At 72.6% G+C, this 56,531-nt stretch carries 53 protein-coding genes (1 of these 53 cut by a window edge); 27 read left to right on the forward strand and 26 right to left on the reverse strand.

What is annotated here, in order from left to right:
* Positions 1-134: 134 nt before the first annotated feature.
* The 3 genes from ACIA3K_RS19160 to ACIA3K_RS19170 form a co-directional block, all read right to left on the reverse strand.
* A complete protein-coding gene (locus ACIA3K_RS19160) occupies positions 135-2,186 on the reverse strand; it encodes a 3-hydroxyacyl-CoA dehydrogenase NAD-binding domain-containing protein (RefSeq protein WP_396802574.1) in 2,052 nt (683 codons plus the stop codon).
* Positions 2,183-3,379, reverse strand: coding sequence for a thiolase family protein (locus ACIA3K_RS19165; protein WP_396802576.1), 1,197 nt, complete (start codon positions 3,377-3,379; stop codon positions 2,183-2,185). Before ACIA3K_RS19165 ends, ACIA3K_RS19160 begins: the two co-directional genes overlap by 4 nt.
* A 294-nt stretch (positions 3,380-3,673) precedes the next feature.
* Complete coding sequence (locus tag ACIA3K_RS19170) at positions 3,674-4,999, reverse strand: ribonuclease D (RefSeq protein ID WP_396802578.1); 1,326 nt, start codon at positions 4,997-4,999, stop codon at positions 3,674-3,676.
* A gap of 210 nt (positions 5,000-5,209) precedes the next feature.
* Here ACIA3K_RS19170 and ACIA3K_RS19175 point away from each other — a divergent pair, with 210 nt between their 5' ends.
* Together ACIA3K_RS19175 and ACIA3K_RS19180 are read left to right on the forward strand one after the other, a co-directional pair.
* Positions 5,210-6,412 (forward strand): S1C family serine protease, encoded by a 1,203-nt coding sequence (locus tag ACIA3K_RS19175; protein WP_396802579.1) that lies wholly within the window; start codon positions 5,210-5,212, stop codon positions 6,410-6,412.
* Between the two features lie 146 nt (positions 6,413-6,558).
* On the forward strand, positions 6,559-7,401 hold the full coding sequence (locus ACIA3K_RS19180) for a hypothetical protein (RefSeq protein ID WP_396802580.1): 843 nt from the start codon (positions 6,559-6,561) through the stop codon (positions 7,399-7,401).
* A gap of 31 nt (positions 7,402-7,432) precedes the next feature.
* On the opposite strand, the gene ACIA3K_RS19185 is transcribed toward ACIA3K_RS19180, so the two are convergent.
* On the reverse strand, positions 7,433-8,005 hold the full coding sequence (locus tag ACIA3K_RS19185; protein ID WP_357122786.1) for a DUF3000 domain-containing protein: 573 nt from the start codon (positions 8,003-8,005) through the stop codon (positions 7,433-7,435).
* 136 nt (positions 8,006-8,141) lie between these two features.
* Between ACIA3K_RS19185 and hemE the strand changes: the two genes are divergently transcribed.
* From hemE to hemQ, 3 genes are read left to right on the forward strand one after another with little or no spacing between them, the layout of a single operon-like run.
* The gene (hemE, locus tag ACIA3K_RS19190; RefSeq protein WP_396802581.1) at positions 8,142-9,239 is read left to right on the forward strand and encodes a uroporphyrinogen decarboxylase; all 1,098 of its coding nucleotides are present in this window, start codon (positions 8,142-8,144) and stop codon (positions 9,237-9,239) included.
* A 7-nt stretch (positions 9,240-9,246) separates the two neighbouring features.
* A complete protein-coding gene (hemG, locus tag ACIA3K_RS19195) occupies positions 9,247-10,656 on the forward strand; it encodes a protoporphyrinogen oxidase (protein WP_396802582.1) in 1,410 nt (469 codons plus the stop codon).
* Entirely contained in the window at positions 10,653-11,354 is a 702-nt protein-coding gene (gene hemQ / locus ACIA3K_RS19200) for a hydrogen peroxide-dependent heme synthase (RefSeq protein WP_396802583.1), read from the forward strand. The genes hemG and hemQ overlap by 4 nt, the downstream gene beginning before the upstream one ends.
* Positions 11,355-11,608: 254 nt before the next feature.
* Here hemQ and ACIA3K_RS19205 read toward each other — a convergent pair whose 3' ends face one another.
* The 5 genes from ACIA3K_RS19205 to ACIA3K_RS19225 all read right to left on the reverse strand — a co-directional run bounded on the left by ACIA3K_RS19205 (position 11,609) and on the right by ACIA3K_RS19225 (position 15,388).
* Positions 11,609-12,115: a GNAT family N-acetyltransferase gene (locus tag ACIA3K_RS19205; protein ID WP_396802584.1), complete on the reverse strand. Its 507-nt coding sequence runs from the start codon at positions 12,113-12,115 to the stop codon at positions 11,609-11,611.
* A gap of 91 nt (positions 12,116-12,206) precedes the next feature.
* A complete protein-coding gene (locus ACIA3K_RS19210) occupies positions 12,207-13,334 on the reverse strand; it encodes a lytic polysaccharide monooxygenase (RefSeq protein WP_396802586.1) in 1,128 nt (375 codons plus the stop codon).
* A 118-nt stretch (positions 13,335-13,452) separates the two neighbouring features.
* Positions 13,453-13,920: a GNAT family N-acetyltransferase gene (locus tag ACIA3K_RS19215; protein WP_396802587.1), complete on the reverse strand. Its 468-nt coding sequence runs from the start codon at positions 13,918-13,920 to the stop codon at positions 13,453-13,455.
* A gap of 24 nt (positions 13,921-13,944) precedes the next feature.
* Positions 13,945-14,874 (reverse strand): DMT family transporter, encoded by a 930-nt coding sequence (locus ACIA3K_RS19220; protein WP_396802589.1) that lies wholly within the window; start codon positions 14,872-14,874, stop codon positions 13,945-13,947.
* 253 nt (positions 14,875-15,127) lie between these two features.
* A complete protein-coding gene (locus ACIA3K_RS19225; RefSeq protein WP_396802590.1) occupies positions 15,128-15,388 on the reverse strand; it encodes a Prokaryotic metallothionein in 261 nt (86 codons plus the stop codon).
* 155 nt (positions 15,389-15,543) lie between these two features.
* Between ACIA3K_RS19225 and ACIA3K_RS19230 the strand changes: the two genes are divergently transcribed.
* The 3 genes from ACIA3K_RS19230 (at position 15,544) to ACIA3K_RS19240 (ending at position 17,341) form a co-directional block, all read left to right on the forward strand.
* Complete coding sequence (locus tag ACIA3K_RS19230) at positions 15,544-15,819, forward strand: isoamylase early set domain-containing protein (protein ID WP_396802591.1); 276 nt, start codon at positions 15,544-15,546, stop codon at positions 15,817-15,819.
* A 109-nt stretch (positions 15,820-15,928) separates the two neighbouring features.
* On the forward strand, positions 15,929-16,675 hold the full coding sequence (locus ACIA3K_RS19235) for a lytic polysaccharide monooxygenase (RefSeq protein WP_396802593.1): 747 nt from the start codon (positions 15,929-15,931) through the stop codon (positions 16,673-16,675).
* A 60-nt stretch (positions 16,676-16,735) separates the two neighbouring features.
* Positions 16,736-17,341 (forward strand): DUF305 domain-containing protein, encoded by a 606-nt coding sequence (locus ACIA3K_RS19240; protein WP_396802595.1) that lies wholly within the window; start codon positions 16,736-16,738, stop codon positions 17,339-17,341.
* Here ACIA3K_RS19240 and msrB read toward each other — a convergent pair.
* Positions 17,307-17,711 carry a peptide-methionine (R)-S-oxide reductase MsrB gene (gene msrB / locus ACIA3K_RS19245; protein ID WP_355051724.1) on the reverse strand — a complete coding sequence of 135 codons (405 nt, stop codon included), beginning with the start codon at positions 17,709-17,711 and terminating at the stop codon, positions 17,307-17,309. The genes ACIA3K_RS19240 and msrB overlap by 35 nt on opposite strands.
* A gap of 47 nt (positions 17,712-17,758) precedes the next feature.
* Here msrB and ligD point away from each other — a divergent pair, with 47 nt between their 5' ends.
* On the forward strand, positions 17,759-18,778 hold the full coding sequence (gene ligD / locus ACIA3K_RS19250; RefSeq protein WP_396802597.1) for a non-homologous end-joining DNA ligase: 1,020 nt from the start codon (positions 17,759-17,761) through the stop codon (positions 18,776-18,778).
* On the opposite strand, the gene ACIA3K_RS19255 is transcribed toward ligD, so the two are convergent.
* Entirely contained in the window at positions 18,775-19,017 is a 243-nt protein-coding gene (locus ACIA3K_RS19255) for a hypothetical protein (RefSeq protein ID WP_396802599.1), read from the reverse strand. The two genes, ligD and ACIA3K_RS19255, sit on opposite strands and share 4 nt — an antisense overlap.
* 154 nt (positions 19,018-19,171) lie before the next feature.
* Here ACIA3K_RS19255 and ACIA3K_RS19260 point away from each other — a divergent pair, with 154 nt between their 5' ends.
* From ACIA3K_RS19260 to ACIA3K_RS19305, 10 genes are all read left to right on the forward strand, one after another.
* On the forward strand, positions 19,172-19,360 hold the full coding sequence (locus tag ACIA3K_RS19260) for a hypothetical protein (protein ID WP_357393560.1): 189 nt from the start codon (positions 19,172-19,174) through the stop codon (positions 19,358-19,360).
* A gap of 68 nt (positions 19,361-19,428) precedes the next feature.
* Positions 19,429-20,679, forward strand: coding sequence for a DUF222 domain-containing protein (locus ACIA3K_RS19265; protein ID WP_396802600.1), 1,251 nt, complete (start codon positions 19,429-19,431; stop codon positions 20,677-20,679).
* A gap of 172 nt (positions 20,680-20,851) precedes the next feature.
* On the forward strand, positions 20,852-22,078 hold the full coding sequence (locus ACIA3K_RS19270; RefSeq protein ID WP_396802602.1) for a hypothetical protein: 1,227 nt from the start codon (positions 20,852-20,854) through the stop codon (positions 22,076-22,078).
* Between the two features lie 60 nt (positions 22,079-22,138).
* The gene (locus ACIA3K_RS19275; RefSeq protein ID WP_396802604.1) at positions 22,139-22,876 is read left to right on the forward strand and encodes a VOC family protein; all 738 of its coding nucleotides are present in this window, start codon (positions 22,139-22,141) and stop codon (positions 22,874-22,876) included.
* A gap of 100 nt (positions 22,877-22,976) precedes the next feature.
* Positions 22,977-23,435, forward strand: coding sequence for a DUF2975 domain-containing protein (locus ACIA3K_RS19280; protein WP_396802606.1), 459 nt, complete (start codon positions 22,977-22,979; stop codon positions 23,433-23,435).
* On the forward strand, positions 23,435-23,650 hold the full coding sequence (locus ACIA3K_RS19285; protein ID WP_355051732.1) for a helix-turn-helix transcriptional regulator: 216 nt from the start codon (positions 23,435-23,437) through the stop codon (positions 23,648-23,650). Before ACIA3K_RS19280 ends, ACIA3K_RS19285 begins: the two co-directional genes overlap by 1 nt.
* 146 nt (positions 23,651-23,796) lie before the next feature.
* A complete protein-coding gene (locus ACIA3K_RS19290; RefSeq protein WP_396802608.1) occupies positions 23,797-26,982 on the forward strand; it encodes an FtsX-like permease family protein in 3,186 nt (1,061 codons plus the stop codon).
* Positions 26,979-29,675 (forward strand): FtsX-like permease family protein, encoded by a 2,697-nt coding sequence (locus tag ACIA3K_RS19295; RefSeq protein WP_396802610.1) that lies wholly within the window; start codon positions 26,979-26,981, stop codon positions 29,673-29,675. The genes ACIA3K_RS19290 and ACIA3K_RS19295 overlap by 4 nt, the downstream gene beginning before the upstream one ends.
* A 1-nt stretch (position 29,676) precedes the next feature.
* Positions 29,677-30,672 (forward strand): ABC transporter ATP-binding protein, encoded by a 996-nt coding sequence (locus tag ACIA3K_RS19300; RefSeq protein ID WP_396802612.1) that lies wholly within the window; start codon positions 29,677-29,679, stop codon positions 30,670-30,672.
* 11 nt (positions 30,673-30,683) lie between these two features.
* Positions 30,684-31,409, forward strand: a complete 726-nt coding sequence (locus tag ACIA3K_RS19305) for an ABC transporter ATP-binding protein (protein ID WP_396802943.1) — start codon at positions 30,684-30,686, stop codon at positions 31,407-31,409.
* Positions 31,410-32,117: 708 nt separating this feature from the next.
* Here ACIA3K_RS19305 and ACIA3K_RS19310 read toward each other — a convergent pair.
* The 3 genes from ACIA3K_RS19310 to ACIA3K_RS19320 are packed head-to-tail and all read right to left on the reverse strand — an operon-like array spanning position 32,118 to position 35,337.
* Entirely contained in the window at positions 32,118-32,570 is a 453-nt protein-coding gene (locus ACIA3K_RS19310) for a GNAT family N-acetyltransferase (protein ID WP_396802614.1), read from the reverse strand.
* Positions 32,571-32,591: 21 nt separating this feature from the next.
* On the reverse strand, positions 32,592-34,163 hold the full coding sequence (locus tag ACIA3K_RS19315) for an alpha/beta hydrolase (RefSeq protein WP_396802944.1): 1,572 nt from the start codon (positions 34,161-34,163) through the stop codon (positions 32,592-32,594).
* 58 nt (positions 34,164-34,221) lie between these two features.
* Positions 34,222-35,337 (reverse strand): ATP-dependent DNA ligase, encoded by a 1,116-nt coding sequence (locus tag ACIA3K_RS19320; RefSeq protein WP_396802616.1) that lies wholly within the window; start codon positions 35,335-35,337, stop codon positions 34,222-34,224.
* Between the two features lie 135 nt (positions 35,338-35,472).
* Here ACIA3K_RS19320 and ACIA3K_RS19325 point away from each other — a divergent pair, with 135 nt between their 5' ends.
* Positions 35,473-35,685 carry a hypothetical protein gene (locus ACIA3K_RS19325; RefSeq protein ID WP_396802617.1) on the forward strand — a complete coding sequence of 71 codons (213 nt, stop codon included), beginning with the start codon at positions 35,473-35,475 and terminating at the stop codon, positions 35,683-35,685.
* Between the two features lie 128 nt (positions 35,686-35,813).
* Positions 35,814-36,236 (forward strand): SRPBCC family protein, encoded by a 423-nt coding sequence (locus ACIA3K_RS19330; RefSeq protein ID WP_396802619.1) that lies wholly within the window; start codon positions 35,814-35,816, stop codon positions 36,234-36,236.
* Here ACIA3K_RS19330 and ACIA3K_RS19335 read toward each other — a convergent pair.
* The 11 genes from ACIA3K_RS19335 to ACIA3K_RS19385 all read right to left on the reverse strand — a co-directional run bounded on the left by ACIA3K_RS19335 (position 36,211) and on the right by ACIA3K_RS19385 (position 48,443).
* Positions 36,211-36,705: a GNAT family N-acetyltransferase gene (locus ACIA3K_RS19335; protein ID WP_396802620.1), complete on the reverse strand. Its 495-nt coding sequence runs from the start codon at positions 36,703-36,705 to the stop codon at positions 36,211-36,213. The genes ACIA3K_RS19330 and ACIA3K_RS19335 overlap by 26 nt on opposite strands.
* Positions 36,706-36,776: 71 nt before the next feature.
* On the reverse strand, positions 36,777-37,697 hold the full coding sequence (locus tag ACIA3K_RS19340) for a DNA-3-methyladenine glycosylase family protein (RefSeq protein ID WP_396802621.1): 921 nt from the start codon (positions 37,695-37,697) through the stop codon (positions 36,777-36,779).
* A 131-nt stretch (positions 37,698-37,828) separates the two neighbouring features.
* On the reverse strand, positions 37,829-38,479 hold the full coding sequence (locus tag ACIA3K_RS19345) for a hypothetical protein (protein ID WP_396802622.1): 651 nt from the start codon (positions 38,477-38,479) through the stop codon (positions 37,829-37,831).
* Between the two features lie 206 nt (positions 38,480-38,685).
* Positions 38,686-39,468, reverse strand: coding sequence for an anti-sigma factor family protein (locus ACIA3K_RS19350; RefSeq protein ID WP_396802623.1), 783 nt, complete (start codon positions 39,466-39,468; stop codon positions 38,686-38,688).
* The gene (locus ACIA3K_RS19355) at positions 39,465-40,157 is read right to left on the reverse strand and encodes a sigma-70 family RNA polymerase sigma factor (RefSeq protein WP_355051883.1); all 693 of its coding nucleotides are present in this window, start codon (positions 40,155-40,157) and stop codon (positions 39,465-39,467) included. The genes ACIA3K_RS19350 and ACIA3K_RS19355 overlap by 4 nt, the downstream gene beginning before the upstream one ends.
* Before the next feature lie 136 nt (positions 40,158-40,293).
* Positions 40,294-41,151 (reverse strand): spermidine synthase, encoded by an 858-nt coding sequence (locus ACIA3K_RS19360; protein WP_396802624.1) that lies wholly within the window; start codon positions 41,149-41,151, stop codon positions 40,294-40,296.
* Positions 41,152-41,163: 12 nt separating this feature from the next.
* Positions 41,164-42,123: a hypothetical protein gene (locus ACIA3K_RS19365; protein WP_396802625.1), complete on the reverse strand. Its 960-nt coding sequence runs from the start codon at positions 42,121-42,123 to the stop codon at positions 41,164-41,166.
* Entirely contained in the window at positions 42,120-44,594 is a 2,475-nt protein-coding gene (locus tag ACIA3K_RS19370) for an AAA family ATPase (protein ID WP_396802627.1), read from the reverse strand. Before ACIA3K_RS19370 ends, ACIA3K_RS19365 begins: the two co-directional genes overlap by 4 nt.
* A complete protein-coding gene (locus tag ACIA3K_RS19375; RefSeq protein WP_396802628.1) occupies positions 44,594-45,742 on the reverse strand; it encodes an exonuclease SbcCD subunit D in 1,149 nt (382 codons plus the stop codon). Before ACIA3K_RS19375 ends, ACIA3K_RS19370 begins: the two co-directional genes overlap by 1 nt.
* A gap of 15 nt (positions 45,743-45,757) precedes the next feature.
* Positions 45,758-47,509 (reverse strand): ATP-binding protein, encoded by a 1,752-nt coding sequence (locus tag ACIA3K_RS19380; RefSeq protein WP_396802630.1) that lies wholly within the window; start codon positions 47,507-47,509, stop codon positions 45,758-45,760.
* Between the two features lie 187 nt (positions 47,510-47,696).
* Positions 47,697-48,443 (reverse strand): pyrimidine reductase family protein, encoded by a 747-nt coding sequence (locus ACIA3K_RS19385; protein ID WP_396802631.1) that lies wholly within the window; start codon positions 48,441-48,443, stop codon positions 47,697-47,699.
* 150 nt (positions 48,444-48,593) lie between these two features.
* Here ACIA3K_RS19385 and ACIA3K_RS19390 point away from each other — a divergent pair, with 150 nt between their 5' ends.
* The 6 genes from ACIA3K_RS19390 (at position 48,594) to ACIA3K_RS19415 (ending at position 55,276) form a co-directional block, all read left to right on the forward strand.
* Entirely contained in the window at positions 48,594-49,139 is a 546-nt protein-coding gene (locus ACIA3K_RS19390) for a plasmid pRiA4b ORF-3 family protein (RefSeq protein WP_396802633.1), read from the forward strand.
* Positions 49,140-49,397: 258 nt separating this feature from the next.
* A complete protein-coding gene (locus tag ACIA3K_RS19395) occupies positions 49,398-50,708 on the forward strand; it encodes an ABC transporter substrate-binding protein (RefSeq protein WP_396802635.1) in 1,311 nt (436 codons plus the stop codon).
* 109 nt (positions 50,709-50,817) lie between these two features.
* Entirely contained in the window at positions 50,818-51,804 is a 987-nt protein-coding gene (locus tag ACIA3K_RS19400; RefSeq protein ID WP_355051753.1) for a sugar ABC transporter permease, read from the forward strand.
* A gap of 70 nt (positions 51,805-51,874) precedes the next feature.
* Positions 51,875-52,720, forward strand: a complete 846-nt coding sequence (locus ACIA3K_RS19405; RefSeq protein WP_355051884.1) for a carbohydrate ABC transporter permease — start codon at positions 51,875-51,877, stop codon at positions 52,718-52,720.
* Positions 52,717-54,150 (forward strand): GH1 family beta-glucosidase, encoded by a 1,434-nt coding sequence (locus tag ACIA3K_RS19410; protein WP_396802637.1) that lies wholly within the window; start codon positions 52,717-52,719, stop codon positions 54,148-54,150. Before ACIA3K_RS19405 ends, ACIA3K_RS19410 begins: the two co-directional genes overlap by 4 nt.
* A 79-nt stretch (positions 54,151-54,229) precedes the next feature.
* Entirely contained in the window at positions 54,230-55,276 is a 1,047-nt protein-coding gene (locus ACIA3K_RS19415; RefSeq protein WP_396802639.1) for a LacI family DNA-binding transcriptional regulator, read from the forward strand.
* 151 nt (positions 55,277-55,427) lie between these two features.
* Here the strand turns inward: ACIA3K_RS19415 and ACIA3K_RS19420 are convergent, their stop codons facing one another.
* A protein-coding gene (locus ACIA3K_RS19420) for an acyl-CoA dehydrogenase family protein (RefSeq protein WP_396802641.1) crosses the window boundary here: on the reverse strand, positions 55,428-56,531 show its 3' portion. It continues 108 nt past the right edge of the window; 1,104 of the gene's 1,212 nt are visible here — the last part of the coding sequence; the start codon falls outside the window, past its right edge; its stop codon occupies positions 55,428-55,430.

Raw genomic sequence — 56,531 nt, forward strand, 5'->3', positions numbered from 1 at the left:
GAACTACCCCCCACTGGCATCCGGCGCGGCCCCCCGGGGCGCCCGCGCCCCCCCCCCCCCCCCCAAAACGGCGCGGGGCCCCCGGCCTGGTCCACGAGGGACGGTCCGGCCACCGCGACGGTGGAGCTGATCGGTCAGGCGGGCAGGCTCGCCGCCCCGCGCGGCAGGAACCGCCGGCCGGTGACCCGCTCGGAGGTGCCGGTGCGGTCCAGGTACGGCGTGACACCGCCCAGGTGGAACGGCCAGCCGGCGCCCAGGATCATGCACAGGTCGATGTCCTGCGCTTCGGCGACCACACCCTCGTCCAGCATGAGCCGGATCTCCTGGGCGAGCGCGTCGAGCGCGTTCTGTCGTACCTGCTCGGCCGTCAGCGGCTCATCGCCCACCACCAGCAGCTTCGCGACCTCGGCGTTGATCTGGTCGTCGACGACGAGCGGCTGACCCGAGTCGGCGATCCGCTTCAGGTTCTCGCTGACGTCGTACCGGTCCGGGTACGCGGCGTGCAGGGTGCCGCCCACGTGGTACGCCACGGCCGGCCCGACGAGCTGAAGCAGGGCGAGCGGCCGCATCGGCAGGCCCAGCGGATCCAGGGCGCTGTCCGCGACGTCCAGCGGAGTGCCGGCGTCCACGGCGGCGAAGACGGTGCCCAGGAAGCGGGTGAGCAGCCGGTTCACCACGAACGCCGGGGCGTCCTTGACGAGCACGCTCGACTTCTTGAGCTGCTTGCCCACCGCGAACGCGGTGGCCAGGGTGGCATCGTCGGTGCGCTCGCCCCGGACGATCTCCAGCAGCGGCAGCACCGCCACCGGGTTGAAGAAGTGGAAGCCGACCACCCGCTCGGGGTGCTCCAGCTCCGCCGCCATCTCGGTGATCGACAGCGAGCTGGTGTTGGTGGCGAGCACCGCCTCCGGGGAGACGATCTTCTCCAGCTCGGCCCACACCTGCTTCTTGACGCCCAGGTCCTCGAAGACCGCCTCGATGACGAAGTCCGCGTCGCTGAAGGCGCTCTTGTCGACCGTGCCGCTGACCAGGCCGTACAGCTTGGCGGCCGTGCCCTTGTCCATCCGGCCCTTGGTGACGGCCTTCTCGATCTGGGTGTGCACGTAGCCGACGCCCTTGTCCACCCGGGCCTGGTCGAGGTCGGTCATGACGACCGGCACCTGGAGGCGGCGGGCGAACAGCAGCGCCAACTGGCTGGCCATCAGGCCAGCGCCGACGATGCCGACCTTCGTGATCGTGCGAGCGAGGCCCTTGTCCGGTGCGCCGGCCGGCCGCTTAGCCCGCCGCTGCACCAGGTCGAAGGCGTACAGGCCGCTGCGCAGCTCCTCGGAGAAGACCAGGTCCGCGAGGGCCTCGTCCTCGGCGGCGGTGCCGGTGGCGAAGTCGGCGTCCTTCGCGGTCTCCAGCAGGTCCAGCGCCTTGTACGCGGCCGGTACCGCGCCGTGCAGCCGCTGGTTCAGCGTCTCCCGGGCGAAGTAGAGCACGCCCGCCCACATGTCCTTGTCGACCTCGGGTCGGGTCACCGTGACCTGGCCGCGCACGACGTCGGCGGCCCACTCGAGCGAGCGCTCCAGGAAGTCGGCCGGTTCCAGCAGCACGTCCGCGATGCCCAGCTCGGCGGCCTGCTTCGGCTTGAGCATCTTGTTCTGCATCAGCGGGTTCTGAATGATCACCTGCGTGGCGGCGGGGATGCCGATCAGGTTCGGCAGCAGTTGCGTGCCGCCCCAGCCGGGCACCAGACCGAGGGAGACCTCGGGCAGGGCCAGCGCGGCAGCGCCGCCGGAGAGCGTCCGGTAGTGGCAGTGCAGCGCCAGCTCCAGGCCGCCACCCATGGCCGCGCCGTTGACGAACGCGAACGTGGGCACGCTGCTGTCCTTGAGCCGGGCGAAGACCCGGTGACCGAGCCGACCGATCTCCAGCGCCTGCGCGCGGTCGGCGAGCTGCGGCAGGCCGACGATGTCCGCGCCCACGCAGAAGATGTACGGCTTACCGGTGACCGCGATGAACGCCGGGTCGGCGGCGAGCGCGGCGCTGATCGCCTCGTCCAGGCTCGCCAGACCGGCCGGGCCGAAGGTGTTCGGCTTGGTGTGGTCGAAGCCGTTGTCCAGGGTGATCAGGGCGGCGGGACGGTCCAGCCCCGGCACGTTCACCTGACGCAGCAGCGCCTTCGTGACGACCTCGCTCACTTGTCGCCCTCCGTCCAGTTCGGGTTCTCCCAGATGACCGTGCCGCCCATGCCGATGCCGATGCACATCGCGGTCAGGCCGTAGCGGACCTCGGGGTGCTCGGCGAACTGGCGGGCCAGCTGCGTCATCAGCCGTACGCCGGACGAGGCGAGCGGGTGGCCGATGGCGATCGCCCCGCCCCACGGGTTGACCCGCGGGTCGTCGTCGGCGATGCCGAAGTGGTCGAGGAAGGCGAGCACCTGCACGGCGAACGCCTCGTTCAGCTCGAACAGGCCGATGTCGTCGATGCTGAGCCCGGCCAGGCGCAGGGCCTTCTCCGTCGACGGGATCGGGCCGACGCCCATCACCTCCGGCTCCACCCCGACGAAGCCGAACGACACCAGTCGCATGGCGACCGGCAGGCCCAGCTCGCGGGCGGTCGCCTCGTCGGCGAGCAGGCTCGCGGTGGCGCCGTCGTTCAGGCCCGCCGCGTTGCCCGCGGTGACCTTGCCGTGCGGGCGGAACGGGGTCTTCAGGGTGGCGAGCTTCTCCATCGAGGTGTCCCGGGGAGCCTCGTCCACGGTTGCCAGGCCCCAGCCGCCCTCGGCGTCGCGGATGGACATCGACACCAGGTCGTCCTGGAGCTTGCCGTTGGCGTACGCCTTGGCGGTCTTCTGCTGCGAGGCGAGCGCGAACGCGTCGGTGCGTGCCTTGGTGATGTGCGGGACCAGGTCGTGCAGGTTCTCCGCGGTCGCGCCCATGACCAGCGCGGACGGGTCGACCAGCTTCTCGGCGATGATGCGCGGGTTGGGATCGACGCCCTCACCCATCGGGTGGCGGCCCATGTGCTCGACGCCGCCGGCGATGGCGACGTCGTACGCGCCCACGGCGATGCCGCTGGCCACGGTGGTCACGGCGGTCATCGCGCCGGCGCACATCCGGTCGATGGCGAAGCCGGGCACGGTCTTGGGCAGGCCGGCCAGCAGCGCGGCCGTCCGGCCGATGGTGAGGCCCTGGTCGCCGATCTGGGTGGTGGCAGCGATGGCGACCTCCTCGACCCGCTCCGGCGGGAGCTGCGGGTTGCGGCGCAGCAGTTCCCGGATGCAGCGGATAACCAGGTCGTCGGCGCGGGTGTTGGCGTACATGCCACCCGCCTTGCCGAATGGGGTACGGACGCCGTCGACGAAGACGACATCCCGAACTTCACGGGGCACTTGAGCCTCCTAATCGACCACAATTCGGCCTCCGCGCCGCTGGGCGGCGCTCCGGACCGAACGAGCGTCGGCCGGGCGGGGCACATCACCGAGAATGCTACTCGCCAGTAACCAACCCCGTCCCCACACCCCACTGTGGCCCACCCCACAACCCCCCCACCGGACCCCGCCCCGCCCTGCCCCGCGTTGATCATGAAGTTGTTGTCACGACACGCCGATGGCGATGGCAATAACTTCATGATCAACGGCGGCCTGTGGGGCCGTCGGGGAGGGGGAGAGGTGGGGCGGGGTGGGTTAGGGGATGGGGTTGGGGGCCAGGGCTTCGGTCAGGTGTGCGTTGAGCAGGTCGATCTGCCACTCGCGGGCGTTGAAGCCGCGGAGTGCCTCCGCCACCGTGGCCTCGGTGATCTCCTCCGGAGGGGTCCAGGCCAGGCGACGTACCGAATCCGGGGTGATCAGATTTTCCGGCGGCAGGTTGTGCTCGCCCGCGAGACGGACCACCACCTCCCGGCAGCGGGCCAGGCGACCGGCCGCCACCGGGTCCCGCTCGGCCCACCGGTGCGGTGGGGGCGGCCCCTCCACCGTCGGGGTGACCGGTAGGGCGTCGTCCGGCAGCTCCCGGGCGTCGTCGAGCGCGGCCAGCCAGGTACGGGCCAGCCGGCGGACCGATCGGCCACCGAAACCGGGCAGCGTCAGCAGCGTCTTCTCGTCCTTCGGGTCCAGCTCGGCCGCCGCGACGATGGCCGAGTCGGGCAGCACCCGGCCGGGCGCGGCGTCCCGTCGGGAGGCGATCTGGTCCCGGGCGTACCACAGGGAGCGGACCCGGGCCTGAGCCCGCGCCCCTCGCACGCGGTGGATGCCGGACGTGCGTCGCCAGGGCTCGGCGCGCACCCGGGGCGGGCGTGCGCCGGTACGGACCAGGGCGGCGAACTCCTCGGCGGCCCAGGCCGACTTGCCCTGCCGTTCCAGTTCGGCGTCGAGCGCGTCGCGCAGATCGGTGAGCATCTCCACGTCGAGCGCGGCGTACGTCAGCCACGACTCGGGCAGCGGACGACTCGACCAGTCGGCCGCCGAGTGGTGCTTCTCCAGGGTGTAGCCGAGTAGCTGCTCGGTCAGCGCGGCCAGGCCGACCCGCTCGAACCCGGCCAGCCGAGCGGCCAGTTCCGTGTCGAACAGCCGGCGTGGGCGCAGCCCCACCTCGGCCAGACACGGCAGATCCTGGCTGGCCGCGTGGAGCACCCACTCGGCCTCGCCGATCGCCGCGTCCAGCGCGCTGAGGTCGGGCAGCGGCAGCGGGTCGATCAGCGCCGTGCCGGCGCCCGCGCGGCGGAGCTGCACGAGGTACGCGCGTTGGCTGTAGCGGTAGCCCGAGGCGCGTTCGGCATCGAGGGCAACCGGGCCGGTGCCCGCCGCGAAACGGGCCACGACCTCGGCGAGTTCGGCCGGGGTGGCCACCGGTTCGGGGGTGCCGTCACGCGGTGCGGTCAGCGGAACGGGCCCACCGTCGGTCGGGTCGGGCCCCTCGCCCGCCGGCTGCGGCTGGGCCGACGGCGGGTGCTGGGGTGCGTGTCCCGGAGGTTCTGCGGTGGGCCGACGGCGCAGGGGTGGTTCGTCGGTCACCTGCCAACCCTAGTGCGCGCGCCGATCCCGCGTGTGCAGCCGGTCCGGCGTGTGTCGTCCAGGTGTCCGCAAGGTGTCCCTTCGGATGCCGGACATCGGGGGAGACAAAGCCCTTTCGCGCAGGTACGGTCCATCGAGCCGTCGGCCCCGATCGGGTGACATCCGGGGTCACGGCCGCACGGGGAGACCACGGGGAAGGGCAAGACGATCATGACGGCTGGTTTCGGTGCGGGCGACGGGCGACCGATGGGCGCCGACCCGGACGGCATGAGCGGTTCAGCCGCCGAACGGCCCGGTCCGCTGCCCCCGCGCATCGAACCGCATCCACCGGTCGGCGCCACCTGGTCCGGCACGCCGGGCGGCACCGAGCAACCCATGGCCGTCCCGACGCCCCGTACCGGATGGTCGGCGCCGCCCAACAGCGGGCAGTGGGGCCAGGGTCCGGTTCCGGCCGGCCCGCCCGCCGCGCCGCCGGGACAGGCGCCCTACCCGGCGGGGCCTGCGCCGTACGCCCCGGTCGCTCCCGCGTCGTACGGCGGCGGCTACCCGCCCGCCGGTGACCTGGCCAGCGCGCCGCCGTACCCCGTTGGCCAGCCCGGCTGGCCGGGCGTCACCCCGCCGCCGGTGCGACCCACCCGACGCCGCTGGCCGGTCGTGCTGGCCACGGTGCTCGTCGTCGCGTTGGCCGCCGTGGTCGGTGTGCAGGCGTACCAGCTCGACCGCCTCGGTGACCGGCTCGCCGCCACCGACGGCCGGCTGGCGCAGGCCCAGGACGGCGACGGCGCCCGCCTCGACGGTCTGGAGAAGCGCGCGGACGCCCTGGAGAAGCAGGCCGGCGCCGCGTTCAACCCGGAGGCGGTGGCCAGCGCCGTGCTGCCCAGCGTGTTCCGGGTACGGGCCGGCCAGTTCACCGGCAGCGCGTTCGCGGTGGGCAAGCCGGCGGCCGGCGGCGGCACCAACCTGTTCACCAACTTCCACGTGGTCGAGTCGGTGTGGGAGGGCGGCGGACGCGAGGTCTTCCTGGAGCGCACCGACCAGCGCTTCCCAGCGACCATCGTCAAGGTCGACAAGACCAACGACGTGGCGCACCTGCGGACGACCGGCAAGTTCACCGGCCTCGTCACCGCGCCCACCGCCGTGAAGTCCGGCCAGCAGATCGTCGTCGTCGGCGCTCCGCTCGGCCTGGAGGACAGCGTCACCACCGGTGTGGTGAGCGCGTTGCGCGCCGCCCAGGGTGGCTCCGGCCCGGCCATCCAGTTCGACGCGCCGATCAACCCCGGCAACTCCGGCGGTCCGGTGATCAACGGCAGCAAGCAGGTGGTCGGCATCGCCACCGCCAAGGCTCGCGACGCCGAGGGCATCGGGCTGGCCGTACCGATCAAGGTCGCCTGCGACGGTTTCAAGATCTGCTGACCCGCGGCCTCGGCCGCTCGCGCCACCCCACGGCCGTCCCGGCCGTCCCCCAACCCCGTCCGGATCCTCGGCTCCGGACGATCCCGATGCTGCATCCGGTCCGTCGCGCCCACCGGCTAAGGACCCGCTCACCTGGAGGAAGAAACATGTCCCAGCCACCGACCGGCCCGGAGGGCACCCCGCCCGCCGCGCCGACGCCGCCGGCCGCCACCCCGCCGGCCGGTGCGCCCGACGCCGACGCGACGGTGCCGCACGCGGCGGCGCCCCAGCCGACCGGCACCGAACCGACCGCGCAGTACCCGACCGGTCAGCCCGGCCTGCAGCAGTACGCCCCGGGGCAGGCCGCCCCGCAGCAGTACGCCCCGGGGCAGGCCGCCCCGCAGTACGGCGCCGGCCAGACGGCCGCCTACCCGGCCAGCGCCCCGCCGTACGCCGGTCAGCCCATGTCGGCGCCGCCGGTCTCCGGCCCGGCGTACGGACAGCCCATGTCGGCGCCGCCGGTCTCCGGTCCCGCGTACGGGCAGCCCATGTCGGGCCCGCCCGGTATGGCGCCGTACGGCGCTGCGCCGGCCCCTCGGCGGAGCCGCGCTGTGCTGGTGCTGGCCCTGGTGGCCACGCTGCTCTTCCTTGTCAGCGGGGTGATGACCGGGCTGTTCGTGACCAAGAACAACGAGCTGAACCGGACCGAGAAGCGCCTCAACGCCCAGGTCAGCCAGCGCGACGGCACCATCGCGGCCAACACCACCGAGCTCGGTCGGCTCAAGACCGAACTGCAGGTCATGCAGGACAAGCTCGACAACACCGAGCAGGATCTGACCGGTACCCGGAACGACCGTGACGAGCAGGCCCGGCAGAAGAAGGTCATCGCCAGTTGCCTGGACAAGCTGACCACGGCGCTGGGCGCGGCGGCGGCCGGCAACAAGAGCAAGTACGACGCGGCGATGAAGGGCCTGGACAAGGTCTGCGACGAGGCGGAGAACTACCTCTGATCCACCGCGCCGCCCGCCGCCACCCCCGCCCTCAGGCGGTGGCGGCCGGGCGGCGGTCGGCGAGCGCGGTGACCCCGGGCGGGGGCAGGCCGGCCGTCGAGGCGAGCAGGGTGCACCACCCGAGCAGGTGGGGGGCCAGGTTGTCGTCGACGGGTGTCCAGGAGGCGCGGATCTCGATGTCGCCGGCCGTCGGTGGGCCGGCCAGGTCACCGAACCGGGTCGACATGGTCTGGGTGACCGTTCCGCCGATCGCGCGGTGACGGGCGTCCTGGGTGTCGAGGGCGTCGGTCAGCCACGTCCAGCCGACCCCGGGTAGCAGCGGGTCGGCGGCGAGGTCGACCTCCAACTCGGCCGTCACGTAGGTGACCAACCGCAGGGTGCCCTGCCACGCCTCGTGCCCGGCGGGATCGTGCAGCAGGATCAGCCGCCCGGTGGCCACCTCGTCGCCGTCGCGCAGCACCGTCGCGGAGAGCGCGAACGTGTACGGCGCGAGTCGTTGGGGCGCGCCGACCTCTTCCAGGGTGATCTCCGGCCGGGGCGCCGGCGACCGCAGCCCGGCGACCGCGCGGGCGAAGGTCTCCGGGAGCGCGATCGGGGGGGCCATGTCGGCAGCCTATGCCGCCGCGTGGTCGCCCGCTTCGACGGCGCGCCGACACTCGCGAGGGGCGTCCGGGTGTGGAACGTGCCCTTCCTCTCACCCCCACCCGGTCCGAGGCGGGCGGCGTGGCACGATTGCGGCGATGACCACGGATACCACGGGCACTGCCGCCCGAGACGGACACCCGCGCCCCGGCGGCCCGGCCGACTCGCCCTTCATTCGGGCGTGCCGGCGTCGGCCCGGCCCGCACACCCCGGTCTGGTTCATGCGCCAGGCGGGACGCTCCCTTCCGGAGTACCGGGAGATCCGGGCCAACGTGCCGATGCTGGAGTCGTGCCGCCGCCCGGAGCTGGTCACCGAGATCACCCTCCAGCCGGTACGCCGGCACGGGGTGGACGCGGCCATCCTGTTCAGCGACATCGTGGTCCCCGTCGCCGCGGCCGGGATCGACCTGGACATCGTGCCGGGCACCGGCCCGGTGGTCGCCGAGCCGATCCGCACCGCCGGCGACGTCGAGCGGATCCGCCTGATCAGCCGGGACGATGTCCCGTACGTGGACGAGGCCGTCCGGCAGCTCGTGGTCGAGCTGGGCGACACCCCGTTGATCGGCTTCGCCGGTGCGCCGTTCACGCTGGCCAGCTACCTCGTCGAGGGTGGTCCGTCGCGGACCCACGCCAAGACCAAGGCCCTGATGTACGGCGACCCCGAGCTGTGGCACGCGCTCTGCGCCCGGCTGGCCGACGTGACCCTGGCCTTCCTGCGGGTGCAGATCGAGGCCGGGGTGTCCGCCGTACAGCTCTTCGACTCGTGGGCCGGCGCGCTCTCCGAGGCCGACTACCGCCGCTACGTGCTGCCGCACTCGACGAAGGTGCTCACCGGGCTCGCTGACGCCGGTGTGCCACGCATCCACTTCGGGGTGGGCACCGCCGAACTGCTGGACGCGATGGGCGAGGCCGGCGCGGACGTGGTCGGCGTCGACTGGCGTACGCCACTGGACGTCGCCACCGGCCGGATCGGCCCGGACAAGGCGGTGCAGGGCAACCTGGACCCGTGCGTTCTGCTCGCGCCGTGGCCGGTGGTCGAGGCCGAGGTACGCCGCATCGTCGAGCAGGGCCGGGCGGCCCCCGGACACGTGTTCAACCTCGGCCACGGTGTGCTGCCGGAGACCGACCCGGACGTGCTGACCCGGGTCGTCGCGCTGGTGCACGAGGTGTCCAGCCGCCGGGCCGACCAGGGCTGACGCGGCGATGCGGCAGCCCTGGCGGGTGGCGGTGGTCGGCGGCGGGATCGCCGGGTTGGCCGCCGCGGTCCGCTTGCGCGACCGCGCGCCCGAGGGCACCGAGATCACGGTGTACGAGCAGTCCGGCGCGCTCGGTGGCAAGCTGCGCACCGGAACGCTCGCCGGTGGACCGGTGGAGTTCGGCGCCGAGTCGTTCCTGATGCGCGACCCCACCGGGGCCGAGAGCGCGGCGGTGGCGCTGGCCCGCCGGCTCGGGCTGGCCGAGAAGATCGTGCACCCCACCGTCGGGCAGGCCGCGTTGGTGGTAGACGGGGGGCTGCGCCCCATCCCGGGCGGGACGCTGGTGGGCGTACCCGGGGATCTGGATCAGGTGGCGGCGGTCGCCCGCCCGGCGGCGGACGCCGACCTCGACGGCGGTCGGCCGCTGGTCGGGCCGGACGCGGACGTCTCGGTGGGCGCGCTGGTCCGCTCCCGCTTCGGGGACGAGGTGGTCGACCGGCTGGTCGACCCGATGCTCGGCGGTGTGTACGCGGGCCGCGCCGACGACCTGTCCCTGGTCACCACGATGCCGGCGCTGGCCCGCACGGCGCGGGTGGAGCACACCCTGGTCGGCGCGGTCCGGGCCGCGCAGGCCGCCGCCCCGCGCGCGCCCGGCGCCCCGGTCTTCGGCACCCTGGCCGGCGGCCTGGGCACCCTCATCGAGGCGGCGGTGACGGCCAGCGGCGCGACGATCCGGCGGGACGCCGCCGTGCGCGAGGTGACCCGGACCGGCACCGGCTGGCGGCTCACCGTCGGCCCGACCCGCGACCCGCAGAGCATCGACGTGGACGCCGTGGTGCTGGCGGTGCCGGCCCGGCCGGCGGCCCGCCTGCTCGCCGGCCCGGCCCCGCAGGCCGCGTCGGTCGTCGGCGAGCTGGACTACGCGAGCGTCGCGCTGGTCACCCTGGCGCTGCCACAGCCGCCGCTGCCCGAGCTGTCCGGCTTCCTCGTGCCGAGCACCGAGGGGCTGCTGATCAAGGCGGCGACGTTCTTCACCACGAAATGGGGGCACCTGCGGCGGCCGGACGGGCTGGCGCTCGTGCGTGCCTCGGTGGGCCGCTACGGCGAGGAGGCGCAGCTCCAGCGCCCGGACGCCGACCTGGCCGCGACGGTGCACCGGGAGCTGTCGGCGGTGCTCGACACTCCGCTGCCCGCCCCGGTCGACGGGCACGTGCAGCGGTGGGGCGGCGCGCTGCCGCAGTACACGCCGGGGCACGCCGACCGGGTCGCCGCCGCGCGGACCGCGCTGCGGGCCGCGCACCCCACCCTGGTCCTGGCCGGCGCCGGTTACGACGGTGTCGGCATACCGGTCTGCGTCCGCTCCGGCGAGACTGCGGCCGACGAGATCATCACAGCACTGGGAGGATCGGCGAGATGACCGAGCAGACCAACGCGGCCCGGCTACGGGAGCTGAACGACAGCATCCGCTACACGATGTGGTCGGTGTTCCGGGCCAGCGGACCGCTGCCGTCGCTGCGGGACAACGTCACCGGCGAGGTCGAGTCCCTCTTCGACGAGCTGGCCGGCAAGGACGTGGTGATCCGGGGCGTGTACGACGTGGCCGGCCTGCGCGCCGACGCGGACGTGATGATCTGGTGGCACTCGGCGTCGAGCGACGCCCTCCAGGACGCGTACCTGCGGTTCCGGCGGACGACGCTGGGCCGGGCGCTGACCCCGGTGTGGTCACAGATGGCGCTGCACCGGCCGGCCGAGTTCAACAAGAGCCACATCCCGGCGTTCCTGGCCGGCGAGGAGGCTCGCGGATACCTGTGCGTCTACCCGTTCGTGCGCTCGTACGAGTGGTACCTGCTGCCCGACGCCGAGCGGCGTGAGCTGCTGGCCGAGCACGGGAAGATGGCGCGCGGCTACCCCGACGTACGGGCCAACACGGTCGCCTCGTTCGCGCTGGGCGACTACGAGTGGATGCTCGCGTTCGAGGCCGACGAGCTGCACCGGATCGTCGACCTGATGCGGGACCTGCGCGCCTCCGGGGCCCGCCGGCACGTCCGCGAGGAGGTCCCGTTCTACACGGGCCGCCGCCGCTCGGTCGCCGAGATCGTCAACTGCCTGGTCTGACCCGCACCGCCCACCGCGCTCACCCCCGCCCCCGCCCCCGCGATCTTGCACTTTCTGTCGCGACGAAAGCGGCATAGGCCGCGATCTGGCAACCGAAAGTGCAAGATCGCCGCACCGGCTGCCGGGTCTCGTCGATCATGGAGTCGTGGTGCCTGGTTTGACCGTCGGTGGGTGCTTTGTCGACCACCACAACTCCATGATCGATGCGGCGAGACGGGGTGACGCGGCGGCACTGGGGTGACGGGGTTTCTTGCTCAGTGCGACGGGGTGGGGTGGAGGGGGCGGAGCATGATCTGTTCTCGGCGTACGCCGTCGGGCATGAGGTCACCTGGCTCGTCGGTCAAGCGGAAGCCGGCGCGGTGGTAGAGGGACTTGGCGCGCGCGTTGTCCACCCGGACGGAGAGCCGTAGCCGCTCGGCGCCGCACTTCTGGGCCCAGTGCGCCACCTCGTTCACCAGGCGGTCGCCGACACCGCGGCCGCGAGCGTCGGGGTGTACCCACATCGAGATCAGGTCCAGCGTCAGCGGGTCCGACGTGGGTACGCCGCTCGACATGCCGACCGGACGCCCGGCCAGGACGGCCACCAGGTTGAGTGAGCCGGGGATGCTCAACCGGTCGCGCCAGCGCTGCTCGCGATCGCCGTCGCCCTGCCAGTCGGCGAGCCGTGAGCCGAACGCTTCCGGTGCCTCGGCGAGGGCGGCCAGCCGTAGCTCCCGCCAGGTGGGCCAGTCGTCGGGGGTGAGCACCAAGATGTCGATCATGCGGAGATGGTGCCCGGACGGATCGCCGGGCACCACCGCATTCCCGCCGTCCGGCGCCGCGCCCCCGCCCGGGTGCGGCACCGGACGGGGATCAACTGGTCGCCGTGCAGGAGACCAGCGGAACCGGGTTGCTGCCGTTCCAGGAGCCGAGCAGACCGAATGTCGTACTCGCCCCGGCAGCCAGCGTGCCGTTGTAGTTGACGTTGCGCGCGGTGACCAGCGAGCCGTTCGTGGTGACGGTGGCGCTCCACGAGGAGGCGACCTGCTGACCGTTGTTGTAGTTCCAGCTCACCGACCAGCCTCTGGTGGGTGAACCACCGGCGGTCACCTTCACCTCGGCCTGGAAGCCGCCGGACCACTGCCCGGTGATCTGGTACGTCGCCGTACAGGCGCCAGCCGGCGGCGGGGTGCTCGGCGGGGGAGTCGTCGGCGGCGGCGTCGTCGGCGGGGGAGTGGTGGGCGGCGGCGTGGTGGGGGGCGGCGTCGTCGGCGGCGGCGTGGTGGGCGGCGGGGTGGATCCGCCACCGAAGTCCACGTCACTGCACAGGTAGTACGACTGGTCCAGGTGGCTCGCCTGCCAGATGGTGTAGACGATGTGCCGCCCGGTCCGTCCCGTCGCGTTGACCGGGATCTGGATGGAGACGCCATCGGCCTCCCTGGTCCACTGCGACGCCGGGGTGTTGCCGATCTGACCGGCCAACTCCAGGTCGTTCCAGCCCAGCGGCTGGGTGGCCGAGTTGAAGCCCTGCTTCGTCACGTACACCCGGATGTAGTCGGCGCCGTGGCTGGCCTGGTCGAAGAAGCGCAGCCGGAAGTTGTTCGCCACCGACGTGGTCTTCCAGGCGCCGACCGTGTCCATGGCGTTGTAGCGGCCGTTCTGGGTCCGTCCGCCGCTGCACAGTTGGCCGTTCGGGATGGCGCCCTGGTGGTTGCCGGCCACGCCCTCCCGGAACAGGCCGTTCCAGTTCCACATGGCCTGCGGGTCGGCCTGCCAGGCCTGCCAGCACATCGGGTCCTCGGTGGCCATGCGCGGGTTCTGGAAGTCACCACCCCAGCGCTGCCAGCAGCTGTAGCTGCGCGAGGGTGGGTCGACGACCGAGCCGTGCGCGGAGGCGGATGGGACCAGCGAGACGCTCAGCGCCGTGGTCAGCAGGAGCGTGGCGGCTGCCGCGATGGCGAGCGGCCGGAGCACGCGTGGTGTTCGGGCGATTGTGGACATGGAGCCCCCGGGGGGATGAGGTCGGACGACGACACCCGGACTGCCGGGAGTTGCCCGCTCCCGTGCCTACTCGCTGGCTCCCGCGATGGCTCTATCCGGCACGATGCCAGGTTGATCGTCAGACGTCAATGGCTGCCGGTCGCGCGTCTCGACGCATCGGGGTGTGCGGAATGCCGTCCTCGACGTACTCCGGGCCGCTGACCGTGAAGCCGTGTCGGGCGTAGAACGCGACCAGGTGCGACTGGGCTTCCAGCACGCATGGCCGGTCGCCGACCAGGTCGAGCGCCGCCGCCATCAGCCGGCCGGCGTGCCCGCCACCACGGGCCGCCGGGGCCACCACCACCCGGCCGATCCGGGCGACGCCGTCCGGGTCGGCCAGGATCCGCAGGTACGCCATCAGAGCGTCGCCGTCGGTCAGCCAGACGTGTCGGGTGCCCGGCTCGACGTCGCGCCCGTCGAGTTCCGGGTACGGGCAGTTCTGCTCCACCACGAACACGTCGATGCGCAGCTTGAGCAGGTCGTGAAGGGTGCGGGCGTCCAGGTCGGCGAAGAGGGCGGTTCGGATCTCGGTGGTCTGCTGGGGCATCCACCGATCCTAGGTCGGGCGGGTTCACCCGGTGTTCGCCCGCTCGGGCGCGAGGTAGGTGGCGGCCACGGCGGTGAGCAGCAGACCACCGCCGACGATCACCGGCAGGGGGAGCGGTTCGTGCAGCAGCGCCACCGCCAGGGCCGCGGCGGTGAGCGGTTCGAGCAGGGTCAGCACGGCCGCGACGCTGCCCGGCGTGGTGCGCAGCCCGGCGTAGAACAACGCGTACGCGACCGCCGTGGTGACCACGCCGAGGTGCAGCAGCAGTGCCACGGTGTCGAGGCGTACCGGCACGCTGACCCCGGCGACCAGGGCCGACGGTGCCAGGGTCAGCGCACCGACCACGGTGGAGATGGTGGTGAGTGTCATCGGCGCGGTGTGCTGCGACACCTGGCGGCTGATCAGGGTGGTCACCGCGTACCCGAGGCCCGAGCCGGCCGCCGCGAGCAGGCCGAGCAGCGGGGCGGGCGCCGCCGCGCCGGGCTGCTCGGTGGCGGCGGTGATCAGGACCAGGCCGGCCACCGCCGCGACGAGCGTGCCGAGTCGCAGCGGGCCGGGGAGCCGACGGGCGTGCACCGACTCCCAGGCCGCGGCGAGCACCGGGGCGAGGCCCAGGCTGACGATGGTGGCCACGCTGACTCCGGCCCAGGCCACGGCGGCGAAGTAGAGCGCCTGGTAGAGGCCGAGGCCGATGCCGGTGAGCAGCAGCGGTACGGGTGCGGCGCGCAGGGTGGCCACCAACGTGCGGAGCCGGCCGGCGGCGCACGCCAGCAGCACGAGCGCGGCGATGGCGAGGCGGTGGAAGCCGATGCTCACCGGGCTGAGCCCGGTGCCCTCGCGCAGGAGTTGCACCGCCACGCCGGTGGTGCCCCACAGCACGCCGGTGACGGTGATCTGGAGCAGGCCGGTGCGGGCGGCCGAGGCGGCCGGCAACGGGGTACGGGTGGTGGACACGGGAGCGCTCCGAAGGGTGAGCCGTTGACGGGGACGACGTCGACGGAGCGCGTACGACAGAGTGGCCGAGCGGGGTCAGATCACCCGGTCGGCGAGGGGCGCGGCGCTCCGCTCAGGAGCGCGGCGGGGGCAGGACGCCCAGGAACGGCCGCATGGCGACGACCGTACCCCAGCTTGGCGGTCCGGTTGGCCCACGGCCGGGCCGACTCGATCAGGCCGACCGGGTCAGGCCGACCGGGTCAGGCCGACCGGGTCAGGCCGGGCGTGCGCCGACGGCGTCGCGGATCTGGGCGCCCTCGGCGCCCTCGACCGCGCGGGCGCAGTGGCCGCAGCAGAAGAAGCGGCCGTTGACCTCGACGCCGTGTCCCACGATCTTGACCTGGCAGTGTTCGCAGATGGGCGCCATGCGGTGGATCGCGCACTCGAAGGAGTCGAAGGTGTGCACGTCACCGCTGACGGTGTGCACCTCGAACGCCATCCAGTAGTCGTTGCCGCAGACCTCGCAGGTTGCCACAGAAAACCCCCATATCAGGACATGTAATCCCAGGGTGCCTCAAGGCGGGGTGGTGGCGGATGAATTACCGTCAGCCGGCCGGGCTGGGCGGCGTGTCGGCGTCGGCGTGTCGCGCGTTAGGCCAGGTGAACCGCCGTGACCCCCGGAGGATCGCCATGATCAAACGCAACAAGCTCTTCGGCAGCCAGACCCGGGTGACCTTCTGCCTCCCGCGGGATGCGCCGCCCGGTCCGGTGAGCGTCGTGGGATCGTTCAACGACTGGGAGCCCGGCCGGCACGAGTTGGTGGCCCGCCGCGACGGCACCCGGACGGTGACCGTGCGGCTCGGCCCGGGGGAGTACCGCTTCCGCTACCTCGCCACGGGTGGCGTCTGGCTCGACGACGAGAGCGCCGACGGCGTCGACGACAACGGCAGCCTGCTGCGACTGTGAGAGGTCAACTCGTCACCATCGATGTAATTATCGATGATGCTCTTTACTGTTAATAAAGTTTAAATTACCTTGGGGGCACCTCACCGCACCTGCAGAAGGAGCTGCCCCCATGCGTCGAAGAATCACCGTCCCGCTGGTGGCGGCGGGCGCTGTCGCCGCCACCCTCACCGTCGCCGCGCCCGCCCAGGCGCACGGCTACGTCTCCGCCCCGCCCAGCCGGCAGGCGCTCTGCGCGCAGGGCAAGGTGCCCGACTGCGGGCAGATCAAGTACGAGCCGCAGAGCGTCGAAGGGCCCAAGGGCCTCAAGAGCTGCAACGCCGGCATCACCCAGTTCGCCGTCCTCAACGACGACAGCCGGGGCTGGCCGGCCACGTCGGTCGGTAGCTCGCTGACCTTCACCTGGTTCAACACGGCACGACACGCCACCAGCAACTGGGAGTACTGGATCGGCAACACCCGCGTCGGCGTGGTCAACGGCAACGGGCAGCAGCCCGGCGCGACGGTCTCGCACACCGTCAACCTGGGCGGTTTCTCCGGGCGGCAGAAGATCCTCGCCGTGTGGAACATCTCCGACACCGCGAACGCCTTCTACTCCTGCATCGACGTGCAGATCGGCGGCGGCGGGTCGACGCCCACCCCGACGCCGACCACCTCACCCACGCCGCGACCGACGACCAGCCCCACCGCCGCGCCGACGACCCCGCCGCCGGCGGGTGGCAGTTGGACGGCCGGCCGGGCGTACCAGGTCGGCGACCAGGTCACCTACGGCGGGCTCACGTACCGCTGCCGGCAGGCGCACACGGCGATCTCCGGCTGGGAGCCGCCGAACGTACCGGCGCTCTGGCAGCAGGTCTGACCGCGCGGGTGCGGTCCCGGCCGCACCCGCGTCGCCACCCCACCCGATCGGAGCCCCGGCATGCCCCGCGCAACCCACCTGGCGTGGTTGGTCGCTGCGTCGCTGCTCGCCGGCTGCGCCGGGCCGTCCCCCCGTCCACCGGCCCCGGCGTCCCCGGTGGTGGCCGACTCCGCGCCGGCCGCCGCCGAGCTCAGCGGCATCGACGTGGTGTTCCTGAGCACGATGGCCGGGCACAGCGAGCGCACCCTCCAGATCGTCCGGCTCGCCCGGGACCGGCTACGCGACGACGCGCTGAGGACACTTGCCGCCGCCATCGAGGTGACCGAGGCCGACGAGCTGTCGACCATGCGCGGGTGGCTGCCGACCAGCGGACCGGGCGTCAGCGCCGCCGCCGGGCACGACCATGCCGGACACGGCGACGACGCGGCGCTCGACCGGCTGCGGGCCTCGTCGGACGCCGACATCGACCGGGTGCTGCGCGAGGTCCTCGCCGACCACCAGCGAGCCGCCGCCGACCTGGCCCGGGCCCAGGTCGGCGTCGGCCGCGACGAGCGGGTCCGCGACCTGGCTCGGCGGATCGAACAGTCCCGGTCCGCCGAGGTCGAGCTGCTCAGCGGGTACGACGATCAGGTCAGCGGGGTTCCAGGCGCACCGAGATCGAGTTGACGCAGTGCCGGGTGTCCTTCGGCGTGAAACCCTCGCCGTGGAAGACGTGCCCGAGGTGACTGTCGCAGCGGGCGCAGCGGATCTCCGTACGGGCCATGCCGAGGCTCCGATCCTCGATCTCCTTGACCCGACCCGGGATGGCGTCGTCGAAGCTCGGCCACCCGCAGTGCGAGTCGAACTTCGTGTCGCTGGAGAAGAGTTCCAGACCGCAGGCCCGGCAGTGGTAGACGCCCGACGTCTTGGTGTCCACGTACTCGCCGGTCCACGGACGTTCGGTGCCGTGCTCCCGCAGGACGTGGAACTCCTCCGGGGTCAGGCGGACGCGCCACTCGTCCTCGGTCTTGGGCAGGTTGTTGTCGTCAAGACTCACCCGTCAACGGTACGTCGAACGTCGGGGGCGTGGCATAAGGTCGCGGGATGGGTGGCACCAAGGCGGTCGCCGAGGTCGAGGTGGCCGGGCACACCGTACGACTCAGCAGCCCCGACCGGGTGATCTTCCCCCAGCGGGGCTTCACCAAGGCGGACGTCTTCCACTACTACCTGGCCGTCGGTGACGGGATCATGCGTGCCCTGCGGGACCGGCCCACCACGCTGCAACGCTTCCCCGAGGGCGTCGAGGGTGAGGCGTTCTTCCAGAAGCGGGTGCCCACCCGGGGCGTGCCGCCGTGGATCACCACCGCCGACATCACCTTCCCGAGCGGCCGCGGCGCGGCCGAGCTGTGCCCGGCCGACCTGGCGCACGTGGCGTGGGCGGCACAGATGGGCACGATCGTGTTCCACCCGTGGCCGGTGCGCGCCGCCGACACCGATCGCCCCGACGAACTGCGCATCGACCTCGACCCGCAGCCCGGCACCGACTTCGCCGACGCGGGCCGGGCCGCCGCCGAGGTGCGCGCGGTCCTCGACGAGCTGGGCGCGATCGGCTGGCCGAAGACCTCCGGCGGGCGCGGCGTACACGTCTACCTGCGCATCCAACCCCGCTGGACGTTCACCGAGGTCCGGCGCGCCACCATCGCCCTGGCCCGTGAGGTCGAACGCCGCAACCCCGACCTGGTGACCACCGCCTGGTGGAAGGAGGAGCGCGGCAGCCGGGTCTTCGTCGACTACAACCAGATGGCCCGGGACCGGACGATCGCCTGCGCGTACTCGCTGCGCGCCAACGCCCGGGCCACCGTCTCCACTCCGGTCACCTGGGACGAGCTGCCCGACGTCGACCCGGACGACTTCGACCTGCGGACCGTGCCGGCCCGGCTCGCCGACGGCGGCGACCCGCACGCCGGGATCGACGACGCCCCGTGGGACATCACGCCCCTGCTGGAGTGGGCCGACCGTGACGCCGCCGCCGGCCAGGGCGACCTGCCGTACCCGCCGGACCACCCCAAGATGCCCGGCGAACCCAAGCGCGTCCAGCCCAGCCGCGCCAAGCGCACCCCCTAGGTCTGTTCTCCTGAGGGCGGTCGAGCCGTCCACGCCACGAATCTGTCGAACAGCTCCCGAGCGTCGGGTACCGCGTCCGGGTTCAGCTTGAGCAGGTCGGCCGTCGCCTCGTACAACTGGCTCGCCAGGTAGACCGACAACCCCACCCGATCCCGCCGGTACTGCATCGTCAGCAGCAGTCGGGCCGGCGGGCATGGCCAGGCGCCCGCACAGACGCGGCACAGCCACAGCGGGCGCATCGGAGTGTGCGGGCGGATCGCTCTCCGCTGGCGATGCGGGACGCGCGGCTCGTTCGGCGAAGGCATCACCCCATCGTGGGTGAGGCTGTTGTCGCCGTCAATAGTCTGCGTAGTTGTCGGAGTAGGCGGACAGCGCCGCTGTCATCGTCAACGTGTGGACTTGGTTGGTGTGGCGGAGATCCGGGTGATGCTCGGGAACGTGTCGCGGCAGCGCGCGTCGGTCATCGCCAACCAGCGCAACTTCCCGGAGCCGGTTGCCGTGCTGGCCATGGGCAAGGTCTGGCGCAGGTCCGACGTCGAGGCCTGGATCAGGAAGTACCGTCCGGAGTCCACGACCAGTTGATCGATCGGCGGCGCGTGCCGCGACCGCGGCGGCGCGTTTTTGTCGTACACCTGTTCTAGAATTTGCCTGTGATCGATGAGTTGGCGCGGGCGGACCAGGCGGTGGCGGCGTGCGCCGATACCGCCGTCTGGGCCCTCGCCGAGCACGATCTGATCGCGGCGTTGGACGCCACCCACCGGCTTGCGCAGCGCCTGGCGGCCGCGCAGTTGGCGCTGGTGCGCGAGCTGGACGGGCGTGGCGTCCCGGTGGCGCAGGGCGCGTCCTCGACGGCGGTGTGGCTGCGTGGGCGGCTGCGACTCGACGTCGGCGCCGCGCGCCGGCTGGTCGCCCTCGCGGCCTCGGTCGACGCCGCGCCGCCCTCCGTGCGGGAGGCGTTGGCGGACGGCGCGGTCAGCGTGGAGCAGGTGCGGGTCATCGCCGACACGGCCGCCACGGTGTCAGCCGTCGCGGGTGCGGAGGTGGCCGACAAGGCGGTCGGGATGCTCGTCGAGTGGGCGGGGCAGTTCGACCCGATGCTGCTGCGGCGGATGGGCACCCGGATCCTCGATCACGTCGCCCCCGACCTCGCCGACGCCGCCGACGCGGCGGCCCTGCAAGCCGAGGACGCTCGGGCGGCCCGCGACCGGCACGTCACCGTCTCCGAGCAGACCGGTGGACGGCTCCGGCTCAGCGGCATCCTCGACGCCGAGACCGCCGCGCTGCTCCGCGCCGCCATCGATCCGCTGAGCGCGCCATCCGGGCCGGACGACACCCGCTGCGCCGGCCAGCGCCGCCACGACGCCCTCGCGGACGTGTGCCGGCTCGCGCTGCGCACCGGTGAGCTGCCCGAGGCCGGCGGCGACCCCGCGCAGCTCGTCGTCACCACCACCTTCGACGGGTTGACCCGGCAGTTGGGCGCCGGGACTCTCGACGTCGGCCTGCGACTCACCCCCGACACGGTGCGTCGGGTCGCCTGCGACGCCGCCGTCCTGCCGGCCGTGCTCGGCGGCAGCGGTCAGGTCCTCGATGTCGGCCGGCAACGCCGGCTCGTCACCGGGCCTCTGCGCCGGGCGCTGGTGCTGCGCGACGGGGGCTGCGCGTTCCCGGGCTGCGACCGGCCGCCGCGCTGGTGCGCCGCCCACCACATCCGCCACTGGTCCGACGGCGGGCCGACCAGCCTCGACAACGCCGTCCTGCTCTGCGGCCACCACCACCGGCACATCCACCAGGCCGACTGGGTGGTGCGGCTCGGCGACGACGGCCACCCGGAGTTCGTGCCGCCGGCCTGGCTCGACCCCGACCAGATCCCACGCCGCAACGAATTCCACCGGCGGACGTAGCAGCCTGCTGGCCCGACCACTGTGGGCACCCGTGGCTGGACCCGCAGCCCGCGGCGATCACCGCGGCCAGCTCCGTCGGTCCGCACGCCGACTGCGCATGCCGGCTATTCACTCCGTCGAGCCAGTTGACATTGTCGATACCCTGCGAGGTCTGGTCGGGGAGAGGTGGCTGATGCTCACGGACGTCACGTCGGTACGGGTGCTCGCCTACTTCCCGTGTCAGCTCTCCGCGCCGGCCGGGGCCGAGGACGACGTGCCCGCAGGGTGGAGCGTCACCGACGGCCTCGACGACCTGGCGTTGCAGCCCTACGGTCAACGGCTCCTCGACGAGCTGCTCGGCAGCATGCCCCGGCCGACGATGGAGATCAGCGGTGGCGAGGAGATCCTGCGGGCCACCGGGCAGGAGATCGATCCCGCGCTGTTGCCCACCACCGAATCCGGCGCTTGGCAGGTGGTCTCGGCCCGGATCAGCCTCTGGAACGTCGACTGTGGCCTGCTGTGCGTCGCGTACCAACTGCCGGACGGCATCGTCGGCGGCGCCGGCGACGTGGTTGCCGAGGTCGCCCCGCCGGTGCAGCGGATGGTGCCCGCGGTGACGCGGCTCCTGCGCGCGGTCCTGCCTGCGCCGGACGGCACGGACGAGGTGTTCGTCCTCTGGGCCAACACCACCTTCGCCGTCCGGGTCGATCCGGACTGCGCTCCGGCACGCCGACGGGTCATCGCCGAGCAGTTCACCCCGGACGGCGTGGACTGCACGCCCGACGGCATCTCCGACGGCGTTCTGCGGGTCGGCTCGCACACCACGGCCGTGGTCAGTGACTTCGGGTCGCGCCCGGCCCTGCTGTTGGCGCGGTTGACCGGGGTGCATCACGTCTGCTGGGCTGCGGCCCTGCGCTACGACGCGGTGCTCTCGGCGGAGCTGTCCCAGATCGACCCGGGGCGTGGCGGCCTGTCCATGAGCGCTCTCGAAGACCAGTCCAAGCGCATTCTGAGTGGCTACCACCGCATCCGCCTGTTCCGGCTCGGCTATTCGTCTGTCGAGGCGCACCTCGACGCGGCCGGCGGCACCGTGTGGAACGCGCTGGAGCAGCAGTGGAAGTTCCGGCTCGTCCTCACCACGCTGGACGAGCGGCTCGACTTCGTCCGGACGCTGCACCAGCAGCTGGTCGGTCGCCTCCAGGACCGCCGGTCCCGCCTCCTCAACGAACTGGTGCTGGCCTTCACCTTCCTGAACATCTTCGCCATCGTGCTCGCCGCACTGACCTTCGTGGCGCTGCCCAGCCTCGACGTCGGGCTCCTGGCCTCGGCGATCGGAGTGGTGATGCTGCTGGCGAACCTGACCGCGTACCTCGCGTTCCGTCGCCAGATGAACGAGCCGGGTCGGGCCTCCGGCGCGTGACCCGGCGGTCGACCTGAATAGGGCTGCACGGGCCGCACGATCGTCGCTAGCATCGCCGCCATGGCGACGCGGCTTGTGCAGATCAACATGAAGGCTCGGGACGAGGTGGCGCTCGGCGAGTTCTGGGCCGAGGTGCTCGGCTGGGAGGTGTCCAGCGAGGGGCCCGGTGTGATCAACCTCGAACCGAAGGGCATCGTCTATCCCGATCCCGTCGCCGTCTGCATCGACATCGTCGTCACCGACGAGCCCAAGACGGGAAAGAACCGCGTACACGTGGACCTGGCGACCACCTCGGCGGCGCACCAGGCCGAGGTCGTCGCGCGCCTGAAGGAGCTCGGCGCGACGCCCGTCGACGTGGGTCAGGGGGACGTGTCGTGGATCGTCATGGCCGACCCGGAGGGCAACGAGTTCTGCGTGCTGGACTGGCACGACTCGAACCAGGACACCGGCCCGATCGCCTCCGTGGTGGTCGACTGCGCGGACCCGAGGGCCATGGCGCGTTTCTGGGGCGAGGCGACGGACTGGACCGTGCACAAGGTGACCGACGACAGCGCGGTCCTGCGCTCGTCCCGGGGCGTGGGTCCGTACCTGCAGTTTCTGCGGACGCCTGACGTGAAGACGGGGTGGAACCGTGTCCACCTCGACGTGCGCCCGTACCCGGGGGACGGCATGGAGGCCGAGGCGGCGCGACTGCGGGCTCTCGGCGCGACCCCGATCGACCTGGGCGACAGCACGATCCCATGGAAGGTCTTCGCCGATCCGGAGGGCAACGAGTTCTGTCTCCTCACCCCGAAGTGACCCGCGCTGCCCGGACGGGCACGCCACGGTTACCGCCATACCGATTGACTTTCGATAGGTAGCGAGCGAAACTCGATGCATGTTTGTTGAACGTCGAGCGGTGTCCGCTCTCCGAGTGTTCCTCCTGGTGCTGTTCGGGGTCCTGGTCCTCTTCCAGACCCTGTCGCTGCCGGGGCAGTTCGCGCACATGGCGCAGGAGTCGCCACAGGACGCGTACCTCCGGTGGCCGGCGACGATCGTGACGGTCTTCTGGGTGCTCTGCGTCCAGGTGGTGATCGTTGCGACGTGGCAACTGCTCAGCCTCGTCAAGAACGACCGCATCTTCACCGAGGCGTCGCTGAAGTGGGTGGACGCCATCGTCTGGGCCATCGCCGCCGCGTGGCTGGTGCTGGTGGGCGTCTTCCTCTACGTCGGGTTCAACGCCGACGACCCCGGACTGCCGCTCCTGCTGTTCCTGCTGACGGTGGGCGTCACCGTGCTGGAGCTCCTCATGGTGGTCATGCGCGCCCTGCTGCGGCAGGCCACCACGCTACGGACCGACATGGAAGCGGTGATCTGATGCCCATCGTCGTCCGGATCGACGTCGAGTTGGCCAAGCGCAAGATGAGCGTCGGCGAGTTCGCCGAGCGCGTCGGGCTCACCCCGGCGAACGTGGCGGTGCTCAAGAACGGCCGCGCCAAGGCCGTCCGCTTCAGCACCCTCGAAGCGATGTGCCGGGTGCTCGAATGCCAGCCCGGAGACCTCCTCGAATGGGTTGAGGAGGAGACCGCATGATCAATTCAGCCGTACGGGCGGCCCGACGCGGCGCGTGACCGCGCCGACCGTTCTGGTAATAACGATCATGTAACGGGCGCGAACCTTTCCCCGTAGGTGACCTGTCTTGAAGGTCGTCGGCCCACCAGGGCCAGGGGAGGCGTCGGATGAAGCTGGTGTGGAGGCGGGCCCGCGAGGCACGGGGACTGCTGTTTGCCGCGGTGCTCGCCGCCTTGGTCGCCGTAGCGTTGGTCACCGGCCTGTCGGACTACAACCGACGCGCGGTGGACGCCGGACAACGCGCGTTGGTCGCGGCGTCGCCGGTCGAGGAACGCGGCCTGTTGGTCAGTGGGTCCGGTGGCCGCGACGCCGCCGAGTTCGCCAAGCGTGACGGGGCGGCGCGGGCACAGTTCGCCGACGGGCTCGCCGGAGTGCCGGTCGCCGTCTCCGCCGCGCGGTACGGCACCGGCCGGGAACTGACCGGCGATCTCGGCTCGGTGCCGCGCAAGGGCACCGATCCCATCTTCGCCAACCTGGCCACCCTCGAGGGACTGACCGCGCACGCCGAACTGACCAACGGAGCCTGGCCCCGCGCTGGAGCGAAGCCGGCCCAGGTGAGCCTGCCGGAGCGGGTCGCCACGACACTCGGCCTGACCGTCGGCGAGGGAATTCCGCTGCGGGACCGCGCCACCGAGAAGGCCAGCGAGGTGGTGCTCGCCGGCACCTGGCGGCCCCGCGACCCGACCGAGGCGTACTGGCTGCTGGCCCCCGGTGTGGGTACGGGCAGCGTCGGGTCGGCCACCTCGTACGGGCCGTTCGCGCTGGACCCGGCCGACTTCACGAGCCTCTTCACGGGCTCGGTGACGGCGTCCTGGCTGGCCGAACCGGACCTCGGTGGTGTCGACGCCGCCGACCTGCCCGCCGTACGGGCCGCCGTGAGCGCGGCCGCGGTCGCGGTGCCCGAGGCCGCCGAACTGGGCAGCTCGGGGCAGGTCACGACGAAGATCGACCAACTGCTGGACCGGATCGCCCGGGCCGACCTGGTGGGCCGCTCGGCGTTGGCCACCCCGCTGCTGCTCATCCTGGTGCTCGGCGGCTACGCGCTGGTGCTGGTCGCCGCGCTCCTGCACGAGGACCGTCGTCCACAGACCGCGCTGCTGCGCGCCCGTGGCGCCGCCCGACGCCAACTGGCCGGCCTGGCCGCCCGGGAGGCGACCCTGGTGGTGGCGCCGGCCGCCCTGCTCGGGCCGGTGATCGCCGGAGAGGCGCTGCGGTTCGTCCGGCCCGGCGGCGCGGCGGAACTGTCCACCGCCGGCGGTAACACCACCCTGATCTGGGCCGCGGCCGCCGCGACGGCGGCCGGCTGTCTGGTCGCCATGGTCGCGCCGACGCTGCGGGGCTCCGGCACGTACGTGGCCGACATGGCCGCCCGGTCCCGCCCGAACCGGTCGGCCAGCATCCAGCGCGCGAGCGTCGACCTGGTGCTCGTGGCACTCGCCGTGCTCGCCTGGGTGCAGCTCCGCCGGTACGCCTCGCCGCTCGCCGGCTCGAACGGCCGACTCGGACTGGACCCGCTGCTGGTCGCCGCCCCGACCCTGGGTGTGCTGGCCGGGGCGGTGCTGGCACTGCGGGTGCTCCCGCCGCTCACCCGGTTCGCCGAACGGTTCGTCGACCGGCGACCGTGGACCGCCACCATGCTGGGCATGTGGCAGGCCGGCCGGCGTCCCCACGCCGGGCCGGTGCTGCTGCTCGCCCTCGCCGTCGGCGGCAGCACGCTCGCCTGGTCCCTGGTCAGCACCGGGGAACGGTCCCAGGTCGAGCAGGCCGGCCACACGGTCGGCGCGGACCTGCGGGTGACCGAGCGGGGCGGCGCCGCTCCGGTGACCCGGGCCGGTGAGCTCGCCGCGCTGCCGGGCGTGCGCCGGGCGCTGCCGGTGTGGCGCGACGAGATGCGGGTCGGTCGCGGGGACCTGCCCGTCACCGTGATCGGCTTCGACGCGGCCGGCGCGGGGGGCGTCGTCCGGCTCGCCGACCGGCTGAGCGCCGATCCGGCGTCGACGCAGTACCAGCGGATGATCGCGGCCCGGGGCGCTCCCGGCGGCCTCGAACTGCCCGCCGGCACCCGAGCGATCACCGGTACGGCTCGCACCCCCGTCAACGGGCTCTCCCGCCCCCTGAAGGTCAGCGTGTCGCTGCTCGTCACCAGCAGCGACGGGTCGGCCTTCCGGCTGCCGGCCGTCGACGCCACCAGCGACGGACGCGAGGTGCCGTTCACCGTGCGGCTACCCGACGTGGGGGGCGCGCGACTGCGACTGGCCGGATTCGAGGCCGACGGCGGCGCGGACGCCGGAAACTCGTACCGGCTCCAGGTTGACGGGTTGACGTTGGTCGGCGCGGACGGCGCCAAACGGCCCGCCGAACTGACCGGGGCCTGGAACACCACCGCCGGCGGTAACCCGCCCGTCTCGGCGCGGTCCAGCGCGCGGGGCGTCGTCGCCGACTATCCGGTGGACTCGATTCCCGATGGACAGTACGCCTTCCATCCGCCCACCCGGTTCGCCATCGTGCCCGCCGGGCAGATCGCGCCCGTTCCGGTCCTCATGACGCCCGCTGTACGCGACGCGATGAGTCTGCACACCGGCGACACCTTCACCCTGGCCCTCGCCGGCGCGTCCGTGCCGGCCCGGCTGATCGGTGAGCTGAGCTCCGTGCCGACCACCTCGGGGGAGGGCGTACTGCTCGACCTGCCCGCAGCGGTCGAGGCGCTGGTCCGCGGTGGTGGAACCGTCCGGAACACACCCGAGTGGTGGATCGGCGCCGACGACCCGGCGGCCGCCACCCGCGCCGCCGGTGAGCTGACCGGCGTCACCGTCCTCGACCGTCGCGCCGAGATCGCGGCCGCCGCCGACGACCCGTACTGGCGGGGCTCACGCACCGGCATGCTCGCCGCCGCGCTCGGCGCGGTACTGCTCGCCCTGGTGGGCCTCATGGTCGACGTGTGGGCCACCGCACGGCGTCGGCTGAGCGAGTTCGCGGTGCTGACCACCCTCGGCGCGACGCCCCGGCTGCTGGCCCGGGCGCTGCTGGCCGAGCAGACCTTCCTGGCCGGCATCGGCGTCGGCGTCGGGCTGCTGCTCGGCGCCGTGGTCGGGGCCACCATGGCTCCGCTGGTCATCCTCACTCCGGCCGCCGGCCGGCCGGTGCCCCCGGCGGCGTTCGCGCTGCCGTGGGTGCCCATCGGCCTGACCGCGGTCGGCCTGCTGCTGGCGGCGCTCGCCTTCAGCGCGTTCATCGCCACCGGCATCCGTCAGCGGGTGGCGGCGGTGCAGCTGCGAATCGGGGGAGAACGATGAGCGTCGGCGCGGCCGCCCGCCGGGTCCGGGCGTACGGCGGGCAGTTCCTGCTTCTGGCGGTGCTGACCCTGGTGGTCACGCTGCTGGTCAGCGGGGTGCCCCGACTGGTCAACCGGCTCGCCGAAGAGGGCCTGCGGGCGCAGCTCGACAGCGAGTCGGCTGACCGCCGGGATCTCAACTTCGCCACCGGGGAGGTCGACACCGCCGCAGCGCCGGTCATGCCCGGCGCCCGCGAGCAGTTCGACAGCCTGGTCGAGGAGATGCCAGCGCAGCTACGGTCCGCCGTCACCGAACGCTGGTTCAGCGTGGACACCACGCCGAAGCGGGTGGTCGGTCCCGACCTCAAGGCCCGCAACCTGCTGGTCCACCTCGGTCTGCGCGCCATGCCCGGCATCCAGCAGGAGAGCACCCTCGTCGAGGGCGCCTGGCCGAACGAGACCTTCGTCGCCGGCCGGCCCATCGAGCTGGCTCTCGACGCGGACGTGGCGCGCAAGCTCAGCCTGCGCGTCGGTAGCCGGCTCGACCTGGGTCAGCCCGGCGACGACGGCAAACCGACACCGATGGTGGTGGCCGGGCTGTTCCGACCGGTCGACCGCGCGAGTGGCGCCTGGGGCGGTCTGCCGCAGGTGCTCCAGGTCGTCGAACCGGAGGGCGACGGCAAGCCCTTCATCGGCGTCGGCGTGGTCGCCCCGGTGGTCCTCGACAAGGGGGCCGCGGCCGGCTGGCCGGTGCGTACGCAGTGGCGTTACCGGCTCGGCGTGGACCGGATCGACGCGCGCCAGCTCGACCAGATGATCGAGGGCCTGCAACAGTTGCAGCGACACGTTCCGCCCGGTCTCACGTTGACGCAGGCGGTCGACATCCCGCTGCGCGCGTTCGCCGCCCAGGTGAACTCCGCCCGGACCCTGCTCGCGGTGGTCGGTGCGGGCGTCCTGGCCACCCTGGCCGGGCTGATCCTGCTCGCGGCGACCCTGTCCACCCGCCGACGCCGCTCGGAGTTCGCGCTCATCCGGGCCCGTGGCGGCGCGGCCACCGCCGGCGCGCGCCGCAGCCTCGCCGAATCACTGCTGGTGGTGCCGGTCGCCGCGGCGGTCGGCTGGTGGTTGGGCACCCTCTTCCCCGGTACGCCCGACCCGACCGCGCCGTACGCCGCCGTGGTGACCCTGCTGGTCACCCTGGCCCTGCCGTTGGCGACGCTGACGGTGCAGGGCGTCGGCGCGTCCCGCCGGGACCTGGTCCGGATGCGTCCGTCGACTCGCCGGCTGACCGTCGAGGTCTTCCTGCTGGTGCTGGCCGGGCTCGCCGCCGTGCTGCTGCGCCGGCGCGGGCTCACCCTCGGCGAGGTCGACCCGCTGCTCGTGTCGGTGCCGGTGCTGCTCGCGGTCGCCGCGGCGGTGCTCGCGTTGCGTGCGTACCCGTGGCCGTTGTTGCTGGTCAGTCGGCTCGCCGCGCGTACCCGTGGCAGCGTGACCTTCCTCGGCACCGCACGGGCCGGCCGGTCGGCGGTCGCCGCGCCGCTGGTCGTCGTGGTGCTGGCGATCGGCACGGCGGCCTTCTGCGCGGTCGTCGCCGGCGGCGTCGACGCGAGCCGGGGCCGGGCCGCCGAACAGGTCGTTCCCGCCGACGCGCTGATCCGGGGGGAACGCTTCGCCCCGGACACGGTCGACGCGCTGAAGGGTCTGCCCGGAGTCCAGGCCGCCACACCGGTGCTCATCGAGCCGGACCAGCGGCTGGCGGCCGACGAGGTCGGCACCGACGCGCGGATCGGCCAGACCACCGTGCTGCTCGTCGACGGTCCCGGTCTGGCCACGGTGGCCGGCGAGTCCGGGGTGGACGTGCAGGTGCCGGAGGCGTTGCGCACCGCCCACGCCGAAGCGGGCGCGCTGCCCGCGATCGTGTCACCGGCCGTCGCCGCCGACCTGGCGCGGACGGACCTGCGGGACTCGGCGTTCGTCTCGGTGCAGGGCCAGCGGTACGAGTTCCGGGTGGCCGGCGCGCAGGACGGTTTCCCCCTGCTGCCGGCGAGCACCAGCCGATTCGTGATCCTGCCCTGGCAGGCGCTGCCGCCGCGGGCCACCCAACCGGCGCCGACCAGCCTGCTCGTCGCCGGCGACCGGCTCGACGCGGAGGCGCTGCGGCAGGCCGGTGACGAGGGTCAGTTGCGCTTCCAGCAGCAGGGGGCGGTCACCGGTCGGGCACGGCCACTGGGAGTCACCGTCGACACCCGGGCGGGCGTACGACACCAGCTCGCCGACGGTGGCGCGAACGGCGTCCTGGCCTTCGGGTTCGTGGGTGGCGCCGCCGGCGGGACGGTCCTCGGCCTGCTCGCCATCGCGTTCACCGTGCTGGCCGGGGCACGGGCCCGGGGGCAGGTGCTGTCCCGGCTGCGCACCCTCGGGCTGTCCCGCCGGCAGTGGCGGGGGCTGCTGCTGGTCGAGCTGACCCCGCTGGTCGGGGTGTCGGTGCTGACCGGAGCGCTGGTCGGCGCGGTGCTCCCGCTGGTGCTCAATCCGGTGCTCGGCCTGTCCGCGTTCACCGGCGGAGTGCCGGTCCGGGTGGCGTTCGAACCCGGCCTGGTCGTCGCGGTGGTCGCGCTCGGCGCGATCGCCCTTGGCTTCGCGGTCGCCGTCGAGGCCCTGAACAACCGCCGGTTGCGCCTCGGCGAGGTGCTCCGGCTCGGAGAGGAGAGCTGAGATGACCGTTACCGCCCAGAGTTCCCTGGTGCCCGATCTGGCTTCCCTGCAGCAGCGGGCCGCGCAACGCGCCGCCGAGCGGGCCGGCGGGCAGGACCGCCTGCGTGGCCACATCGTCTGCGACGGCCTGGTGCGCATCTTCAAGACCGAGGGGGTGGAGGTGGTCGCCCTCCAGGGGCTCGACCTGGTCATCGACCGGGGCGAGCTGGTGGCGATCGTCGGCGCGTCCGGCTCCGGCAAGTCGACCCTGCTCAACATCCTCTCCGGCCTCGACACGCCGACCGCCGGCATCGCCCGGGTGGCCGACTACGACCTGCTCTCGCTCTCCGCGAAGCGTCGGTTGAGCTACCGGCGGCAGTTGGTCGGGTTCGTCTGGCAGCAGACCGGCCGCAATCTGCTGCCGTACCTCACCGCGCTGGAGAACGTCGAACTGCCGATGCAGTTGGCGGGCAAGCGTTTGGCGCGAACCCGCCGGGAACGGGCGCGGGAACTGCTCGACCTGGTCGGCGTGGGCTACGGCGCGCAGCGGCGGCCCGGTCAGCTCAGCGGCGGCGAGCAGCAGCGGGTGGCGGTCGCGGTGGCCGTGGCCAACGATCCCGAGGTGCTCTTCGCCGACGAGCCAACCGGTGAGCTGGACGAGGCCACCGGCGCCGAGGTCTTCGGGGCGCTGCGCACGATCAACGCCGAGCTGGGCGTGACCATCGTGGTCGTCACCCACGACCACGCCGTCGCCACGCAGGTCCGCCGGACCGTCGCGATCCGCGATGGTCGAACCGCTTCCGAGGTACGCCGGACCGCGCGCGTCGGCGCGGACGGCAACACCGAACTGGTCAGCGAGGAGTACGCGGTGCTGGACCGCAACGGCCGGATGCAACTGCCGGCCGCGTTCGTCGACGCGCTCTCGATGAAGGAGCGGGTCCGGCTCGATCTGGAGTCCGACCATGTGCAGGTACGGCCCGGTGACCGGGTCTCGGAGGAGCGGGAGGCACGGGCGTGAACTATCAGGACATGGCGGTCGCGGGAGCGGCCTCGACTTCTGGCGGGCCGGGTGTGCCGTCCGCCGAGGTGGTCCGGGTCAGCGGGGTGAGCCGCACCTTCGGCCGTGGTGAGCACGCCGTGCACGCGGTGCGAGACGTCTCGTTCACCGCCAACCGCGGTGAGCTGATCGCCATCCGCGGTCGCTCCGGTGCCGGCAAGACCACGTTGCTGAACCTCATCGGCGGTCTCGACCGGCCGGACAGCGGCCAGGTGGTGGTGGCCGGGCACGAGGTGACCTCGGCCGGGGAGGCCGAGTTGCTGCGGCTGCGCCGGGGCACGGTCGGGTTCGTCTTCCAGACCTTCGGGCTGGTGCCGATCCTCTCCGCCGCCGAGAACGTTGGCGTGCCGCTGCGGCTGGCGCAGGTGCCGGCGACCGAGCGCGAGGAGCGCGTCGCGGTGCTGCTCGAGCTGGTGGGTCTGGGCGCGCACGCGGCCCAGCGCCCGTACGAGCTCTCCGGCGGCCAGCAGCAGCGGGTCGCCCTCGCCCGTGCGCTCGCCAACGAACCGGACCTGCTCATCGCCGACGAACCCACCGGTCAGCTCGACTCGGAAACCGGACGGTCCATCATGGACCTGCTCCGCGCGGTGGTACACGCGCGCGGCATGACGGCCCTGGTCGCCACGCACGACCCGGCCCTGATCGACCTCGCCGACCGGGTCCTCGTCCTGCGCGACGGCCGGCTAGTCGACGGCTGACCAGCGCCCGCCGCCTGCGCTGGCCCGTGGCCTGTGGGCGACGGCTTGTGGGCTGCGAGCGGCGGCTTGTGGGCGGCGGCTTGTGGGCGGGCGGCTTGTGGGCGGGCGGCTTGTGGGCTGTGGCCCGTGGTTGGTGGGTGGCGCCCCGCCGGTGGCTCGCGGACGGTCGCCGGTGGGCCGGGCCGTCGACTCGGGCAGGGAGGACTACCAGGTCTCTTCGCTGCCTGTCGAGCTGCCCCAGATGCGGGGCGCACTTGGTGTGGGGCCGGAGCCGTGTCGGGGGTCGGGGTCGGCGGGTGCCGTGTCGGGGGTCGGGGTTGGCGGGTGCCGTGTCGGGGGTCGGGGTTGGCGGGTGCCGTGTCGGGGGTCGGGGTTGGCGGGTGCCGTGTCTGGGTCGGGGTCGGCGGGGGCCGTGTTAAGGGTCGGGATTGGCGGGGGCTGTGCCGGGGGTTGCGGGTTGGCGGGGGCTGTGCCGGGGGTTGCGGGTTGGCGGGGGCCGTGCCAGGGGTGCTGTGCCGGCGGTTGGCGTGAGCGGGCCTCGTGCCCGGTTGTTGGCGCGGATCGCTGCGCCCCAAATCTGGGGCAGCTCGACAGGCGTCCAGTGGCAACCGGGGACCCGAGCCGCCGACCACCTACCAAGGGCCGGCGCTACCGGCGGGCCGGCGGCCGGCCTGGCGGCCTGGCGGGCGGCCTGGCGTCTCGGGCGCGTCAGAGCGGAAGCTTCATGCCTTCGTGGCTGGCCCTGAAGCCGAGGCTCAGATAGAAGCGGTGCGCGTCGGTACGGGACTTGTCGGTGGTGAGCTGGACCAGAGCGCAGCCCCGCTGCCGGGCCTGGTCGATGACCCAGGCCATCATCTGCCGGCCGAGCCCTTGCCCGCGCCGGTCGGAGCGCACCCGGACCGCCTCGATGAGGGAGCGCTCGGCGCCGTGCCGGCCCAGCCCCGGGATGTAGGTGATCTGTAGGCACCCGACCAGTTCACCGTCCTGCTCGGCGACGATCAGGAAGTTGCGCGGGTCGGCGCTGATGTCGGCGAACGCCCGTTCGTACGCCTCGTCGACCTGGGTGAAGTCACGAGCCCTACCCAGGACGTCGTCGGCGAGCAGGGCGATGACGGTGGGCAGGTCCGCGCGGACAGCCTCCCGGAAGATCATGTCGCTCATGCCGGTCAGCCTGGCACAACGTCATTTGGCCGGGCAGCGCAGGCCCTCGCGGGGAACGGTCAGGTCGAGCAGGTACGCGTCGACGGCCCGGGTGATGCAGGAGGTCTGCGGGTACGCGGTGTGCCCCTCGCCCTCCCACGTGAGCACCCGGCCCACGCCCAGCATCGAGGCGAGCCGGCCGGTCTGCTCGTACGGCGTCGCCGGGTCGCCGGTCGTGCCGACCACCACGATCGGCGGCGCGCCGTTGGCCTTGCCCGTCGGGTACGGGTCCCGGCCACCCGGCCACTCGACGCAGCTCAGCATGCCGACCGCGAGCGCCGGACCGAACAGCGGATATTTGGTGCGCCACTGCGACTGCAACTGGCGGATCTGCTCCCGGCTCGGCTTCTCGGTCTCGTCGGCGCAGTTGATGGCGAGGTTGGCGTCGAACAGGTTCGAGTAGTGCCCGTCGCTCTCCCGCCCGGCGTACGAGTCGGCGAGCCGGAACACGTCCTTCGGGTCGCCCTCGGCCAGCCGGTCGATGGCCCGTGCCAGCTCCTGCCAGCCGGACTCCGTGTAGAGGGACGAGATGACCGCGTAGAAGACCCAGCCGGCGGTGGCCTCCCGCCCGTCGTCGCCCCGGACGGGGGAGACCTTGGCCTTCTCGATGGCCGAGGTCACGGCGGCGCGGGCGTCGGGCGCGATGGGGCAGCGCGGGGCGTTGGCGGCGCACCAGCGGGTGAAGTTGTCGAACGCGCGCTCGAAACCGCGGGCCTGGCTCTCCGAGCCGGCCACCAACCGTTGCTGCGGGTCGACGGCGCCGTCGAGCACCAACGCGCGTACCCGCTGCGGGTAGAGCTGGGCGTAGATGGCGCCGAGCAACGTGCCGTAGGAGTAACCCAGGTAGGTCAGCTTGTCGTCGCCGACGGCGGCGCGGACCGCGTCCATGTCCCGGGCGGCCTGCTCGCTGCCGTAAAGGGGCAACTGGTCGCCGTAGCGGTCCCCGCAACCACGCCCGATCCGCTGGCTCAACCCGGCGAAGCTGTCGAACGACGCCTGGCTCTGCGGGTCGGGGTCGTAGCCGAAGCTCGCGTCCAGGTCGCCGTCGGAGATGCACTTGACCGGACTGGACCGGGAGACACCGCGCGGGTCGAAGCCGACGATGTCGAAGCGCTCGGTGACCGAGGTGGGCAGGCCACCGAACTGGGTGCCGAACGAGAGGTAGACGGCAGTGTCCACACCGGAACCGCCCGGGCCGCCGGGGTTGACCACCAGCGAGCCGATGCGGTCGTGTTGCTGGGTGGACCGGGCGCGCAGCAGAGCGATCTCGAAGGTCTGCCCGACGCCGGGCCCGGCGGTGGCCCCGCTGCCGGTGCCCCAGTCCCGGGGAACGGCGATCCGCGCGCACTCGTAGCGCATGTCCGGTGCGCCGCGCCCCACCAGATCCTCGGCCACCTCCGGGCACGGCCGCCAGGTGGCCGACGAGCCGGCCGGGGCCGCCTCCCCCTGTACCTCGGTGCGCGGCGCGAACGCCGGTAGCGTGCAGCCGGCGGTGAGCAGGGCTGCCACGGCAAAGGCGACGAAGCGGTGACGGACCCGGCGACCGGGTGCCATCCGAGGGTGGTCGGCGGTGCGGCTCACGTGATCCTCCGGAGTCGGGTCGACGGCCAGGCTACGCCGGACCGGTGGCGGCCCGATCCAGGGTGACCGCCGGATCGCCGCGCAGCACCTGGTCCACGTCGAAGCGGATCGGCCGGTCGAGCTGGTCGTAGCGGCAGGAGCGGGGATCGCGGTCGGGTCGCCACCGGACGAACTGGGCGGTGTGCCGGAAGCGTTCGCCCTCCATCGCGTCGTAACCCACCTCGACGACCAGCTCCGGGCGCAGCGGCTCCCACTCCAGGTTCTTGGTGCCGGTCCACCGGCTCACCCCGCCCGGGATGCGCTGACCGCGTTCGTGGTCGCCGTGCACCCACGGGTGCTCGCCGCCGGTGTCCCGGTAGGGGGCCAGCTCGTCGAGCAACTCGGCACGGCGGGCCATGCTGAACGACGCGCTCACCCCGACGTGGTGCAGGACGCCCTCGTCGTCGTAGAGGCCGAGCAGCAGCGAGCCGACCACCGGGCCGGACTTGTGCCAGCGGAAGCCGGCCACCACCGCGTCGGCGGTGCGGGCGTGCTTGACCTTGAACATCAACCGCTTGCCCGGCTCGTACGTCAGGTCGGCCGGCTTGACGATCAGCCCGTCCAGCCCCGCGCCCTCGAAGACGTCGAACCAGCGGCGCGCGGTCTCCGGGTCGGTGGTGACCTGGGTGACGTGCACCGGTGGGCGCACCTCGGCCAGGGCCTGGACCAGCCGCTCCCGGCGGCGCGGGTACGGCTGGTCGAGCAACGCCTCGTCACCGACGGCCAGCAGGTCGAAGGCGACGAAGTCGGCGGGCGTGGTCTCGGCCAGCAGCTTGACCCGCGACGCCGCCGGGTGGATGCGCTGGGCCAGCAACTCGAAGTCCAGCCTCGGCTGACCGGACGGCCCGTCCCGCCGGATCACGATCAGCTCACCGTCGACCGCGCACCGCTCGGGCAGTTGCTGGCGGGCCTGCTCGACCACCTCGGGGAAGTAGCGGGTCATCGACTTGCCGCCCCGGCTGGCCAGCTCGACCTCGTCGCCGTCGCGGAACACGATGCACCGGAACCCGTCCCACTTGGGCTCGTACGTCACACCGGGCGTGGTGGGCAGCTTGGCGACGCTCTTGGCCAGCATCGGCTCGACCGGAGGGTTGATCGGCAGGTCCACGGCGACCAGTCAATCAGACGGCACCGACAGCCGTGAGGCAGATCACCGCTGGTGCGGCGGTGGCGTGTCCGCCCGCGCGCCCCTCGTCCTGCCTGGGCGAATCAGATAACCGCAGGTCAGAGCTAGTTTCGCGGGATGGCCGAGTGGGTCTGTGACTGCTGCGGGCGGTGGCGGGTCAGCGTCGAGCTGGTCCGGGGCCGCTACCGCTACCGGCTGAACCGTCGATATCCGCAGCGGTTCGGTGGTGGCCGGGACGTGCTCGGCGAGGTCGCCACGGTCTCCGAGCTGGAAGAGCTGCTGCGGCGTCGTACCCCGTTGAGCCTGGCCGACCTGCGCGAGGCCGCCTGACCCCGCGCGGCCGGCGGACCCACGGCCCGATCGATGATCGGACCGGCCGGTGGATGCCGCGGTGACGGTCCGCCGGGCAGCGTCGTCAGCAGGCGGCGCCGGACGGCGCCACCGGGGGAGGGGACGCGATGCGGTTCGAGGCGGACACCGAGATCGGCGCGGACGCCGAGCGGGTCTGGGCGGTGCTGGTGGACGTGGAGCGGTGGCCGGAGTGGACCGCCTCGGTGACCCGGGCCGAGCGGGGTGAGCCGGGGCCCCTCGCGGTCGGCGCGACCGCCCGCCTGACCCAGCCGAAACTACGCCCGGCCGTGTGGCGGGTCGTCGAGCTGGCCGAGGGGCGGGAGTTCACCTGGGTCTCCGACGTCCCGGGCGTGCACACCCGTGGCGAGCACCGGTTGGTGCCGTTGCCCGACGGACGTACCCGGGTCGACGTGGCCATCGACCAGAGCGGACCCCTGGCCGGTCTGATCGGCCGGCTGTACGGCGGCCTGCTGCGCCGCTACGTCAGGCTGGAGGCCGACGGGCTCAGGCGTCGCTGTGAGCGGAGCTGACGGCCGGCTTCTCCAGCACGGCCAACGGGGTGCCGTTCGGGTCCGGGCGGTGCGCCACGATCCGGTAGCCGTACCGCTCGTACAGCGCGAGGGTGCGGGCGCTGTCCGCGCCGGTGAAGAGGGCGAACCGGGCCGCGCGACCGGCGCAGGCCTCCTCGATCGCGGTGAGCAGTCGCGCTCCGACACCCCGCCCCTGCTGATCGGGGGCGACCGCGAGGCGTCCGACATGTGCGGTGTCGCCGGCCAGGTGGGCGCGCACCGAGCCGACCAGCCGGTGCCCCGAGCGGGCGACGAGCACGATGTCCGGGCCGGCCAGCACGGCCGCGACCTCGTCCAGGGTCTCGGTCAACGGCGGCAGGAAGGGCTCACGATAGTGCTGCGCCTCGCTCAGGTACGCGGCCCGCTGCACGGTCAGGATCTCGCCGGCGTCCGCGACAACCGCCGGAACGATGCTCACCTCGACGCTCATCGGAGCAGCACACCACAGCCGGCGTCGCCGAACCCGGGCGGCCCGGCCGCTGCCCGGCAGCCGGGAAGCGGTCAGAAGCGGGCGAACGAGCGGATCGGCGCGCGGGGGCCGTACTTCGGCGCCTGGATACCGGCGGCCTCCAGCAGCACACACACCCGACCCCGATGCCCCCGGAACGGCTCCAGCAGGGCCAGCATCCGCGCGTCGTCGCCCCTCGGCTCGCCGGCCAGGGCCCAGGACACGGTGTTCGGGATGTGGTAGTCGCCGACGCTCACCGCGTCCGGGTCGCCGTACGCGATCCGGACCACCTCGGCTGCGGTCCACGGCCCGATGCCGGCGATGGCGGTCAGCCGGCGGGTCGCCTCCGCCGCGTCGACGCAGCGCTCCAGACGGTCGGCCAGCGCGGCGGCCCGGCGCAGCGTGTCGGCCCGGCGTTGCTCCACGCCGAACGGGTGGAACACCCAGTACGGGGTGGCGGCCACCGCGGCGGCCTCGGGCGGCAGCAGCAGCGGCTGGAGCGGGCCGGGAGCCGGCTCGCGGAAGTGCCGCACGGTCGCCGCGTACGCCCGGTACGCCTCCTTGCCGGTGACCTTCTGCTCGAAGACCGCCCGCAGCAGTCGGGGGAAGACCTGCCCGGTGGTGGGCATGCGCAGTCCGCGGTGCTCCCGGGCCAGCCGGGCGACGAGCGGGTGCGCCGCCGCCAGTTCGGCGAAGCCGGTCAGGTCGTCGCGCAGCCCGGCGATTCCGTCGGCGTGTGCCACGACATGCTCGGCGCCCGGTCCGTAACCCTCGGCGAGCAGATCACCACCCGCCGGTCGCAGAGCGAGCGTGGCCGGTCCCTGCGGGGTGCGGGTCGCCCACCAGAAGGTGCCGGCGGCGATGCGCGCGCACGGGTCGTACGGGCTGAAGGTCAGCGCGCGGACCGACGCGGCCAGCCGGTATCCGACCGGCGGGTGCAGCACCCTGGTCGCGGCGGGTCCGGTCTCGGTCACCCTGCCACTCTGCCAGGTCACGCGGCGGTGCCGGTCGTCGCCGTCCGCACAGGCGATTCAGGGTACGACGGTGGCCGGTCGCGCCCCCTGCGGCTGCGACCGGCCACCGTCGTACCCCGGCGGTACCGGGATCAGTACGAATAGCCCGAGCCTCCGGCGTCGCTCGACCCGCTGTCGGCCGGCGGCGCGACGGCCTTCGGCGTCGAGGTGGGCAGGCAGGTCAGGTTCTTCTTGCCGTTCTGGTCGACCACGAACCAGGTGCCACCGACGGCCTGACCCTTCCACTGGCCGGGCTTCTTGTCGCCGATGTAGCGGTAGACCGGCCAGCCGCCGATGGTGAGCTGGCGGGTGCCGTCCTGGCGGGTGACGCTGCCGACCTTGTCGTCGGAGAGGCCGGTGAGCTGGGGGTTCCCGTCGGTCAGCGCGGGCGGCCACACCTCCGCGCACTTGTCGACGCAGTTCGACGCGGGCGGGTCGGCGGTGTCCTTGTCGAAGCGGTACAGGACCCAGCCGTCCTGGTCCGTCACGACGTTGCCCATCCGGGCGATCTTCTTGCCGATCAACTGCTCGGTCAGGTCGACGTCCGCGGCCGGCGGCGCGTCGGCGGCGGGCGCCTCCGCGGATGCCGACGCCTCGGGCTCCGCCGACGCGCTGGGCTCGGCCGCGGCGACGGCGACCGGCTCGGCCGCGCTCGAGTTCGCCCCGTCGTAACCCGCGGGAGCGCAGGCCGTTAGTGCGACCATCGCGCTCGCGACGATGACGGTCCGCTTCATCTGTGCCACGTGCCCTCCTCATTCTTGGCAGTTCACCCATAGGTACGGCGAGCGGGCTGTCAAGGTTGAAGAAGTAACAGTGGTCAATTTCACGGGTTTTGATTGAACCGTATTGAACGATGATCCGTACCGCCCTGCACGGAGCCTGCTGGCAGGGAAAACGCATCAACGCCGGTCATTGTGACAATGACCGGCGTCGACGATGGTACGCGACCCTACATGGGTACCGTGACCAGCGGGCTCGCCACACCGTTACGGTCTACCGACTGCACCTGGAGCTGTTTGATGTCACTCGTCAACGCCGACGTCGACGCGCTCAGCTCAAGACCCTGCGGGCGATTGTTCGTCCCGTAGCCGCCCTCCGGCACCGACCACGTCGAGATGACCTCCGTGGTGGCGTTCTTGCGCACCACCACCAACCGGCAGGTGCGCGGGCCGGGCAGTTTCCGCAGGCTGAAGTTGATGCGGGTGCCGTACTCCCGCTCGATGAGGAACATCGTCGTCTGGACGCCGGTCGTCGGGTCGGTGGCGTCGACCTGGTCGCCCTCCTCCTCGGTGCCGCCGACGCCCGGACCGCTCGGCGGCCCGGTCGGCGCGCTCGTCGGCGGGTCGTTGACGCCGGCGCTGGTCGTCGGCTCCGCGAGGGTCCCCGGCGCATCGTCCCCGGCCACGCTCACGAAGCCGTAACCCGTCAAACCGCCGAAGACCACCACCGCCGCGGCGGTCGCGAGCATCTGACGAAACCTGGTGCGTCGCCGATCGGCCCGGACCGCGACCAATGTCCGGTCCAGCAGCGCCGGATCCGTGGCGGTCTGCTCCAGGGCCATCATCGTCTCGCCGTCGATGCCGGAGAGCAGGCCCACCACCGGCACCATCGTCTCCAGCTCGGCCGCGCACGCCCAGCACGCGGCGAGATGCTCCTCGAACCGCTCGGTGTCCTGCTCGTCAAGCACGCCGAGCGCGTACGCGGCGACGTCCATGTGGTCCGGCCGGCTCATTCTGTCACCCCCCGCTCCTGAAGAGCCGTGCGCAAGGCGCGCAGCGCGTAGTAGACCCGCGACTTGGCGGTGCCCAACGGAAGCCCCAGCTCCTCCGCCGCCTCCGGCACCGTCCGCCCCCGGAAGTACGTCGCGATCAGGATCTCCCGATGCGACTGACTCAGCGTACGCAGCGCGTCCGCCACCGTCATCGTGCGCAGCACCCGGTCGGTGCTGTCCGCCTCGGCGAACGCCGTCAGGTCCCGGTCGTACGTCTCCGGCGGCCGGGCCTCCTGGCTGCGGTGCTCGTCGATGGCGATCCGACGCGCCACGGTGACCAGCCACGGCCGCAGGGAACCCTGCCCCTGTGCGCCGAGTCGGTGCGCGTTGCGCCAGGCCCGCAGCAGCGTCTCCTGGACGATGTCCTCCGCGCGCTGCCGGTCCCCCCCGGTGAGCCGCATGACGAACATCAGCAACGGGCCGGCGTGCTCGGCGTAGAGCAGCCGGATCAACTGGTCGGAGTGGCTGGCCTCGGTTGTCGTCGCCTGGTGGCGCCCGGGCGCCGGTCGGGGCGTCACCGGACCATTTTGGCGAGACGTGGCTCGGGCGTCGACCCCCCGGGCAGACGAGGTCGACCGTGACGACGACCGCGCGGACAACCAGTCCGCGCCAACCGCGTCGCCATGCCAACCGGCCGCCACCGCATGCATGCAGACCTCCGGGGTGTCCGTGACCAACGCCGCCCCCACAAGGCGGGCCGCCCGGTGGTACGCAGCCACGCCGCGAGCGGATCAACGAACCGGGGAAAAATTTCCGGCGGCGCGGTCCCAGGCCCCCGCAAGCCGGTCAGCGGCGGACGGAGAACAGCCCCGGCGGTGGTGGATCCGAGCCGGTGGCATCGGCGTCGCGCACCACCGCCGCCCCGCTGGCGAAGCGGTCCAACTCGTCATCGGCCACCACCCGGCCGGGAAACCAGTCGCCGGCCGCCCGCCGGCTCAAGCCGGGCACCGGGGGAGCGGTCCGCCCGGCGACCAGCACCAGATTGCCGTACCGGCGACCGCGCAGCACCCCCGCGTCGCCGACCAGGCACGCCTGCGGCAGCACCGAGCGCACCGTGGCGACCTGACTGCGGGCGTACCGCAGCGGCGGGCCGTCGGCCAGGTTCGCCAACAACCAGCCCGCCGGGCGGAGCACCCGCGCGACCTCGGCGGCGTACTCCACCGACGTCAGGTGCGCCGGGGTGCGGGCACCGGCGAAGACGTCGGCGACCACCACGTCGTAGCTGGCGTCCCGCGCCGAGGTCAGCACGGCCCGCGCGTCCTGCACGCGGACCCGCAGCCGGGCGTCCGCAGGCCAGGGCAGCACGCGCCGGACCAGCTCCACCAGGGCGCCGTCCACCTCGGACACCCGCTGCGTCGAGCCGGGCCGGGTCGCCGACACGTACCGGGGCAGGGTCAGCGCGCCGCCGCCCAGGTGCAGCACCCGCAGCGGCTCGCCCGGGGGCGCGATCAGGTCCAGCGCGGCGGCCAGCCGTCGGACGTACTCGAACTCCAGATGCGTGGGATCGCTCAGGTCGACGTGCGACTGTGGCGCGCCGTCCAACAGCAGCGTCCACGACCCGGGCCGGTCCACCGACGGCACCAGCTCGGCCAGACCGGTGTCCACCCGCTCGACCACCCGGTCACCCGCTCGTTTACGCCCCACCGCGACCCCCGCTCAGCGACCGACACGTGCCGCCGCGGTCAACGCGCGGTGCAGCAGCCGGGAGTCGCCGAGCAGCGCGCGCAGGCGGCGCTCCAGACCGGCGATCGGGATCAGGTTCTGCGGCGCCCGTGGATCCTTGTACGGCGTCGAGGCGAACCGGGGCAGCGTGACCAGCGACAGGTCGGCCAGGTCGATCGCCGCCTCGACGGGCAACTCGGTGGAGCACTCCACCCGGACGATGCCGGCCCACGGCGCGCCCACGGCCACCGGCAGCCGCAGATACCACGACCAGCCGCCCCAGGGCGTGCCGAGCCGGAACACCGGCGACCGCTCGCCCGGCGCCAGGCCCGTCACCACCGCCGTCAGCCGGGCGTCCAGGTACTGGCTGTGCTGGGTCTTGATGTAGCCGAGCGTGCGCGGCAGATGGTGCCGACTGCGCAGCGGACCGTCCACCACCAACAGGTCGCCGTCGACCCGGACGGCGTCGGACACCGCCACCTCCAACGCGGTCAACGGGCCCTGCACGGCCGCCGGCAGCTTCGCCAGCTCGCCGGTGCCGCCCACCCGGTGCACCGGATAGCGGATCGCGCCCGCCACCACGTCCCGCGCCGACGGGCTCGCCGTGAACAGACCCCGGCCCACCTGCGTGCCGGCCAACTGCGCCGCGCCCCGACCCAGGTCGCAGCGCACCACGCCGGCCGCGTACGACGCCGCCAGCCCCGGAAACGACCCGCCGTCCTCCTCGGCCGTCCAGATGCTCGCGTCGACCCGGCGGACCCCGTCGACCAGGAGCACCACGTCCGGTGCCCGCACGTCGGCGCGTACGCCGATCGCCCGCCAGTCGACGGCCGGCAACTCCACGTCGACCTCGACCTGGGTGCTGCTCGGGGTGGCCGGCCCGGAGGCGGACGCCTCGAACGACGCCCCGTACGACGGGTCCCACGAGTCGACGAAGAACTTCGCGTCGCTCACCGGCCGGTCCGTTCGACGCGCGCCGAGCGGGCGTCCTTGCGCACTTCGAAGCGGACCGGGATCCGCTCGGCCAGCGCCGCGACGTGGGTGACCACGCCGACCATCCGGTCACCCCGGGCGGCCAGGTTCTCCAGGGTGGCGGCCACCGTGTCCAGGGTGGCCGCGTCCAGCGTGCCGAAACCCTCGTCCAGGACGATCGACTCCAGACTCGCCGCCGTCGTCGACATGCCGGCCAACTGCTCGGACAGCGCCAACGCCAACGCCAGCGACGCCTGGAACGTCTCGCCGCCGGAGAGCGTCCGTACGCCCCGGCGCAGCCCGGCGTCGTGGTGGTCGACCACGAAGAACTCGCCCTTGTCGTGCACCAGCTCGTACTGGCCCGAGGACAGCTCCCGCAGGATCCCGGACGCGCCGTCGACCAGCAGGTCCAACGCCTCCGCCAGCAGCCACCGCTCGAAGTTGTTGGCCCGCAGGTGCCCTGAGAGAGCCCGCGCGACCTGCGCCTCGCGCTCGTGCCCCGCCCGCTGCTCGCGCAACGTGCCGGCCTGTTCGCGGCGCTCGGCCAGCCGGCGTCGGTCGGCCTCGGCCCGCTCGACGGCCACCGTCGCGGCGTGCACCGGATCGTCGCCGACCGGCACGTCGGCGGCCGCGAAGATGTCGGCGATCCGCCGCTGCACCTCGTCGGCCGCCGCCTCGGCCTCGGCGACGACGGTGACCCGGCCGGCCCGATCAGCACGACGACGCTCCGCCTCGGCCGAGGCCCAGTCGGTCAACGCCGCCCAGGAGGCCGCCACGTCGTCCCGGTCGGCGGCCGGCGGCCCGAACCGGGCCAGCCCGTCCCGGGCGGTGTCGAAGCCCCGCCAGGTCGCCCGCAGCCGCTCCTGCGCCGCGTCCACACCGGCGCGGGCCTGGCGGGCGCTGTCCCGGCCCGCCCGGACGGCGGTCGCCGCCTCGTCCAGGGCCCGTCGCAGCCGGGCGTGTTCGGCCAGCTCCCGGCGCAGCACCGCCGGCTCGGCCGCGTCCGCGAGCTGCCCGTCCAGTTCGGCCAGCCGGGCGTCCACCTGCTCCTGCCGGGCGCGGGCCTGCACCAGCAGCCGTTCCAGGTCACGCGCGGCGGCGTCCCGCTGCTGCACCGCCGCCTGCGCCGCCTTGGTGGCGGCCCGCGCCGCCTTGCCGGCCGCCGTCGCGGCGGCCACCGCCGAATCCGCCGGGACGGCCGGCACCCGCGCCACCGGCTGCTCGCACACCGGGCAGGGCCCGCCCGGATGCAGGTGCGCCCGCAGGCCGACCGCCAGGTCGGTGGCCTTCGCCTCCTCGTGCGCCCGGAAGGCCGCCTCCAACTCGGCGTCGGCCCGCTCGGCCTCCGCGCGGGCGGCGGCCAGCGCCGCTACCGCCGTCGTGTGCTCCTCGTCCGCCGTACGCACCGCCGCGCGGACCGTGTCGGCCTCGCCGGTCAGCCGATCCCGATCGTCGTACGCCCGCAGTTGCAGCCGCAGCGCGCTCTCGTCACCGGCGCCGGCCAACTCACCGCGCAGCTTCTCCTCCCGCTCCTCGGCCAGCGACACCGCCGTGGCAGCCGCGTCGGCCTCGGCGCGCGCCGCAGCCACCGCGCGCGCCACCTCGGCCACCCCGCGCGGGGCGCGGACGGCGGACAGCACGCTCAGCTCGTCGTCGAGCGCGGTCAGGGCGGCCGCCGCCTCCCGCGCGCGTCCCCGGGCCGCCGCCAACTCGGGCATGGCCCCGGTGACCGCGCCGGCCAGCTCGACCATCCGCTCGACGAGGGCGTCGGCCTCGGCCACCGCCTCGTCGTCCACCCCGGTCAGGCCGGCGAGCACCTGGTCGACCGCGTCCAGCTTGGCCTCGGCCTGCGCCGCGCGGGCCGTGGCCCTCTTCTGCACGTCCTCGTAGACGCCGAGGCCCAGCAGGTTGACCAGGATCTGCTGCCGGGTGGCCGGCTTGGCGTGCAGGAAGTCGGCGAACTGCCCCTGCGGCAGCACCACGCAGCTGGTGAACTGCTCATACGGCAGCCCGACCGCCTCCAGCACCGCCTGCTCCATCTCGGCGGGCGTACCGGCGACCACCTCGCCCAGGTCGTCCGGGCTCAACCCGGTGTCGAGCTTGGTCACGTCGAAGCCGGCCGGCATCACCTGCAACCCGGCGTTCGCGGTCTTCACGTTGCCCCGACCGTCCCGGCGCACCACTCGGGTCGCCACGTACCGGGAGCCACCGGACTCGAAGACCAGCCGCACCCGGGCCTCGGTCGCCGATGGTGCGAGGGCGTTGGCCAACCCCCGCGTGCCACCCCACCGGGGGACCGTGCCGTAGAGGGCGAAGCAGATGGCGTCCAGCACGGTGGACTTGCCCGAGCCGGTCGGCCCGATCAGCGCGAAGAAGTCGGCGTCGGTGAAGTCGATCGTCGTCTCGTCCCGGAAGACCGTGAACCCGGCCATGTCCAGCCGCATCGGCCGCATCAGTGATCGACCTCCTCGAAGAGCTCGTCGAAGAGTTCCCGGACACCCTCGTCGTCATGCCCCCGGCTGTCCAGGTAGTCGCCGAACAGCTCCCGGGGGGAACGCCCCGACCGCTGCGCGACCCGCGCGCCGCTGCCCGACGCCGCCAGCAGCTCCGGGTCGATGCGGATCTCCAGCGCGCGGGGGAGCAGCTCCTGCACCTCCTCGCGCAGGCCCGCGCGGGGCTGCTCCCGCACGAACACCCGCAGCCAGGCGTCCGGCGCCTCGATCTCGGCGAGCTGGGCCAGCGTGCCCCGGACCGTCCGCAGCGCGCTCGCCGCGCTCACCGGCACCTCCCGCACCCGGGCGGCCGTGCTGGCGGTCACCTCGACGACCGTCACCGACGGCACGTTCTCCTGCTCGCCGAAGTCGACGGCGAGCGGACTACCGCTGTACCGCACCGGGCACGGGCCCTCGACACGCTGCGCCCGGTGCAGGTGGCCCAGCGCCACGTAGTGCGCCGTCGCCGGAAAGACCGTCGCCGGCACCGCGTAGCCGAGCACCGTGTGCGCGTCCCGCTCGCCGCCGCCCGCCGCCGCGCCGGTCACCGTCAGGTGCGCGGTGACCAGGTGCACCCGGTCCGGTTCGGTGAAGCCCTCGGTGAGCCGGCCCAGCACCCGACCCAGGTGGTCGGCGTACGTCTGGTTGGCCTCGGCGGCGGTCAGCTCGTACATCTCCAGCGCGCGGATGGCGTACCGCTGGGACAGGAACGGCAGCGCGGCGAGCTGCCACCGCTCCCCGCCGGCCGTGGTGCCGTCGATGACGTGCTCGGCCGGATTTTCGCGTACCCCGCCGCGCAGCGTGATGCCCGCGGCCTCGGCCCACGGGCGCAGCGCGTCCAGCGCGGGCCCGTTGTCGTGGTTGCCGCCGATGGCGACCACGTCCGCGCCGGTGCGCCGCAGCGCGGTCAGCGCCCGGGTGACCAGCCGGGTCGCCTCCGAGGTCGGCGCGGCCGTGTCGTAGAGGTCACCGGCGACGATCACCAGATCCGGCTGTTCGGCGCGGGCGATGTCGATCACCCCGGCCAGTACGGCCTTGTGCTCCTCGGCCCGGGACTGCCCCTTGAGCACTTTGCCCACGTGCCAGTCGGAGGTGTGCAGGATCTTCACAGTTGCACCGGCCCCCTAGAACGGGATGTCGTCGTCGCTGCCGCCGCCGGAGCCCACCACGGCGAACGGGTCGGCGGACTGGGTGATCGAGCGCAGCGTCTCCGAGGGAGCCCGGCCCGCCTCGGAGACCCGGGTCGCCCACGCCGGGAACGGGAACTCCAGGCAGAGCGGCACCGGGATGTCCGGCTGGTTGACGAACATGGTGCCCGGCTTGGCGAGCAGCGCCCGCTGTCGCTGGGCCGGCGGCAGGAAGCCGTACTCCGGGCGGGACGCCTCGGCCGGGTCGAGCCGGCCGACCACCCGGATCGCCGAGTTGGTGACGATACGGCGCTCCACCTCGCTCGCCGTCTGCTGGGCGCCGATCAGGATCACCCCGAGCGAGCGGCCGCGCTCGGCGATGTCGAGCAGCACCTCCTTGATGGGGGAGGAGCCCTCCCGGGGGGCGTACTTGTTGAGCTCGTCGAGGACGACGAAGAGCAGCGGCTTGGCCGTGCCGGCCTTCTCCTTGCGCTCGAACTCGCTCTTGAGCGTCACACCCACCACGAACCGCTGCGCCCGGTCGGGGAGGTTGTGCAGGTCGACGACGGTCACCTGTGCCGACTCGCTGGTGTTGATCGAGTGCGGACGACGGACGGCCAGGTCGCCACGGATCAGCCGGGCCAGATCCTTCTTGCTGCCGATCAGCCGGCGGGCGAACGCGTTGACGGTGCCCAGTCCGACCGCGCTGCCCGCCCAGTCGGAACGGGTCTCGTCGTCGTTGAGCGCATCGACGATGTGATCGACCAGGTCGCCGTACGAACCGAGCCGCACCCCGTCGATGCTCACGCCCCCGTCGGCGGGCTGGGCGTACCGGGCCAGGTGCGCGGCCACCGAGTGGACCACCATCGTGTACTGCTGGCGTTCGTCGTCGGCGTCGGCGAAGACGTACGGCAGCAGGCGGTCGGAGCAGAACTCGCTCAACGTCCAGTAGAAGGCGTCCACGCCCGTCAGCCGGCTGCTCACGTCCGGCGTGCCGGCCGCGTCACCGACCCGGGGCGGGGCGTACACCCGCACGTCGGGGAAGGCGCCGGCGCTCAGGCCCAGCTTCGCGTACGCGGCCCGGGTCGGCTCGTCGAGGCGCGTGTTGGGGTGGTCGAGGAACAGCAGGTCCTCGCCCTTGACGTTGAAGATGAGCGCCTTGCCGTTGACCGCGTCGCCGCCCAGGACGCCGGAACGGAACACCGAGTAGAGCAGGAAGGTGGCGAAGCTCGTCTTGGTGGCGACCCCGGAGATGCCGGAGATCGAGACGTGCGCGCCCCGGCTGCCGTCGAGGAAGTCGGCGTTCAGGTAGACCGGCACCCCGTCGCGGCCCATCCCCATCGGGATGCGCCGCTCCATCCGGTCGAAGTGCAGCGCGCGGGCCCGCGCGTCGCCCTCGGCGCGGTGCACCACGGCCCCCGGGGTCGGCGGCACGTACAGCTCCGGGTCGACCCGCGTGGTGGTGACCTCGGCCGCCTCCTGCACCTGGGCGGGCAGGGTGCCGTCGGCGATGGCGAAGACGTCCGAGTCGAACTGGGCGCCCTCGTGCCGCGCCCGGACCTGCGTGACCACCCCGGCGATCGTCACCGGCTCGCGGTCGGGCAGCTCACGACGGGTGACCACCACGTCGTCGAGCTGGAGGTAGCTGCCGGGGGCCACCGCCGTCCAGAACTGCAACGGTGTGGCGTCGGCGGTGCCCAGCACCCGGCCGACCAGCTCGCCCGGGCTGTCGAGGTCGGCGTCGGTCATCGGGCGACTCGGGTCGGGGCAGCACGGTCGGGAAGCATGACGTGCATCCTGCCCGAGGAGTACGACAGGTCGCCACGCGACGCGGCGGACGACACCATGGTCGCTCACACCCGCGACGCTGGGTGTGCGACCGGGCGACGGCCCGTCACGCGCCGGTGAGTGACGGGCCGCTCTCAGGGCGCAGCCGTCAGTCGCGGGCGTGGCGGAGCAGCAGGACGCCGTCGTCGGCGGCGAGTACGTGGCGCAGCGGCAGGTGAGTGGGCCCGGTGGCGTCTCCGGCGGTGATCCGCCCCGGGCCCGGCCCGGCGAGCAGCGGCGCGACCGTGAGGCACAGCTCGTCCACCAGGTCGGCCGCGGTGAGCGCGCCGAGCAGGTGCGGGCCACCCTCACAGAGCAGCTGTGTCAGTCCGCGCCCGTGCAGCTCGGCCAGGGCGGCGGCGAGGTCGACCCGGCCGGTGCCGCAGCGCAGCACGTCGGCGACGTCGGTGAGGCCCGGTGGTGGCTCGGCGTCGGAGTGGGTGAGCACGATCGGCCGGACCGGCGCGTCGGCGAACGCGGCCTGCGCCGGGTCCAGGTCGAGGGCGCCGGAGACGACCACCAACGTCGGGTACGCGGCCAGCCCGTTCGCCCTGCGCCAGGCGCGGCGGCCCTCGTCCAGCCGGACAGCCCGGTACCCCTCGTGCCGCAGGGTGCCGGCGGCCACGACGAGGGCGTCGCAGACCATCCGCAGCAGGCCGAACACCCGCTTGTCCGGCTCGCCCGACAGCCCGGCGGAGAAGCCGTCGACGGTGACCGCGCCGTCCAGGCTGGAGACGAAGTTGACCCGCAGTCGGGGCTGGTCGGAGCGGCCGTAGAGGGCGGTCAACGCCGCGTCGTCGAGCGGCTCGACGGACGGCTCGGGCCAGAGCCGCCGGATCGGAATTCCGACCGTCATTCGCCGGCCGGACCGGTGACCGGAGGGGTCGGTTCAGCGGTACGGTGCTGGCAGTCGCACCAGTTCCGGCCCGGGCAGTCGTCGTGCCGCCGGTCCCGGCACGCTCGGCAGATCATGCTCGCAGCCTAAGCCGCTCAAGGACAGGACAGCATGCCGCGTCAGATCTTCCAGCTGAAGATGTCCCTCGCCGGCGTGCGTCCGGTCATCTGGCGTCGGGTGCTCGTCCCGGCCGGCTACACGCTGGACCGACTACACCGGGTCGCCCAGCACGCGATGGGCTGGCGGGACTGCCACCTGCACTCGTTCGAGGTCGACGCGGTGGCCTACGGCGAGCCCGACCCGGACGAGGGCCTGGCGCTGCACGACGAGCTGGACGTCCGGCTGGACGCGGTGCTCGGCAAGGGCAGCAGGTTCTCCTACACGTACGACTTCGGCGACTGGTGGGAGCACGACCTGGTCGTCGAGGACGCCTTCACCGCCGACCAGGACGAGCGGTACCCGCTCTGCCTCGACGGGGAGCATGCCTGCCCGCCGGAGGGCATCGGTGGCCCACTGGGCTACCAGACGCTGCTGGCGGCCCTGGCCGATCCGGCTCATCCGGAGCGGGCTCTGCTGACGGGCTGGGTCACCGGCGGCTTCGACCCGGCGTTCTTCGATCCCGCCGTCGCCACCACGCTGCTGCGCCGCTTCTGCTGAACGGGCCGGTCAGGCCGGCGTCGATGCCCCGGGTGCCGGCCTGAAACAGGGCGGTAACGATCTGGGAACGCTCCCAATGGTCTATTGACACCCTGGTAGCGCCCCGGCAATCTCATGGGAGCGCTCCCGGGGGAGTGGCGGAAGTCTCCTTCACCACACTCCCCAGGCGCCCTCGGTCACCGGCTGAGGGGCGCGGGGCGCTACAGCACCCCCCACCACGCACGACACACCAAGCCTCACCACTTGAGAGGGGTCAGGATGAGCGTCACCTCACGTCGCCGTTTTGCGGCGATCGCGCTCGCGTCTGTCGCCGTGCTCGCCGCGGCGACCGCCTGCGGCGACGGCGACTCGTCGTCCGATTCGGACGGCGGCAAGGTCACTCTGGTCGTCGACGTCTTCGGCGACCAGGGCTTCGGCTACGAGGATCTCTACAAGCAGTACCAGACGGAGCACCCGAACGTCACGATCCAGGAGCGCGGCAAGGGCCTCGGCCTCGGTGACTACAACACCCGGCTGACGCAGCAGATCACCGCCGGTGCCGGTGCCGGTGACGTCGTCGCCCTCGAAGAGGGCACGATCGTGCAGTTCTTCGCGCAGGCCGACAAGTTCGTGAACCTGGCCGACCACGGCGCCAACGACCTCAAGGGCAACTTCCTGCCGTGGAAGTGGGAGGGTGGCCTCACGCCGGACGGCAAGGTGCTCGGTCTCGGCACCGACGTCGGCGGCATGGCCGTCTGCTACCGCACCGACCTCTTCAAGGCCGCCGGCCTGCCGACCGACCGCGAGCAGGTCGGCGCCCTCTGGCCGACGTGGGACGACTTCATCGCGCAGGGCCAGAAGTTCACCGCCGCCGACAAGAAGCACAAGTTCGTCGACTCGGCGACCAACTTCTACAACATCGTGCTGATGCAGACGGCGGGCGCGGGCAACGGGTACACCTACTTCGACAAGAGCAACAAGCTCGTCGTCGGCGAGAACCCGGACGTGCAGACCGCGTTCCAGCAGACCACCAAGATGATCAGCGCGGGTCTGTCGAACAACCTGCGGAGCTTCTCCAACGAGTGGAACGCCGGCTTCAAGAACGGCAGCTTCGCCACCATCGGCTGCCCGGCCTGGATGACGGGTGTCATCAAGGGCCAGGCCGGTGACGCGGCGGCCGGCAAGTGGGACGTCGCCAAGGCGCCGGGCAACGGCGGCAACTGGGGCGGTTCCTGGCTGGCTGTGCCGAAGTCCAGCAAGCACCAGAAGGAAGCCGCTGAGCTGGCCAAGTTCCTGACCAGCGCCAAGAGCCAGACCGAGGCGTTCAAGAAGGTCGGCAACCTGCCCTCGTCGCCGCAGGCCCTCGAGGACCCGGCCGTGCTCGCCGCCACCAACGAGTACTTCAGCGGCGCGCCGATCGGCAAGATCTTCGCCGCTGGCGCCAAGGAGCTGAAGCCGGTCTACCTCGGCCCGAAGAACCAGGCGGTCCGGGACGCGGTCGAGAACGCGCTGCGCAGCATCGAGCAGGGTAAGGCCGCCGACGCCGCTTGGCAGGACGCGGTGAAGAACGGCCAGGCAGCAGGCAAGTAACGGCTGCGACGCGCTCACGGGTGGTGCCGCTCCGGCACCACCCGTGACCCGCGTCAACACGCCCTGCCGCGGCGCCCCACGAGGCGTCGCCGAGTGTGAAGGACCGCTCATGAGCTCCCTGAAGACCCCCGCGCCACCGGGCGCGTCGGCCCGCGGGCCGCGCCCGGCGCCACGGCACTCAACGGCGCGCCGCCGGCAGCTGAACCGGCTGGACCTGCGCTTCACCCCGTACGTCTTCGTCCTGCCGTTCTTCGTGCTCTTCGCGATCTTCGGCGTCTACCCGATCGTCTACACGTTCTGGATCGCGATGACCGACCGGTCACCGATGAACGCGACGATCAGCTTCGTCGGTCTGGACAACTTCGTCGAGCTGTTCACGAACGACCCGCAGTTCTGGAACGCGGTGGTGAACACCTTCGGGATGTTCGCGCTCTCCACCATCCCGCAGCTGCTCATCGCGCTGATGCTGGCCAACGCGTTGAACCGCCGCATCCGCGGCCAGATGTTCTTCCGGCTGGCGATCGCGATGCCGATCATCACCTCGACCGCCGTGGTGGCGCTCATCTTCTCGATGATCTACGCCCGGGACTTCGGCCTGATGAACTGGCTGCTCGACCTGGTCGGTCTCGGCCCCATCGACTGGCGGGCCAACCGCTTCGCCTCCTGGGTCGCCATCGCCACGATGGTCGACTGGCGGTGGGTGGGCTACAACGCCCTCATCTACCTCGCCGCGATGCAGTCGATCAGCAAGGACGTGTACGAGGCGGCCGCCCTCGACGGCGCCTCGCAACGCCGCCAGTTCTGGTCGATCACCATCCCGCAGCTGCGCCCCACCATCATCTTCACGCTGATCATCTCGACCATCGGCGGTCTGCAGCTCTTCACCGAGCCGCTGATGTTCACCAGCGGCTCGGGCGCGCTCTCCGGCGGCACGGAGGGGCAGTTCCAGACGATCACGATGTACCTGCTGGACGTCATGAACCAGCGGTTCCGGTGGGGGTACGCGGGCGCGGTCGCCCTGGTGCTGTTCCTGCTGATCGCGTCCGTCTCGTTCATCAACTACCTGCTGGCCCGCCGCATCAGCTCCGACAAGTGAGGGTGGCCCACCCATGACCAGTACCACTCTGCGACCGCCGTCGGTCCGGCCACCGGCCGAACGCAACGGCATCCGCCACAGCGCGGAGAAGCTCTGGACGGCCAGCCCGCTCACCTGGTTCGGGCTCGTCCTCGGCGTCATCCTGTCGCTCTTCCCGTTCTACTGGATGATCGTCATCGCCTCGCGGACCAGTGACGCCGCGAACTCATGGCCCCCGCCGTTCCTGCCGGGCGGCAAGCTGGGCGAGAACATCCAGCGGGTGCTCGACAACGGCGACGCGAACATCGTCAAGGGTTTGATGAACTCGTTCCTGGTGTCGGGCACGATCACGGTGGCGACCGTGTTCTTCGGCTCGCTCGCCGGATTCGCGTTCGCGAAACTGCGTTTCCGTGGCAAGAACGCGCTGCTGCTCATCATCCTGGCCTCGATGATGATTCCCATCCAGCTCGGTGTGCTCCCGTTGTACATCCTCATGGCGAAGCTGGAATGGCTGAACACGATGCCGTCGGTGACGGTGCCGTTCCTGATCGGCGGCTTCGGCATCTTCATGATGCGCCAGTACGCCGAGCAGGCCGTACCCAACGAGTTGATCGAGGCGGCCCGCGTCGACGGCTGCTCCACCTGGCGTGTCTACTGGCACGTGGTGGTGCCGGCGCTGCGGCCCGCGGCGGCCGTGCTCGGGCTGCTCACCTTCATGGAGCAGTGGAACCAGTTCTTCTGGCCCTTCGTGGTGCTCGCCGACCCGGCCAACCCGACCGTGCAGATCTCGCTGCGCAGTCTGAACACCGCGTACTTCGCGGATAATTCTCAGATTTTCGCGGGTACGCTCATCGCGACCCTTCCGCTGTTCATCGTCTTCGTTCTGTTCGGCCGCCAGATCATCGGCGGGATCATGGAAGGTGCCGTCAAGTCGTGAGCAACCCCGCCAGCCCATCCGCCGTCGACCTCCTCGACGAGCGTTCCGGGCTGACCTTTCCACCCGGCTTCCTGTGGGGAGCCGCGACCGCGGCATACCAGATCGAGGGGGCGGCGGCCGAGGACGGCCGCACCCCGTCGATCTGGGACACCTTCAGCCACACCGAGGGCCGGGTGGTCCACGGGCACACCGGCGACGTGGCCTGCGACCACTACCACCGGCTCGGTGACGACGTCGCGTTGATGGCCGAGCTGGGCCTCAAGTCGTACCGTTTCTCGGTCTCCTGGCCCCGGGTGCAGCCCGGCGGCACGGGCGCGGCCAACCCGAAGGGCCTGGACTTCTACCGGCGGCTCGTGGACGAGCTGCTGGCCCACGACATCGAGCCGTGGCTCACCCTCTACCACTGGGACCTTCCCCAGGAGCTGGAGGACGCCGGTGGCTGGCCGTCGCGGGACACCGCCGCGCGCTTCGCCGACTACACCACGCTCGTCGCCGACGCGCTCGGCGACCGGGTGCGCTACTGGACCACCCTGAACGAGCCGTGGTGCTCGGCGTTCCTCGGGTACGGCTCCGGCGTACACGCCCCGGGCCGGTCCAACGGCGCGGACTCGGTGCGCGCCGGCCACCACCTGATGCTCGGGCACGGCCTGGCCGTGCAGGCCCTGCGGGCCGCCCGGCCCACGGCCGAGGTGGGCGTGACCGTCAACCTGTACCCGGTCGACGCGGCTACCGACGCTCCCGCCGACGTGGACGCGGCCCGCCGGATCGACGGGCTGGCCAACCGCTTCTTCCTCGACCCGCTGCTGCGGGGGTCGTACCCGGAGGATCTGGTGGCCGACCTGCGCGAGGTCACCGACTTCGACCACGTCCGCGACGGTGACCTGGCGACCATCTCCACGCCGCTGGACCTGGTCGGGATCAACTACTACAGCCGGCACGTGGTCGCCGCGCCGATCGAGGGCGCCGAGCCCGAGCCGTACTGGCGGGCACCCTCCTGCTGGCCGGGCAGCGAGGACGTCCGGTTCGTCACCCGCGGTGTCCCGGTGACCGACATGGACTGGGAGATCGACGCCCCGGGCCTGGTGGAGACGCTGCGGCGGGTGCACGAGGAGTACACGGACCTGCCGCTGTACGTCACCGAGAACGGCTCCGCGTTCGTCGACACCGTCGTCGACGGGCAGGTCGACGACGTCGACCGGCTGGCCTACTTCGATGCCCACCTGCGGGCCTGCCACGAAGCGATCAACGCCGGCGTGCCCCTGCGGGGATACTTCGCCTGGTCATTGATGGATAATTTCGAGTGGGCCTGGGGTTACACCAAGCGCTTCGGCATGATCCACGTCGACTACGACAGCCAGCTTCGCATACCCAAGTCCAGCGCCAGGTGGTACGCCTCGGTGATCCGACGCAACGGTCTGGCCGCACAATAGGCTCGGGCCAGCCATCAGGGCGGTCCCGGCGTCCACTCTCGCGTGGCGCCGGGCCCGCCCGCCGTCGGAGGAGCAGACGATGACAACGCAGCGCACCCGCTCGCTCGGGCGCCCGACCCTCGACGCGGTCGCGGCGCGTGCCGGCGTGGGTCGGGGCACGGTCTCGCGCGTGGTCAACGGCTCGCCCCAGGTCAGCCCGGAGGCCCGGGCCGCGGTCCAACAGGCGATCGCCGAGTTGGGGTACGTGCCGAACCGCGCCGCCCGCGCGCTGGTCACCCAGCGGACCGACTCCGTCGCCCTGGTGGTGTCCGAATCCGGGGAGCGGGTCTTCACCGAGCCGTTCTTCGCGGCGATCGTGCGGGGGATCAGCTCCGGTCTGCTGGAGACACCCATGCAGCTCTGGCTGGCGATGGCCCAGTCGCCGGTCGAGCGGGAGCGCGTCGAGCACCACCTCACCAACCAGCACGTCGACGGCGTACTGCTGCTGTCGTTGCACGACTCCGATCCGCTACCCACCCTGCTGGAGGAGCGCGGTCTGCCCGCGGTGCTCGGTGGCCGACCGGCCCGGATGCTGCAACCCGGGGCCCAGCCGGCGTGGTTCGTCGACGTGGACAACGTTGGCGGCGCACGGCAGGCGGTGGAGTACCTGACCAGCCAGGGACGGCGGCGCGTCGCCACCATCGCCGGCCCGCAGGACATGGGCGCCGGCCTGGCCCGGCTGGCCGGCTACACCGAGGCCGTCAAGGCCACCGGCGTCGGCGTCAACCCCGACCTGATCGCGTACGGCGACTTCAGCGAGAGCAGTGGGGCGACCGCCATGCGCCGGCTGCTGGACGCCTGCCCGGACCTGGACGCCGTCTTCGTCGCGTCCGACCTGATGGCGTTCGGCGCGTTGCGGACCCTGCGCGGCGCCGGCCGGCGTGTCCCGGAGGACGTCGCCGTGATCGGCTTCGACGACGCGCCGATCGCCCGCCAGGCGGAGCCACCCCTGACGAGCGTGTTCCAGCCGGTCGAGGAGATGGGCCGGCAGATGGCCCGACTGCTGGTCGCCCGCATCCGTGGCGACGACCTACCCGCCCCGCACATCCTCCTGGACACCCAACTCGTCCACCGAGCCAGCGCCTGACCCCCGAGCCCCGCCGCGAGGCCCCGCCCGCCCCATCTCCCGCCGATCTTGCACTTTCTGCGGCGACATATGGGGCACTCCACGCGAACCGTCGACAGAAAGTGCAAGATCGGCGTGCCGTGGGGGTGGGGGCCGGGGGTGGGGGCTGGGGTTAGGGGTGCCAGCGGCGGAGTTCGCGTTTGGCCAGGGAGTTGCGGTGGACCTCGTCGGGGCCGTCGGCGAGGCGCAGGGTGCGGGTCTGTGCCCAGAGGGCGGCCAGGGGGGTGTCCTGGCTGACGCCCGCGCCGCCGTACCCCTGGATGGCCTTGTCGATCACCCACTCCGCCATCGCCGGCGTGGCGATCTTGATGGCCTGGATCTCGGTGTGCGCGCCCTTGTTGCCGACGGTGTCCATCAGCCAGGCCGTCTTGAGCACCAGTAGGCGGGCCTGTTCGATGCGGACCCGCGACTCGGCGATCCACTCCCGCACGACGCCCTGCTCGGCGAGGGGGCGGCCGAACGCGATCCGCTCGTTGGCCCGGCGACACAGCAACTCCAGTGCCCGTTCGGCCATTCCGATCAATCGCATGCAGTGGTGGACGCGGCCCGGGCCGAGTCGTGCCTGGGCGATGGCGAAGCCGGTGCCCTCGGCGCCGATCAGATTGGCCGCCGGCACCCGTACGTCGGTGAAGTCGATCTCGGCGTGCCCGCCGTGCGTGCCGTCGCTGTAGCCGAAGACGTGCATGCCCCGGCGGACGGTCACACCCGGCGTGTCCCGGGGGACGAGCACCATGCTCTGCTGGCGGTGCCGGTCGGCGTCCGGGTCGGTCTTGCCCATCACGATGAGGATCTCGCAGCGCGGGTCCATGGCGCCGGACGACCACCACTTGCGGCCGTTGACGACGTACTCGTCGCCGTCGCGGGTGATCCGGGTGGCGATGTTTGTCGCGTCGGACGAGGCGACCTCCGGCTCGGTCATGCAGAAGGCCGAGCGGATCTCGCCCTCCAGCAGCGGCACGAGCCAGCGCTCCCGCTGGGCGTCCGAGCCGAACTCGGCCAGCAGCTCCATGTTGCCCGTGTCCGGCGCCGCGCAGTTGACGGCCTCGGGCGCCAGGTGCGGGCTGCGCCCGGTCAGCTCGGCGAGCGGCGCGTACTGGAGGTTGGTCAGGCCGGCGCCGTAGCGCGGGTCGGGCAGGAACAGGTTCCACAGGCCGCGCTTGCGGGCCTCCGCCTTCAGCTCGGCCAGCACCGGGGTACGCGACCACTCCTCGCCGGT

The organism is Micromonospora sp. NPDC051543 (assembly GCF_044454415.1).
Classification (GTDB): Bacteria; Actinomycetota; Actinomycetes; order Mycobacteriales; family Micromonosporaceae; genus Micromonospora.

Bases quoted from the DNA above. Each gene is read 5' to 3' on its own strand.
- ACIA3K_RS19350 (WP_396802623.1), bottom strand. From the start codon at position 39,468: ATGAGCCGGCCGGACCACATGGACGTCGCCGCGTACGCGCTCGGCGTG.
- ACIA3K_RS19180 (WP_396802580.1), top strand. From the start codon at position 6,559: ATGTCCCAGCCACCGACCGGCCCGGAGGGCACCCCGCCCGCCGCGCCG.
- ligD (WP_396802597.1), top strand. From the start codon at position 17,759: ATGGGTGGCACCAAGGCGGTCGCCGAGGTCGAGGTGGCCGGGCACACC.
- ACIA3K_RS19335 (WP_396802620.1), bottom strand. From the start codon at position 36,705: ATGAGCGTCGAGGTGAGCATCGTTCCGGCGGTTGTCGCGGACGCCGGC.
- ACIA3K_RS19385 (WP_396802631.1), bottom strand. From the start codon at position 48,443: ATGACGGTCGGAATTCCGATCCGGCGGCTCTGGCCCGAGCCGTCCGTC.
- hemE (WP_396802581.1), top strand. From the start codon at position 8,142: ATGACCACGGATACCACGGGCACTGCCGCCCGAGACGGACACCCGCGC.
- ACIA3K_RS19235 (WP_396802593.1), top strand. From the start codon at position 15,929: ATGCGTCGAAGAATCACCGTCCCGCTGGTGGCGGCGGGCGCTGTCGCC.
- ACIA3K_RS19305 (WP_396802943.1), top strand. From the start codon at position 30,684: ATGGCGGTCGCGGGAGCGGCCTCGACTTCTGGCGGGCCGGGTGTGCCG.
- ACIA3K_RS19255 (WP_396802599.1), bottom strand. From the start codon at position 19,017: ATGCGCCCGCTGTGGCTGTGCCGCGTCTGTGCGGGCGCCTGGCCATGC.
- ACIA3K_RS19215 (WP_396802587.1), bottom strand. From the start codon at position 13,920: ATGCCCCAGCAGACCACCGAGATCCGAACCGCCCTCTTCGCCGACCTG.
- ACIA3K_RS19295 (WP_396802610.1), top strand. From the start codon at position 26,979: ATGAGCGTCGGCGCGGCCGCCCGCCGGGTCCGGGCGTACGGCGGGCAG.
- ACIA3K_RS19290 (WP_396802608.1), top strand. From the start codon at position 23,797: ATGAAGCTGGTGTGGAGGCGGGCCCGCGAGGCACGGGGACTGCTGTTT.
- ACIA3K_RS19185 (WP_357122786.1), bottom strand. From the start codon at position 8,005: ATGGCCCCCCCGATCGCGCTCCCGGAGACCTTCGCCCGCGCGGTCGCC.
- ACIA3K_RS19285 (WP_355051732.1), top strand. From the start codon at position 23,435: ATGCCCATCGTCGTCCGGATCGACGTCGAGTTGGCCAAGCGCAAGATG.
- ACIA3K_RS19205 (WP_396802584.1), bottom strand. From the start codon at position 12,115: ATGATCGACATCTTGGTGCTCACCCCCGACGACTGGCCCACCTGGCGG.
- ACIA3K_RS19415 (WP_396802639.1), top strand. From the start codon at position 54,230: ATGACAACGCAGCGCACCCGCTCGCTCGGGCGCCCGACCCTCGACGCG.
- ACIA3K_RS19315 (WP_396802944.1), bottom strand. From the start codon at position 34,163: ATGGCACCCGGTCGCCGGGTCCGTCACCGCTTCGTCGCCTTTGCCGTG.
- ACIA3K_RS19240 (WP_396802595.1), top strand. From the start codon at position 16,736: ATGCCCCGCGCAACCCACCTGGCGTGGTTGGTCGCTGCGTCGCTGCTC.
- ACIA3K_RS19175 (WP_396802579.1), top strand. From the start codon at position 5,210: ATGACGGCTGGTTTCGGTGCGGGCGACGGGCGACCGATGGGCGCCGAC.
- ACIA3K_RS19370 (WP_396802627.1), bottom strand. From the start codon at position 44,594: ATGCGGCCGATGCGGCTGGACATGGCCGGGTTCACGGTCTTCCGGGAC.
- ACIA3K_RS19270 (WP_396802602.1), top strand. From the start codon at position 20,852: ATGCTCACGGACGTCACGTCGGTACGGGTGCTCGCCTACTTCCCGTGT.
- ACIA3K_RS19390 (WP_396802633.1), top strand. From the start codon at position 48,594: ATGCCGCGTCAGATCTTCCAGCTGAAGATGTCCCTCGCCGGCGTGCGT.
- ACIA3K_RS19355 (WP_355051883.1), bottom strand. From the start codon at position 40,157: ATGCATGCGGTGGCGGCCGGTTGGCATGGCGACGCGGTTGGCGCGGAC.
- ACIA3K_RS19325 (WP_396802617.1), top strand. From the start codon at position 35,473: ATGGCCGAGTGGGTCTGTGACTGCTGCGGGCGGTGGCGGGTCAGCGTC.
- ACIA3K_RS19210 (WP_396802586.1), bottom strand. From the start codon at position 13,334: ATGTCCACAATCGCCCGAACACCACGCGTGCTCCGGCCGCTCGCCATC.
- ACIA3K_RS19330 (WP_396802619.1), top strand. From the start codon at position 35,814: ATGCGGTTCGAGGCGGACACCGAGATCGGCGCGGACGCCGAGCGGGTC.
- hemG (WP_396802582.1), top strand. From the start codon at position 9,247: ATGCGGCAGCCCTGGCGGGTGGCGGTGGTCGGCGGCGGGATCGCCGGG.
- ACIA3K_RS19275 (WP_396802604.1), top strand. From the start codon at position 22,139: ATGGCGACGCGGCTTGTGCAGATCAACATGAAGGCTCGGGACGAGGTG.
- ACIA3K_RS19230 (WP_396802591.1), top strand. From the start codon at position 15,544: ATGATCAAACGCAACAAGCTCTTCGGCAGCCAGACCCGGGTGACCTTC.
- ACIA3K_RS19400 (WP_355051753.1), top strand. From the start codon at position 50,818: ATGAGCTCCCTGAAGACCCCCGCGCCACCGGGCGCGTCGGCCCGCGGG.
- ACIA3K_RS19300 (WP_396802612.1), top strand. From the start codon at position 29,677: ATGACCGTTACCGCCCAGAGTTCCCTGGTGCCCGATCTGGCTTCCCTG.
- hemQ (WP_396802583.1), top strand. From the start codon at position 10,653: ATGACCGAGCAGACCAACGCGGCCCGGCTACGGGAGCTGAACGACAGC.
- ACIA3K_RS19310 (WP_396802614.1), bottom strand. From the start codon at position 32,570: ATGAGCGACATGATCTTCCGGGAGGCTGTCCGCGCGGACCTGCCCACC.
- ACIA3K_RS19395 (WP_396802635.1), top strand. From the start codon at position 49,398: ATGAGCGTCACCTCACGTCGCCGTTTTGCGGCGATCGCGCTCGCGTCT.
- ACIA3K_RS19380 (WP_396802630.1), bottom strand. From the start codon at position 47,509: ATGACCGACGCCGACCTCGACAGCCCGGGCGAGCTGGTCGGCCGGGTG.